Origin of the sequence: Klebsiella sp. X1-16S-Nf21 (genome assembly GCF_002837615.1) — a bacterium.
GTDB classification, from domain to species: Bacteria; Pseudomonadota; Gammaproteobacteria; order Enterobacterales; family Enterobacteriaceae; genus Klebsiella; species Klebsiella variicola.
Genome location: NZ_PJDK01000046.1, coordinates 1 through 45337 on the forward strand (window position 1 = coordinate 1; position 45337 = coordinate 45337).

The 45337-nt window shown below is 59.1% G+C and carries 33 protein-coding genes, 1 tRNA gene and 2 pseudogenes; 24 read left to right on the plus strand and 12 right to left on the minus strand.

Going from position 1 to position 45337, the window contains the following annotated elements; all coding sequences use genetic code 11:
* Positions 1 to 83 precede the first annotated feature (83 nt).
* Positions 84 to 1439, minus strand: a complete 1356-nt coding sequence (locus tag CW267_RS19510) for an MFS transporter (RefSeq protein ID WP_008806885.1) — start codon at positions 1437 to 1439, stop codon at positions 84 to 86.
* A gap of 441 nt (positions 1440 to 1880) precedes the next feature.
* On the opposite strand from CW267_RS19510, the gene CW267_RS19520 reads away from it, so the two are divergent.
* Positions 1881 to 2591 carry a DUF3053 domain-containing protein gene (locus CW267_RS19520; RefSeq protein ID WP_012540337.1) on the plus strand — a complete coding sequence of 237 codons (711 nt, stop codon included), beginning with the start codon at positions 1881 to 1883 and terminating at the stop codon, positions 2589 to 2591.
* Between the two features lie 108 nt (positions 2592 to 2699).
* Here the strand turns inward: CW267_RS19520 and ghrB are convergent, their stop codons facing one another.
* From ghrB to CW267_RS19550, 6 genes are all read right to left on the minus strand, one after another.
* The gene (gene ghrB, locus CW267_RS19525) at positions 2700 to 3671 is read right to left on the minus strand and encodes a glyoxylate/hydroxypyruvate reductase GhrB (protein WP_012540338.1); all 972 of its coding nucleotides are present in this window, start codon (positions 3669 to 3671) and stop codon (positions 2700 to 2702) included.
* Positions 3672 to 3695: 24 nt separating this feature from the next.
* Positions 3696 to 4976, minus strand: coding sequence for an MFS transporter (locus CW267_RS19530; protein WP_008806888.1), 1281 nt, complete (start codon positions 4974 to 4976; stop codon positions 3696 to 3698).
* A gap of 104 nt (positions 4977 to 5080) precedes the next feature.
* The gene (locus CW267_RS19535) at positions 5081 to 6016 is read right to left on the minus strand and encodes a sugar kinase (protein ID WP_008806889.1); all 936 of its coding nucleotides are present in this window, start codon (positions 6014 to 6016) and stop codon (positions 5081 to 5083) included.
* Positions 6017 to 6019: 3 nt separating this feature from the next.
* Positions 6020 to 6769: a sugar phosphate isomerase/epimerase family protein gene (locus CW267_RS19540; protein ID WP_008806890.1), complete on the minus strand. Its 750-nt coding sequence runs from the start codon at positions 6767 to 6769 to the stop codon at positions 6020 to 6022.
* Between the two features lie 111 nt (positions 6770 to 6880).
* Positions 6881 to 7897, minus strand: coding sequence for a LacI family DNA-binding transcriptional regulator (locus CW267_RS19545; protein WP_008806891.1), 1017 nt, complete (start codon positions 7895 to 7897; stop codon positions 6881 to 6883).
* Between the two features lie 103 nt (positions 7898 to 8000).
* On the minus strand, positions 8001 to 8663 hold the full coding sequence (locus CW267_RS19550; RefSeq protein WP_002921917.1) for an OmpA family lipoprotein: 663 nt from the start codon (positions 8661 to 8663) through the stop codon (positions 8001 to 8003).
* Positions 8664 to 8830: 167 nt separating this feature from the next.
* On the opposite strand from CW267_RS19550, the gene CW267_RS19555 reads away from it, so the two are divergent.
* Positions 8831 to 11161 (plus strand): molybdopterin guanine dinucleotide-containing S/N-oxide reductase, encoded by a 2331-nt coding sequence (locus CW267_RS19555; protein ID WP_032740322.1) that lies wholly within the window; start codon positions 8831 to 8833, stop codon positions 11159 to 11161.
* Here CW267_RS19555 and CW267_RS19560 read toward each other — a convergent pair.
* Both CW267_RS19560 and tag read right to left on the minus strand, forming a co-directional pair.
* On the minus strand, positions 11130 to 11570 hold the full coding sequence (locus CW267_RS19560) for an N-acetyltransferase (protein ID WP_008806893.1): 441 nt from the start codon (positions 11568 to 11570) through the stop codon (positions 11130 to 11132). The two genes, CW267_RS19555 and CW267_RS19560, sit on opposite strands and share 32 nt — an antisense overlap.
* Entirely contained in the window at positions 11548 to 12129 is a 582-nt protein-coding gene (gene tag, locus CW267_RS19565; RefSeq protein ID WP_012540342.1) for a DNA-3-methyladenine glycosylase I, read from the minus strand. The genes CW267_RS19560 and tag overlap by 23 nt, the downstream gene beginning before the upstream one ends.
* Positions 12130 to 12335: 206 nt before the next feature.
* Here tag and CW267_RS19570 point away from each other — a divergent pair, with 206 nt between their 5' ends.
* The 18 genes and pseudogenes from CW267_RS19570 to CW267_RS19660 all read left to right on the plus strand — a co-directional run bounded on the left by CW267_RS19570 (position 12336) and on the right by CW267_RS19660 (position 36525).
* Positions 12336 to 12917, plus strand: coding sequence for an autotransporter outer membrane beta-barrel domain-containing protein (locus CW267_RS19570; protein WP_162493230.1), 582 nt, complete (start codon positions 12336 to 12338; stop codon positions 12915 to 12917).
* A gap of 239 nt (positions 12918 to 13156) precedes the next feature.
* Complete coding sequence (locus tag CW267_RS19580) at positions 13157 to 14362, plus strand: MFS transporter (protein WP_012540343.1); 1206 nt, start codon at positions 13157 to 13159, stop codon at positions 14360 to 14362.
* Positions 14363 to 14604: 242 nt separating this feature from the next.
* On the plus strand, positions 14605 to 16278 hold the full coding sequence (gene eptB / locus CW267_RS19585; RefSeq protein ID WP_016161940.1) for a kdo(2)-lipid A phosphoethanolamine 7''-transferase: 1674 nt from the start codon (positions 14605 to 14607) through the stop codon (positions 16276 to 16278).
* A gap of 196 nt (positions 16279 to 16474) precedes the next feature.
* Entirely contained in the window at positions 16475 to 17869 is a 1395-nt protein-coding gene (locus CW267_RS19590) for an ankyrin repeat domain-containing protein (RefSeq protein ID WP_048963933.1), read from the plus strand.
* 119 nt (positions 17870 to 17988) lie between these two features.
* A tRNA-Pro gene (locus CW267_RS19595) sits at positions 17989 to 18065 on the plus strand.
* Positions 18066 to 18901: 836 nt separating this feature from the next.
* Entirely contained in the window at positions 18902 to 20509 is a 1608-nt protein-coding gene (gene dppA / locus CW267_RS19605) for a dipeptide ABC transporter periplasmic-binding protein DppA (protein WP_012540345.1), read from the plus strand.
* 134 nt (positions 20510 to 20643) lie between these two features.
* Positions 20644 to 21663, plus strand: a complete 1020-nt coding sequence (gene dppB / locus CW267_RS19610; protein WP_008806900.1) for a dipeptide ABC transporter permease DppB — start codon at positions 20644 to 20646, stop codon at positions 21661 to 21663.
* 9 nt (positions 21664 to 21672) lie between these two features.
* The gene (gene dppC / locus CW267_RS19615) at positions 21673 to 22575 is read left to right on the plus strand and encodes a dipeptide ABC transporter permease DppC (RefSeq protein WP_012967081.1); all 903 of its coding nucleotides are present in this window, start codon (positions 21673 to 21675) and stop codon (positions 22573 to 22575) included.
* Positions 22576 to 22585: 10 nt separating this feature from the next.
* The gene (dppD, locus tag CW267_RS19620) at positions 22586 to 23569 is read left to right on the plus strand and encodes a dipeptide ABC transporter ATP-binding protein (protein WP_012540347.1); all 984 of its coding nucleotides are present in this window, start codon (positions 22586 to 22588) and stop codon (positions 23567 to 23569) included.
* Positions 23566 to 24579 (plus strand): dipeptide ABC transporter ATP-binding subunit DppF, encoded by a 1014-nt coding sequence (dppF, locus tag CW267_RS19625; RefSeq protein ID WP_012540348.1) that lies wholly within the window; start codon positions 23566 to 23568, stop codon positions 24577 to 24579. Before dppD ends, dppF begins: the two co-directional genes overlap by 4 nt.
* A gap of 24 nt (positions 24580 to 24603) precedes the next feature.
* Positions 24604 to 24777: pseudogene (locus CW267_RS30735) on the plus strand (hypothetical protein); the annotation flags it as partial.
* Between the two features lie 316 nt (positions 24778 to 25093).
* On the plus strand, positions 25094 to 25630 hold the full coding sequence (gene bcsO, locus CW267_RS19630; RefSeq protein WP_016161937.1) for a cellulose biosynthesis protein BcsO: 537 nt from the start codon (positions 25094 to 25096) through the stop codon (positions 25628 to 25630).
* Between the two features lies 1 nt (position 25631).
* Positions 25632 to 26424, plus strand: a pseudogene (locus CW267_RS19635) (cellulose synthase operon protein YhjQ/BcsQ).
* Positions 26425 to 26443: 19 nt separating this feature from the next.
* A complete protein-coding gene (bcsA, locus tag CW267_RS19640) occupies positions 26444 to 28555 on the plus strand; it encodes a UDP-forming cellulose synthase catalytic subunit (protein WP_100781148.1) in 2112 nt (703 codons plus the stop codon).
* Positions 28552 to 30984 carry a cellulose biosynthesis cyclic di-GMP-binding regulatory protein BcsB gene (gene bcsB / locus CW267_RS19645; protein ID WP_086892800.1) on the plus strand — a complete coding sequence of 811 codons (2433 nt, stop codon included), beginning with the start codon at positions 28552 to 28554 and terminating at the stop codon, positions 30982 to 30984. Before bcsA (CW267_RS19640) ends, bcsB (CW267_RS19645) begins: the two co-directional genes overlap by 4 nt.
* Positions 30984 to 35036: a cellulose biosynthesis protein BcsC gene (locus tag CW267_RS19650; protein ID WP_032755975.1), complete on the plus strand. Its 4053-nt coding sequence runs from the start codon at positions 30984 to 30986 to the stop codon at positions 35034 to 35036. The genes bcsB (CW267_RS19645) and CW267_RS19650 overlap by 1 nt, the downstream gene beginning before the upstream one ends.
* Positions 35036 to 35512: a cellulose biosynthesis protein BcsD gene (bcsD, locus tag CW267_RS19655; protein WP_008806909.1), complete on the plus strand. Its 477-nt coding sequence runs from the start codon at positions 35036 to 35038 to the stop codon at positions 35510 to 35512. Before CW267_RS19650 ends, bcsD begins: the two co-directional genes overlap by 1 nt.
* 11 nt (positions 35513 to 35523) lie before the next feature.
* The gene (locus tag CW267_RS19660) at positions 35524 to 36525 is read left to right on the plus strand and encodes a glycosyl hydrolase family 8 (protein WP_012967086.1); all 1002 of its coding nucleotides are present in this window, start codon (positions 35524 to 35526) and stop codon (positions 36523 to 36525) included.
* 107 nt (positions 36526 to 36632) lie between these two features.
* Here CW267_RS19660 and bcsG read toward each other — a convergent pair whose 3' ends face one another.
* Genes bcsG through bcsE form a run of 3 tightly spaced genes read right to left on the minus strand, consistent with a single transcriptional unit; the run spans position 36633 to position 40059 of the window.
* On the minus strand, positions 36633 to 38312 hold the full coding sequence (bcsG, locus tag CW267_RS19665; protein WP_032740318.1) for a cellulose biosynthesis protein BcsG: 1680 nt from the start codon (positions 38310 to 38312) through the stop codon (positions 36633 to 36635).
* The gene (gene bcsF, locus CW267_RS19670) at positions 38309 to 38506 is read right to left on the minus strand and encodes a cellulose biosynthesis protein BcsF (protein WP_100781147.1); all 198 of its coding nucleotides are present in this window, start codon (positions 38504 to 38506) and stop codon (positions 38309 to 38311) included. Before bcsF ends, bcsG begins: the two co-directional genes overlap by 4 nt.
* Positions 38506 to 40059: a cellulose biosynthesis protein BcsE gene (gene bcsE, locus CW267_RS19675; RefSeq protein ID WP_023298320.1), complete on the minus strand. Its 1554-nt coding sequence runs from the start codon at positions 40057 to 40059 to the stop codon at positions 38506 to 38508. The genes bcsF and bcsE overlap by 1 nt, the downstream gene beginning before the upstream one ends.
* A 168-nt stretch (positions 40060 to 40227) precedes the next feature.
* Between bcsE and bcsR the strand changes: the two genes are divergently transcribed.
* From bcsR to bcsB (CW267_RS19695), 4 genes are all read left to right on the plus strand, one after another.
* Complete coding sequence (gene bcsR / locus CW267_RS19680; RefSeq protein WP_002921513.1) at positions 40228 to 40416, plus strand: cellulose biosynthesis protein BcsR; 189 nt, start codon at positions 40228 to 40230, stop codon at positions 40414 to 40416.
* Between the two features lie 11 nt (positions 40417 to 40427).
* Positions 40428 to 41159: a cellulose biosynthesis protein BcsQ gene (gene bcsQ / locus CW267_RS19685; protein ID WP_032755970.1), complete on the plus strand. Its 732-nt coding sequence runs from the start codon at positions 40428 to 40430 to the stop codon at positions 41157 to 41159.
* The gene (gene bcsA / locus CW267_RS19690) at positions 41156 to 43774 is read left to right on the plus strand and encodes a UDP-forming cellulose synthase catalytic subunit (protein ID WP_100781146.1); all 2619 of its coding nucleotides are present in this window, start codon (positions 41156 to 41158) and stop codon (positions 43772 to 43774) included. Before bcsQ ends, bcsA (CW267_RS19690) begins: the two co-directional genes overlap by 4 nt.
* Positions 43775 to 43784: 10 nt before the next feature.
* Positions 43785 to 45337: cellulose biosynthesis cyclic di-GMP-binding regulatory protein BcsB (gene bcsB, locus CW267_RS19695; protein WP_101148651.1), on the plus strand; the 1553-nt coding region annotated here is incomplete at its 3' end.

Sequence of the window (45337 nt, forward strand, 5' to 3'; positions counted from 1 at the left end):
TAACGCGATGAGATGGCTTCGAAAATTTTTGTAAACGGATAAGAAAAAAGCGGCAAAGCCGGCGCGGGCCGCCGGCTTAACAATCAGGCTTTCTGCAGACCTCTCGCGTCGTCTTTCGTCGCCGGCGCGGATTTACTGACCCGGTATTTGATCAGCAGCGCGAGGGCTGACAGGAACGCCGGGATGGCCAGCAGAGTGAAGATGGTTTCAAAGGAGAGCTGCGCCTGCATCAGGAAGGCGCCGCTGAACGCGCCGAGGATCCCGCCGAAGCGGCCGATACCCAGCATCCAGGCGACGCCGGTGGCGCGCCCCTGCGTCGGGTAGAAGCCTGCCGCCAGCGCGGGCATCGACGACTGCGCGCCATTCATAATACTACCGGCGATAAACACCATCACCCCCATCAGCACCAGGCTGCTGGTGGAGAAACCCACCAGGCAGACGCAAACGCCGGTCAGCAACCAGCCGACGGCCACCACCTTGTTGGGATTGATCTTGTCCATCAGGGCGCCAAGGATCAGTACGCCAATCCCGCCGCCCAGCGGGAACAGGGCGGTGATGATGGAGGCCTGACTCATCGAGGCGCCGGTTTCGCGGATCAGCAGCGGCAGCCAGCTGGTCAGGAGGTAGAAAATCAGCAGGCCCATAAAGTAGGTCAGGCACAACATCACGGTACCCACCGCGTAGCGTGGGGAGAAAATGACGCCGATGGCCGATTTCTCTTTCACCTGGCCTGCTTCGCGCAGCTCAAATTCCACCGCCTCCGGCAGCGGCGCGATGCGTTTCAGGATGGCGGCAATGCGCTGCGCCGGCTGCTGCTTCACCACCAGATAGCGGGCAGACTCCGGCAGCAGAAAAATTAACGCTACGGCCAGCAGGAGGGGCATCACGCCGCCCAGCACCAGCACACTCTGCCAGCCATAGTGCGGGATCATCCAGGCGGATAAAAAGCCACCCAGCGATGATCCCATCGGAAAGCCGACGAACATCAGGTTCACCAGCAGCGCCCGACGGCGCTCCGGCGCATATTCGCTCATCAGGGTGGCCGCATTCGGCATCGCCGCGCCGAGCCCGAGACCGGTCAGGAAACGCAGCAGCGTCAGCTGATTAAGGCTGGTGGCGAAGGCGGTAAGCAGGCTGAATCCGCCGAACACCACGATCGACATAATCAGCACTTTTTTGCGGCCGATGCGGTCAGCCAGCGGCCCCGCGGTTAAGGCGCCGACCGCCAGGCCCACCAGCGCGGCGCTCATCACCGGGCCGAGCGCCGATTTTTCCACGCCCCATTCCTGTACCAGGTCGGAGGCGATAAATCCGATGATCGCGGTGTCGAATCCGTCCATCGCGACGGTGATAAAGCAGAGCGCAAGGATCATCCACTGGTAGCGGGTGAAGGGGTGCTCGTTGATAAAGGCCTGAATGTCGATGGTTGTCTTAGTCATACGGCTTTCCTGGCAGACTGAGCGAGGGACAGAGGTCTGTTTTTATCGTCGTCCTCGCGTCATTGAGTTTGATTTGTGCGATAATCGAACGTATCGCCGTTAATCGCTCATTCATCAAATCATTGAAGTGGGGGGCAGGCAATGCAGGCGCGCGCCAAAGCGTGCGATTATCGTCCGTTTTAGGACGCCACGTCGTACGGAAACTTTTTTAGTTCCATAAAAATCAGATGATTATATAAACTTCGCTCGCAGAATGTGATGACTATATTTGTGATGTGCATAACAGACGTTCTACACCGCGACGATGGCGTGCGAAATGGCGTTTTTCCTGCGTAAGATTAGCAGTAAAGGGTATCCTGCGAGGCCGAGCTGGACTATCCTTGTCAGCGTCTGGCACGTGTGTGTCGTTGTGCGCTTTTTTTGGCTGAAAGGAGTAAAAAAATGGCGACAGGAAAGTCCTGCTCTCGCTGGTTTGCGGCTATGGCGGCCTTATTGATGGTGGTTAGCCTGAGTGGGTGTTTTGATAAAGAAGGCGATCAGCGCAAAGCGTTTATCGACTTCCTGCAGAATACGGCGATGCGTAGCGGTGAACGTCTGCCGACGCTGACCGCCGATCAGAAAAAACAGTTTGGGCCTTTTGTCTCTGACTACGCGGTGATCTACGGTTACTCGCAGCAGGTGAGCCAGGCGATGGACGCTGGTCTGCGCCCGGTGGTGGACAGCGTCAATGCTATCCGCGTCCCGCAGGACTATATGACCCAGCGTGAGCCGCTGCGTCAGGCGAACGGCGCGCTGGGCGTGCTCAGCCAGCAGCTGCAGAATGCGAAAATGCAGGCCGATGCCGCGCATAGCGCTCTGAAGCAGGCTGACGATCTTAAGCCGGTCTTCGATCAGGTTTACGCCAAGGTGGTGACCGCGCCAGCTGACGCGCTGCAGCCGCTGATCCCGGCCGCGCAAATCTTTACCCAGCAGCTGGTTCAGGTGGGGGATTTTGTCGCTCAGCAGGGGACCCAGGTGAGCTTTGTGGCCAACGGCATTCAGTTCCCCACCTCGCAGCAGGCCAGCCAGTACAATGCGCTGATTGGGCCGCTGGCGGCGCAGCATCAGGCGTTTAATCAGGCATGGACGGCAGCGGTGAACGCCACCCGTTAATGTCTCATCTGGCTGACGTTGGCTGCGGCGAACGAGCAGGATGATGGATAAGATGCAAAAAGAACCCGGGGAGGGCGATTGCCGCCGCTACCCGGGTTTTTTTATGGCTTATTTGACCTGCGGGTTAACGCAGTTTTTCTCTACATTACCGTTCAGGGCATCGATCAGGTTGTCCACCGCGCAGGCCGCCATGTTGTAGCGCGTCTCATGGGTGGCAGAGCCGATATGCGGCAGCGCGACAACGTTTGGTAGGGTTAACAGCGGCGAGTCTTTTGCCAGCGGTTCGTGTTCGAAGACATCAAGGCCGGCAGCATGAATTTCACCCGCCTGCAGAGCAGCGATCAGCGCCTGCTCGTCCACCACCGGGCCACGTCCGGCGTTAATGAAGATGGCGGAAGATTTCATTTTGGCAAACTGCGCCTGACCGAACAGATGGTGGGTCTCTTCGCTCAGGGGCAGGATCAAGCAGACGAAATCGGCTTCCTGCAGCAGGGTATCGAGATCGCAATAGCGGGCGTTGAAGCGCTCTTCCGCCTGCGGATGCTGGCGGCGCGCGTTATACAGGATCGGCATGCCGAACCCGAAGTGGGCGCGCTGCGCCAGCGCCATACCGATGCGGCCCATGCCGACGATACCTAAGGTTTTATGGTGCACGTCGCTGCCGAACCAGTCCGGGCCAATGCTCTTCGTCCACTCGCCCGCTTTGACGCGCTCCGCCACTTCCACTACCCGGCGCGCGGTGCTCAGCACCAGCGCCATGACCGTATCGGCGACGGTCTCGGTCAGTACGGTCGGGGTATGCATCAGCAGCACCCGGCGAGCGTTCAGCGCCTCGACGTCAAAGTTGTCATAGCCAACGGAAACGGTAGAGGTCGCACGCAGCTTCGGCATCTTCTCCAGCAGCGCGGCGTCAACCTTTTCGCTGGAGCCCAGGAGGCCTTCAGCCTGGGCGAAGGCCTCTGCATGCTGCGAAACGGTCTCCGGCCGCAGGTTTTTTACCTGAGTGACGGAAAAGTGCTCCTCCAGGCGCTGTAGCAGGTCGTCGGGAAGCGTTTTATAGAGAATGACAGACGGCTTCATGCGAATCTCCGTAGTAGAAATAGTTCAGGCGTGGTGAGCGCCAAGCGGAATGTTTTGATTATTAGCAGGCTTAACAATCAAAGTCAGCAATACTGAGGCGAAAAGCGCCACCCCCATAAAAATATAGGAGGCTGCGGGGCTGCCGGTGGCACCGTTCAGGTAGCCGACAAACCACGAGCCGCAGAAGGAGCCCAGAGCGCCCATACTGTTGATCAGCGCCATGGCGCCTCCGGCGACGTTACGCGGCAGCATTTCCGGAATAATGGCGAAGAAGGGGCCGTAAGGCGCATACATTGCCGCACCGGCCACCACCAGCAGGGTATAAGACACCCAGAAGTGGTTGGCGCCGACCGCCCAGGAGCCGATGAAGGCCAGTCCGCCAATCAGCAGCAGCGGCCAGACGAACAGCTTACGGTTCTGCATTTTATCGGACGCCCAGGAGACCACGATCATGGCGATAGTCGCCGCCAGATAGGGAACAGAAGAGAGCCAGCCCACTTCCACCATCCCCATATTTTCGCCGCCGCTGCGGATAATCGACGGCAGCCACAGTACAAAACCGTACACGCCGATACTCCAGGCAAAGTACTGCGCGCAGAGCAGGATCACGTTGCGGGAGCGGAAGGCTTCGCCATAGTTACGTACCGCTTTGATGCCCTGCTGTTCACGATCCAGTTGTTCCTGCAGCGCGGCTTTTTCACTCTCCGCCAGCCAGTTAACCTGCGACGGTTTGTCTTTTACCAGCACCCACCAGCAGAAGGCCCAGATTACTGCCGGCACCCCTTCGATGATGAACATTTCCCGCCAGCCGAAGGCCTGAATCAGGTAGCCGGAGACCACCGACATCCACAGGACCGTCACCGGGTTACCGAGGATCAGGAAGGTGTTGGCGCGAGAGCGCTCTGATTTGGTGAACCAGTTGCTGATATAGATCAGCATCGCCGGCATCACCGCCGCTTCGACGACGCCGAGGATAAAGCGAATGGCCGCCAGCGCCGGGATATTATGCACAACACCGGTCAGCGAGGCGCAGCCGCCCCAGAGGATCAGGCAGATAAAGATCAGTTTGCGAACGCTGCGGCGCTCCGCATAGATAGCGCCGGGGATCTGGAAGAAGAAGTAGCCGAGGAAGAACAGGGCCCCCAGCAGGGAGGAGATCCCCTTGGTGATGCCCAGGTCTTCGGTAATGCCTGCCGCGGAGGCGAAGCTGAAGTTGGCACGGTCGAGGTACGCCAGGCTATACGTGATAAACACGATAGGCATGATGTACCACCAGCGTTTCGTTGCATTTGTTGAGCTATTCATAGGCTTGCCTCTGTCAATGAGGTGACATCCGTCCGTCGAAACGGACGCTGCTGTGCCGCGCTGCAGGTAGGGTACAGGACGGCTGTTATTGTTGCGTATAAATGTTATTCGCCCAGCGCATCGCGGGTGGGGAGCCCCTCGCTGTCGCCCTGGACCTGAATCGCCAGCGAACCGATTTTATTGCCGCGGTTCACCGCCTGAAGCAGGGTTTTGCCTTCCAGCAGGGCGCTAATCACCCCGACGGCAAAGCCGTCGCCGGCGCCGACGGTATCGACGACGTTTTCGACTTTAATGGCATCAACCGTTCCCTGTTCGCCGCTGGCGCTCTTGAACCAGGCGCCGTCGCAGCCGGTTTTAATGACTACCGCCTTGACGCCGCGGGAGAGATAAAAATCGGCGATCCCTTCCGGGGTCTGCTGGCCGGTGAGAATCACGCCCTCTTTTAAGCCTGGCAAAACCCAGTCAGCCTGGAAGGCGAGACGGTTGAGTTTCTCCACCATCTCGGCTTCGCTTTTCCACAGCACCGGGCGCAGATTAGGGTCGAAAGAGAGGGTTTTTCCCTCGGCTTTCATCACCTTCGCCGCATGCTCCAGCAGCGCATATGAGCTTTCAGAGAGCGCGGCGGCCACGCCGCTTAGGTGCAGATGGCGGGCGCTGGTGAAGTAGTCGGCGCGAAAATCGTCCGGCGACAGATGGCTGGCGGCAGAGCCTTTGCGGAAATACTCCACAATGGGATCGGTTCCATTTTCGACTTTCGATTTCATCTGGAAACCGGTAGCGAAGCGGTTGTCGATGGCGACAGCGTGGCTATCGATCCCCTCTTTCGCCAGCGATTGCAGTACGAAGCGGCCAAAGCTGTCGTTGCCGACGCGGCTGACCCAGCCGACCTTCAGACCCAGGCGCGCCAGGCCGGTGGCGACGTTCAGTTCGGCGCCGGCGACACGCTTCATGAAATGCTCCACCTCGGCCAGATCGCCGGTTTCGGTGGCGACAAACATGGCCATGGCTTCGCCGATGGTGATGACATCTAAATTTTCCACGGCTTAATCCTCGCGTAACAGGTTGACGTAGCGGCGGGTCACGGCCGTCAGGTCATGGCCAGTCAGCGGGAACTCGATTCCACGCGGCGCGTCGGCAGGAAGATTATCGAGCAGGGCCAGCCAGCGATCGGCGGCCTGATCCGGCGGTACCGCGCGGAATTTCTCATGATGAGGCTCCGCCGCTTTCACATGAATATAGCTGACCGCCGGCGCAAGGTGGCGTGCCGCCTCTTCCGGCGAGTCGCCGACCCACAGCCAGTTGCCCATATCAAACGTTAAGGTGACCGGCAACTGATGGACCCTGCAGGCGGCTTTGAAGCGCTGCATCGGCGCCAGCTGGCCGCAGTCGGTCTGGTCATTCTCTACCACCAACGCCATGCCGCTGTCGCGGAGGATCTCGCGCAGCTCATCCAACTGCTGATTGTGAAGGAAATGGCCAAGGGAGAGCTTTAGCCACAGGGCGTTAAGGGTTTGCGCTTCCGCGAGCAGCGCCGGGAGTTCCGGGTTGAGCTCGCCGTTATCGGCGAACAGCGCCTGCGGCGCGGAGTAGCAGGCCAGCAGGCCGTGGCGCTCAATGGTGGCCGCCAGCGACGGCAGAGCGTTGAGCTCTTCCGCGCTGCACAGCTCGCGGCGGATTTCGACACCGTCCGCACCGGCGTCGGCGATGAACGGCAGGACAGCGGCCTGGCCGCCTAAGGATTTAACATGGTCATTACCATACGCAGCGGTAACGACAATAATTTTTCTGGCCATCGCGCTCTTACTCCCGGCGTTTGTTGCTTAATCTCCTTAATACGCTAGATGGTATCGGTTCCATAAGAAAGGGCGAGATGTTTAATTTATGATCGGCATCACGAAGGATCGTTAACGAGAGGTTGATCCGCGGACGATAAGCTCGCCGGAGAAGACCCGCTCGCGGATGGGGTCGTTAGTGCCGGCAATGCGCCGAATCACCTGTTCGACCGCGGCGTAGCCGATCTGCCACGTCGGCTGTTTGAGGGTGGTAATACCGACGCCAGCCAGCTCCGCCCACTCCAGTTCGTCGAAGCCCAGCAGGCCGATATCGCTCCCCCAGATCAGGCCGACGCGCTTCAGAGCGCGGGCCACCTGCAGCGTCAGGGCGCCGTTGGCGGAGATGACCGCTTTGCGCATCCCGCGGTGACGGGCGTGGAACTGGCGCAGGACGTTGTCCATCATCGCGCCGTCGTTGAGCTGCACTTCGGCGTTTTCAGCCACCACGCCGTGGTGACGAGTGAGGGTAGCGCGAAAAGCGCTCAGACGCTCGCGGCGGGTATTCACCGAGCCCAGCGGTTCGCTGAGAAACAGGATGGCCTCAAACCCTTTCTCCACCAGGTGTTCGGTGGCGGTGGTGGCGGCCTGGGCGTTATCAAGCCCGACCACATCGCAGGCGAAGTCGGGGATTTTACGGTCAATCAGCACCATCGGCAGGGCCGACTGCTGCAGGCGGTTCAGGCCATCCTCCCGCATACCGACTGCGTTGACCACGATGCCTTCCACCTGGTAGCTGCGCAGCAGGTCCAGGTAGTGCAGTTCCTGATCCAGCTCGTTATTGGTATTACACACCAGCAGGGTGAAGCCTTTTTCCCGGCAGGCCGCTTCAATGCCGCTCATGACATTGACCGAGTAGGGGTTGGTGATATCGGCGATGATCAGGCCAATAAGGCGGGTTCGGCCGTGCTTGAGGCCGCGGGCCATCAGGCTGGGGCGGTAGTCGAGTTCGGCAATGGCTTTTTCAATACGTGATAACAGATCGTCGGAAAGCAGATGCTTCTCGCCGTTAAGATAACGTGAAATGCTGGTTTTGCCGGTCTTTGCGGCTTTCGCCACATCGCTGATAGTTGCACGCGCCGCTTTCGCCATGGTGGCTTCCTTTGCTGAAAATCTGCCAACACCTTAGCGCGAAAAATAGCGATATCAAGCATTTTGCCCGGCAGAGCGGCTGCCGGGCGACATGAGGATGCGCTTATTGCAGCGGGCTGAGGGTAATTTCCACGCGACGGTTCTGCGCTTTGCCTTCCGCCGTGCTGTTGCTGGCGATAGGATTCGCCGGCCCCATGCCGGTGGTGCGAATGCGATTGGCCGCCACGCCCTGAGTGATCAGCGCGCTGGCGACGCTGTCTGCACGCTGTTGCGACAGACGCATATTCAGATCCTTGCTGCCGGTGCTGTCGGTGTAGCCGACGACGTTAACAGCGGTTTTCTCGTACTCTTTCAGCACCATGGCCACGCCGGTCAGGGTGTTGGCGCCGGCCGGCTTCAGGTTGGCGCTATTGCTGTCGAAGGTGACGTTATTCGGCATGTTCAGCACAATATTGTCGCCATTTCGCGTCACGCTGACCCCGGTTCCCTGCATTTTGTCGCGCAGCTTCGCTTCCTGCACGTCCATGTAGTAACCAATGCCGCCGCCGAGCGCCGCGCCGGCCGCTGCGCCAATCAGCGCGCCTTTGCCGCGGTCATGTTTGGAAGAGGAGAGCGCGCCGACGCCAGCGCCCACTAAGGAGCCAATACCTGCGCCAATACCGGATTTACCTGCTTCACGTTCACCGGTATAGGGGTTGGTGGTGCAGCCAGAAATGGCCAGAGTGCCGCTGACCAGCGCCGCAATCATAAGTACGCGTTTTTTCATTTAATGTCCTTAATCCTTTTTATTCTTTGTCACAGCGAACGTGACGGTTGATTATGACGCGTGATTACGTAGAAAATTCCCCGGATACCATCTCATTTTGTAAATAACATTGAACGGTTGCCCATCACGCCGTCATGACACCTGCATTCGCTGACCAGGAGCCGCCCTTGCCAACCTCATCTGCAACCAAAACCATCTTAACCGCCGCCCACTGGGGACCGATGCTGGTGGAAACGGACGGTGAAAACGTCCTCTCTTCCCGCGGCGCGCTGGCGACACCGTTTGCCAACTCGCTGCAAACGGCGGTGCGCGATCAGGTCCACAGCAAAACCCGCGTGCGCTATCCGATGGTGCGCAAAGGCTTCCTTGCTTCACCGGACAAGCCCCAGGGGGTCCGCGGTCAGGATGAATTCGTGCGGGTGAGCTGGGATCAGGCGCTGGATTTAATTGACGCCCAGCATCGGCGGATCCGCGAAAGCTACGGTCCGCAGTCGATTTTCGCCGGCTCCTACGGCTGGCGCTCTAACGGCGTCCTGCATAAGGCGGCCACCCTGCTGCAGCGCTACATGAGCCTGGCGGGCGGCTATACCGGCCATCTTGGCGATTACTCCACTGGCGCGGCGCAGGCGATCATGCCTTACGTCGTGGGCGGGAATGAGGTGTATCAGCAGCAGACCAGCTGGCCGCTGGTGCTCGAGCACAGCGAAGTGGTGGTGCTGTGGAGCGCCAACCCGCTGAACACGCTGAAAATTGCCTGGAACGCCTCCGACGAGCAGGGGATCCCGTGGTTCGACCGGCTGCGCCAGAGCGGTAAGCGCCTGATCTGCATCGATCCGATGCGATCGGAAACCGTCGATTTCTTTGGCGATTCGATGGAATGGATCGCGCCGCATATGGGCACCGATGTCGCGCTGATGCTGGGGATCGCCCATACGCTGGTGGAGAATAGCTGGCAGGATGATGCGTTTCTTACCCGCTGCACCAGCGGCTACGATATTTTTGCCCGCTATCTGACCGGCGAAAGCGACGGCGTAGCGAAAACCGCTGACTGGGCGGCGGCGATCTGCGGCGTGAAAGCGGATAAGATCCGTGAACTGGCGAAAATTTTCCATGAAAATACCACCATGCTGATGTCTGGCTGGGGCATGCAGCGCCAGCAGTATGGCGAGCAGAAGCACTGGATGCTGGTCACCCTGGCCGCCATGCTGGGGCAGATTGGCACCCCGGGAGGCGGGTTTGGTCTTTCCTATCATTTCGCCAACGGCGGCAACCCGACGCGCCGCGCGGCGGTACTGGGCTCGATGCAGGGAAGCGTCGCCGGGGGCGTGGACGCGGTGGAGAAGATCCCGGTCGCGCGGATCGTCGAGGCGCTGGAGAATCCGGGGGCAGAGTATCAGCACAACGGCATGGCGCGTCGCTTCCCCGATATTCGCTTTATCTGGTGGGCCGGCGGGGCCAACTTTACTCATCATCAGGACACCAACCGCCTGATTCAGGCCTGGCAGAAGCCGGAGCTGATCGTCATCTCCGAATGCTTCTGGACCGCCGCCGCGCGCCATGCCGATATCGTCCTGCCGGCGACCACCTCGTTTGAGCGCAACGATCTGACCATGACTGGAGATTACAGCAATCAGCATCTGGTGCCGATGAAGCAGGTGGTCGCCCCGCGAGATGAAGCGCGCGACGATTTCGCGGTCTTTGCCGACCTCAGCGAACGCTGGGAGGTGGGCGGCCGCGAGCGCTTCACCGAAGGGAAGAGTGATTTGCAGTGGCTGGAGACCTTCTATCAGATCGCCGCCCAGCGCGGGGCTCACCAGCAGGTGACGCTGCCGCCGTTTGCCGAATTCTGGCAGGCTAACCAGCTGATTGAGATGCCAGAGGAGCCGGAGAATGCCCGTTTTGCGCGCTTCGCCGCCTTCCGCGCCGATCCGCAGGCTAATCCGCTGAAAACGGCGAGCGGTAAAATTGAGATCCACTCGCCGACCATCGCCGCCTTTGGCTACGCCGATTGCCCGCCGCACCCGATGTGGCTGGAGCCCGACGAGTGGCATGGCAACGCTGAGGCGGGGCAGCTGCAGCTGCTGTCGGCCCATCCGGCCCACCGTCTGCACAGTCAACTGAACCACACCGCGCTGCGCGAACGCTATGCTGTCGCCGGACGCGAACCGGTGACTATTCATCCGCAGGATGCCCGGGCCCGGGGAATTGCCGATGGCGATCTGGTGCGGGTGTGGAACGCCCGTGGTCAGGTGCTGGCCGGCGCGGTGGTGACGGAGGGGATCCGCCCGGGGGTGATTTGCCTGCATGAAGGGGCATGGCCCGACCTGGATCCGCGGGTGGGCATCTGCAAAAACGGGGCGGTGAATGTCTTAACCAAAGATATCCCGACATCCCGGCTGGGCAACGGCTGTGCCGGGAACACCGCCCTGGCGTGGCTGGAGAAATATACCGGCCCGACGCTGCCGCTTACAGCATTTGATCCGCCGGCCAACGCATAATCCACGTCGGGTGCTGAGTGTCGTCCTGCCATGCGCAGTCTTCAATCCGGAAGCCCTGCGCATGGTAGAAACTGACCGCCGATTCGTTCTTCTGGTAAACCTCGAGACTAAGCCAGGCGTAGTGCTGTTTGACTTCATCCAGCAGCGCCCGGCCAATGCCCTGGCGGATGGCGTCCGGCGCGACAAACAGCGCGCCGACGAAGCGGGAGTCCAGCACGCTAACAAAGCCTTTTAATTCCCCATCGCGTTCCCAGACCCAGGTGCTGGCGGCGGGAAGATAGACATCCCGTACCACCGCGACGCTGTCGCGCCAGTAACTTTCGCTGATAAAAGGATGGGCATGAATCGTGCTGTCCAGCCACAGGGCCAGCAGCGGCGCGGTATCTTTAGTGTCCCACTTGCGGATCATCCTGACCTCCAGGGTGACAGAAGCAGCCGGTGATATGGTCGTTGACCAGCCCACAGGCCTGCATAAAGGAATAACAGATTGTCGAGCCGACAAATTTAAAGCCGCGTTTTTTCAATGCCTTCGACAGCGCATCGGAGGCCGGCGTCGTGGTGGGGATCTCCGCCAGCGTCGCGGCGCAGGTCACCTGCGGCTCATTGTTGACGAAGGACCAGACAAAATCAGTGAACGACTCGCCATTTTCTTCCATCGCCAGATAGGCGCGGGCATTGCCGATAATGGCCTGGATTTTTCCCCGATGGCGAATGATGCCGGCATTCTGCAGCAACTGCTCGACATCGTCTTCCCCCATCGCTGCCACGCGCACCGGGTCGAAGTGGTGAAAAGCCTGACGGTAGTTCTGCCGTTTTTTTAACACCGTGATCCATGACAAACCGGCCTGCTGGCCCTCCAGGCAGATCATTTCAAACAGCTGGCGGCCCTCTTTTTGCGCCACACCCCATTCGGTATCGTGATATTCGATATATAACGGATCCTGACTCACCCATCCGCAACGTTGCATAGCTATTTCTCCCTCTGCGCTAAAAAAGTGGACGCCCCGGCTTGACGGCTGAAAGATAAAGATAATAGTTAATACAGGGAAATCGTATCCCCAAAAAAAACACAGCAATATTGCCGATTCGGCTCTTTTCTGGAGTCGCATTAATGATAATAAAGAAATGCAATGGCCTCCGGGGCTTCTTGTTCCCGGCGAGCGTATCCGTCTGGATGACGTGTGTCTCTGGAGCGAATGCCTGGCAACAGGAATATATCGCTATCGATACAAAAAGTAATACGCCGGAACGCTATACATGGGATAGCGATCACCAACCACGTTACGAAGATATTCTCGCTGAGCGGATGAAGTCCTCAGAGACGCCTGGCGGGCTGGCATTAAACCAGGCGCTGGCGCCACCGGACAGCAGCCGTGGTCAGAGCGTTGGCTGGAATTATCTGCTGGCAAATGGCATGACCTCCGGGCCGGTGGCCAGCCTGCGCAGTGACGTCACCGCGCCAGTGACGAGAAGCGCTGGCGAGACGGGGTATGTCAACACGCTCGGCTGGCGCATGGATTATCAGTCGCTGTGGGGCGTGCATCCCTGGGCTCAGGTGAGCTATAACCAGTCGCTTACCAGCGATGCCTGGTCGCCGACGACCCGCGCCAGAGAGGGCGGCTGGAGTGATGTCACCCTGGGCGCCGATATGCGGTTGGGATCCCATGTTGCGGCATGGGCGACGCTGTCGCAGGCGGACAATGTCCCATCCGGGGAAAATACGCTCTATCTGATGGGCGTCAGCGCCAACTTTTGACCGATATTGTTACGCGTTTGAAACGACGCGGTTATTGTTAAATCTCAGTAATGGCGCATTTCTGTGAGATAGCGCACACTAACTTTTTTCCTGAAATTCGCGGAATGAATGTTTTGCAATGTCATTCGTTCCGCCATTAATGCATTTCATTCCCTGCTGGTGGCAGTTCATGCCTTTTTCCCCACAGGATGAGGGGCCTTCGCTATTGTGGCGGCAGTTAATTTATCAGGACAACTGCTATGAACGCTGCAAACCGTCAATCGACCCGCTGGCTTACGTTAATCGGCACCATCATCACCCAATTTGCTCTCGGTTCGGTCTATACCTGGAGCCTGTTTAATAGTTCGCTGTCTGACAAACTGGGCGAGCCGGTCAGCCAGGTGGCTTTCTCCTTTGGCCTGCTGAGCCTCGGGCTGGCGCTCTCCTCGTCGGTCGCCGGGAAGTTGCAGGAACGCTTTGGCGTTAAGCGTGTGACCATGGCCTCCGGGATACTGCTCGGTTTGGGCTTCTTCCTGACCGCGCACTCCAACAGTCTGATGATGCTGTGGCTGAGCGCGGGCGTGCTGGTGGGGCTGGCGGACGGCGCCGGCTATCTGCTGACTCTGTCGAACTGCGTGAAGTGGTTCCCGGAGCGTAAAGGGCTGATCTCTGCTTTCTCCATTGGTTCCTATGGGCTCGGCAGCCTGGGGTTCAAATTCATTGATTCCCATCTGCTGGCCACCGTCGGCCTGGAAAAAACCTTCGTCATCTGGGGCGCTATCGTGCTGGTGATGATCGTCTTTGGCGCGACCCTGATGAAAGATGCGCCGAATCATACGGCGACCACCGCGGCCAACGGCGTTGTGGAAAATGACTTTACTCTCGCCGAATCGATGCGCAAACCGCAGTACTGGATGCTGGCGGTGATGTTCCTGACGGCCTGCATGAGCGGACTGTACGTGATTGGCGTGGCGAAAGATATTGCCCAGGGGATGGTCCACCTGGATGTCGCCACGGCGGCAAACGCGGTAACCGTTATCTCGATTGCTAACCTTAGCGGCCGCCTGGTGTTAGGCATCCTGTCCGACAAGATCTCCCGCATTCGTGTGATTACCCTCGGTCAGATCGTGTCGCTGGTAGGGATGGCCGCGCTGCTGTTCGCCCCGCTGAATGCCATGACTTTCTTCGCCGCCATCGCCTGCGTCGCCTTTAACTTCGGCGGCACCATCACCGTCTTCCCGTCGCTGGTGAGTGAGTTCTTTGGCCTGAACAATCTGGCGAAAAACTACGGCGTGATTTATCTGGGCTTTGGTATCGGCAGCATCTGCGGCTCTCTCATCGCTTCGCTGTTCGGCGGCTTCTACGTGACCTTCTGCGTGATCTTCGCCCTGCTGATTCTGTCGCTGGCGCTGTCCACCACCATCCGTCAGCCGAAAGGCAGTGTTTATAGCGAGGCGCACGCCTGAAACCTGCAGCGTGAAACGTGCCCCTGGTTAATCCCCTAAGCAAATAGTGCCAATCCAGCCAAATGTTTTGTAAATGTTTGGCTGGATCACATTCCCTCCTGATACTTTTTCCGTTCCCTGTGGTCTACTTATCGCGCTTTGTAGAGGTTTCTGATAACCAACCCTAACGCACCCTATTAGCCTACTGACTCGTGCCACAGCGTCAGGCGGTGTTTTATTCTTCTTTTTCCAGGTTTGCTTGCATGAAATATATTAGAACGATGACGCAGCAGAAGCTTAGTTTTTGGCTGGCGCTGTACATCGGCTGGTTTATGAACATCGCCGTTTTTTTCCGGCGTTTCGATGGTTATGCTCAAGAGTTCACTTTCTGGAAAGGGCTTTCCGGTGTCGTTGAACTGGTCGCCACGGTCTTTGTCACCTTCTTCCTGTTACGTCTGCTGTCACTGTTTGGTCGCCGCATCTGGCGCATTCTGGCGACGCTGATTGTCCTGTTTTCCGCCGCCGCCAGTTACTACATGACGTTCCTCAATGTGGTGATTGGCTACGGAATTATCGCTTCGGTGATGACCACCGATATCGACCTGTCGAAAGAGGTCATTGGCTGGCACCTGATCCTCTGGCTGGTGGTGGTGAGCGCGCCGCCGCTGCTGTTCATCTGGAGCAACCGCTGCCGCCATACGCTGCTGCGCCAACTGCGCACCCCGGGTCAGCGGGTTAAAAACGTATTGATCGTCGTGCTGGCCGGGCTCATCGTCTGGGGTCCCATTCGCCTGCTTGAGCTGCGTCAGCATGATGTGGAGCGCCATTCGGAAGTGGATATGCCGAGCTATGGCGGGGTGATCGCCAACTCCTATCTGCCATCAAACTGGCTGTCGGCGCTGGGGCTGTACGCCTGGGCGCAGGTAGATGAATCCTCGGATAATAAATCGCTGATTAACCCGGCGAAGAAGTTTACCTACGTCGCGCCGGAAGGCCTGGATGACACCTACGTGGTGTTTATCATTGGCGAAACGACCCGCTGGGACCATATGGGCATCCTTGGCTATAGCCGCAATACCACGCCAGAGCTGGAGAAAGAGAAGAATCTTGTCGCCTTCCGCGGCTACTCCTGCGATACCGCCACCAAGCTGTCGTTACGCTGCATGTTTGTGCGTCAGGGCGGGGCGGAGGATAACCCGCAGCGGACGCTCAAAGAGCAGAACGTCTTTGCCGTGCTTCATCAGTTGGGCTTCAACGGCAATCTCTATGCCATGCAGAGCGAGATGTGGTTTTACAGCAACACGATGGCCAACAATATCGCCTACCGCGAGCAAATTGGCGCCGAGCCGCGCAACCGCGGTAAGAGCGTTGACGATATGCTGCTGGTGGAGGAGATGAAACGCGGTATGGCGCAGGGCAACGCCTCCGGTAAGCACCTGATCATTCTCCACACCAAAGGGTCTCACTTTAACTACACCCAACGCTACCCGCGCAGCTTCGCCCAGTGGAAACCGGAGTGCGTCGGCGTCGACAACAAGTGCTCGAAAGCGGAGCTGATTAACTCCTACGATAACAGCGTGACCTACGTCGATCACTTTATCGTCAGCGTCCTCGACCAGCTGCGGGATAAGAAAGCGATTGTGTTCTATGCCGCCGATCATGGGGAGTCGATTAATGAACGCGAACACCTGCACGGAACGCCGCGCAAGATGGCGCCGCCGGAGCAGTTCCGCGTGCCGATGATGGTGTGGATGTCGGATAAATACCTGGAGAACCCCGATCATGCCGCCGCGTTTGCCCATCTGCAGCAGCAGGCTGCGATGAAGGTGCCGCGCCGTCACGTCGAGCTGTATGACACCATTATGGGCTGTCTCGGCTATACCTCGCCGGATGGCGGGATCAATGAGAATAACAACTGGTGCCGGTGGAAAAAGTAAGGCACGGGGTTTATTTTCAGATTCTCGGGTCTGTTCTCCCTTCCTGAGCCCAGGATAAGCTAATCCCTCGCCGGCAGACGCCGCGCGAGGGATTTTTTTCGCACAGTGGATGTGTCTGGCAGGTTGCCTCTTCTTCTTTGATTACCCTCCAGTTTTCTCGCTCCCCCTGTGCACGAACTTTTCATGGAGAGAAAGGATGAAGGTGATAAAGGGGTTGGCCTTACTGTGCCTGTTGATGCTCGCGGGCTGCCAGTCTGAGGAAGAGACCAGCCAGTTCCTGCTGGCCTGTAAATACGATGCGCCAGCGACGATCGAAGCCATGCTGAATAACGGCATTGATGTGGATGGTCAGGATAAAACCGGCTTAAGTGGCCTGATGGTCGCTGCCGCGGAAAATCGTCGTGATGTGGTAGCGTTACTGCTTAAGCGTCAGGCGAAGCCGAATCTCCAGACGCGCCAGGGCGTCACGGCGCTGATGCTGGCGGCGGCGCGCGGCAGCGATGCCGCGATTATCGGCGATCTTCTCCAGGCCGGCGCGTCGGTAAATCAGACCAGCGTCGAGAAGAGTACGGCATTGATGTCCGCCATTGCCGACGGCGGGGACGTCAGAAACGACTATCAGCATATTCTGGCGATGAAAAAGCCCGATGCGCCTGTCGAGAAGGAGAGCGCGCTGGATAAAATTGTCGGCGCAACGGCGGCGAAATCGCTGGCGACGGGTAACCGCGCGCTGATGACCGAAGACATGGCGTTACAACTGGCGCCCGGCGCGTTTAAGAAGAACGTCGACGAAATTGTGGCGCTGCTGATCAGGCATGGGGCGGACGTGAAGGCCGTCAATGCGTCAGGGGAATCGGCCTTTTTCCTCGCGGTCGATCACGCGCGTTCGGCGGAAACCATCACGACGCTGGCCAACGCCGGGGCGGACACCAGCCTGGCGGATAAATCCGGCACCACCCCGCTGATGCTGGCGGCGGCGGGGGATGATCCCAATCTGGTGCTGGCGCTGTCGGCCTCCGGTGTGGAGGTGGATAAGCCCAACCGTGAAGGACTCACGGCACTGCAGGTGGCGGCGGGTCAGGGGGCGCCTGCGGTGATCGCGGCGCTGGTGCAGCGCGGCGCAAAGGTGGACCAGCTCTCCGCCAACGACCTTAGCCCGCTGATGCTGGCGGTCAAAATGAATAATAAAGCCAATGTCGAGGCGCTGCTTGAGGCTGGCGCCAGCGTCAACCTCAGCAATAAGGCCGGCTATACGGCGATCGGCTACAGCCGGGCCGGCGAGGTTCGCCAGCTGCTGCTGGCGCAGCATGCCGAGCTGAAGGGGCAGGCCGCGCATATGGCGCAAAGCGAACTGCAGTTTTGTGCTAATGCCTTTGCCGACAAGCTGGCATACAGCGACATCGCCCGCGCGGTGAATAACGATACCCGCCCGGATATTATGCGTCATCAGCAATCCTGCCCGGAGCTGGGGGAACTGACGATGCTGCTGGGGGAATTTAAATTCAACCCGGCGGGCTCGACCTATCTCGGTGAGCCGGTGACCTGTAAGGTATCCGAGTATCGCAAAGCGTTTGAGGTGACCTGCCGCTGAAAACGATGACCAACCGGCGATTCGCTGCTCAGGCTGCTGAGTTTCTCGCCGGTTGAGCGATTTTTTGAAAATAAGGCATTGACGGGTAGGCATCCCAGCAGTAAGATGCGCCCCGCATTCGGTGATTGGCGCAGCCTGGTAGCGCACTTCGTTCGGGACGAAGGGGTCGGAGGTTCGAATCCTCTATCACCGACCAAATTCGAAAAGCCTGCTCAACGAGCAGGCTTTTTTGCATCTGAGGCCTGTGAGGATGAGAACCTCCGGGGGCAGAGTTCGACTTGTGTTCCGTAGGCCCGCGCAAGCGCAGCGCCGCCGGGCATCATCAGTGCGCCACTGGCCAAAAATTCCACCAAAATCACAATAAACGACTTTACCCACGTTTCCAGCCAGCTATTCGCTATTTTGTGACATCTTCCATTGCATTTTTTTATCGATGAACAGATCTTTTTTCGCGAAGCTTATGGCTAAATGTAGCATTTTCCGCTGTGCGCTTTAACGTTCGCGCTATTAATCGCTCACATATTGGTCACACGGCAAGAAATTTTTCTCATTTGTTGGAATTGTTTCCCTCTGCGTGTTGCAAATTATTAAGGTCATTATTCTGCTTATTGACCCGTAGCATAAATTTCTCTGCTGAAAATAGCGCCTTGAAGTTTTTTTAATCTTTGCCTGCCGTTTCTCACGCTGGATGTAAAACCCGGCTGGCTGTATTGACGTTTCCCCATTCTGTTGACAGATTGTAGGGCATGAGGGGCATTTCATGGAGAATCCGTACTGCAACTCAGTCGTTTTTGCGAAAGGAATCCCCATCTCTCTCTACGCCTTCGGGCACCACCGACTGGACCGGGTATATTCTAAATAGTTCGAGCTGCGGAAAGGCGGCAAGTGTACGAGCTCCCCTGAGCATAGATAACGATGTGACTGGGATGATCGAGCGCAGCCAACGCATCCGTTGTTTGAAATAGGACGAATAAAAATAAATAAAGGTCCGGCGGATATATGCAAACAACATCACAGTTTTGGAGCAGAATAATGAGTATTTCCTTGAAGAAATCAGGGATGCTGAAGCTTGGTCTGAGCCTGGTCGCCATGACCGTCGCCGCCAGCGTGCAAGCGAAAACCCTGGTTTATTGTTCTGAAGGCTCGCCGGAAGGCTTTAACCCACAGCTCTTCACCTCTGGCACCACCTATGACGCCAGTTCCGTACCGATCTATAACCGCCTGGTCGAATTTAAAACCGGTACCACGGAAGTTATTCCAGGGCTTGCTGAGAAATGGGAAGTCAGTCCTGATGGCAAAACCTATACTTTCCATCTGCGCCAGGGCGTGAAGTGGCAAGATAATAAAGACTTCAAACCCACCCGTGACCTGAACGCCGATGACATCGTGTTCTCCTTCGATCGCCAGAAGAATACCAATAACCCGTACCATAAAGTTTCTGGCGGCAGCTATGAATACTTTGAAGGGATGGGGTTACCGGACCTGATTAGCGAAGTGAAGAAAGTGGACGATAAAACCGTCCAGTTCGTCCTGACTCGCCCGGAAGCGCCGTTCCTCGCTGACCTGGCCATGGACTTCGCCTCCATCCTGTCGAAAGAGTATGCCGATAACATGTTGAAAGCTGGCACGCCGGAAAAAGTGGACCTCAATCCAATCGGTACCGGCCCATTCCAGCTGCTGCAGTACCAGAAAGATTCCCGCATTCTGTATAAAGCCTTCCCGGGCTACTGGGGTACCAAGCCGAAGATCGATCGTCTGGTCTTCTCCATCACCCCGGACGCTTCCGTGCGCTATGCCAAACTGCAGAAAAATGAGTGCCAGGTGATGCCGTACCCGAACCCGGCGGACATCGCGCGCATGAAGGAAGATAAGAACATTACCCTGCTGGAACAGCCGGGCCTGAACGTCGGTTATCTCTCCTTCAACACCGAGAAGAAACCGCTGGACGACGTCAAAGTTCGTCAGGCGCTGACCTACGCGGTGAACAAAGAAGCGATCATCAAAGCCGTTTACCAGGGCGCAGGCCAGGCGGCGAAGAACCTGATCCCGCCGACCATGTGGGGCTATAACGACGACGTTAAGGACTACACCTACGATCCGGAGAAGGCGAAACAGCTGCTGAAAGAAGCGGGCCTGGAAAAAGGCTTCACCATCGACCTGTGGGCGATGCCGGTACAGCGTCCGTACAACCCGAATGCTCGCCGTATGGCTGAAATGATCCAGGCTGACTGGGCGAAAGTCGGGGTCCAGGCCAAGATTGTTACCTATGAGTGGGGTGAATATCTGAAGCGGGCGAAAGCGGGCGAGCACCAGACCGTAATGATGGGCTGGACCGGCGACAACGGGGATCCGGATAACTTCTTCGCGACCCTGTTCAGCTGCGCCGCAGCGAAAGACGGCTCCAACTACTCGCGCTGGTGCTATAAGCCGTTTGAAGATTTGATTCAGCCGGCCCGCGCTACCGACGACCACAACAAGCGTATTGAACTGTACAAACAGGCTCAGGTAGTGATGCATGACCAGGCTCCGGCGCTGATCATCGCCCACTCCACCGTCTATGAGCCGGTGCGTAAAGAAGTCAAAGGCTATGTGGTGGATCCGCTGGGCAAACACCACTTCGATAACGTCTCCGTCGAATAATAAGCACGATGCCTGACCTCCTCTCCCCGCGAGGAAGAGGTAGGGGGCGTATTCCCGCTATTCCGGGGAATGCTTTTGTGAGCAATACAGACGCCCTGTCGCCAGGCGGGGCGTCACTAGAGAGAATCCGGGTTATGTTGCAGTTTATTCTCCGACGTCTGGGACTCGTCATCCCGACATTTATCGGTATCACCCTTCTCACCTTTGCCTTCGTCCATATGATCCCCGGCGATCCGGTGATGATTATGGCGGGTGAACGTGGTATTTCCCCCGAGCGTCACGCGCAGCTGCTGGCCGAAATGGGCCTTGATAAGCCGCTGTGGCAGCAATATGCCCATTACATTTGGGGCGTACTGCACGGTGATTTAGGCATCTCGCTGAAAAGCCGAATTCCCGTGTGGCAAGAGTTTGTCCCGCGCTTTAAAGCCACCCTTGAGCTGGGCGTTTGCGCGATGATTTTCGCTGTCGCCGTCGGTATTCCGGTGGGCGTGCTGGCTGCGGTAAAACGCGGCTCCATCTTTGACCACACCGCCGTGGGTCTGGCGCTGACCGGCTACTCGATGCCTATCTTCTGGTGGGGCATGATGCTGATTATGCTGGTTTCGGTGCAGCTGAATCTGACGCCGGTCTCCGGGCGTATCAGCGATACGGTGTTCCTTGACGATACTCTGCCGCTGACCGGCTTCATGCTGATCGACACCGCCATCTGGGGCGAGCAGGGCGACTTTATTGACGCCTTAATGCATATGATCCTGCCAGCTATCGTGCTGGGCACCATCCCGCTGGCGGTGATTGTGCGTATGACCCGTTCGTCGATGCTGGAAGTGCTCGGCGAAGACTATATTCGTACCGCGCGCGCCAAAGGGCTGACCCGGATGCGAGTGATTGTGGTCCACGCGCTGCGCAACGCGATGCTGCCAGTGGTCACGGTCATTGGCCTGCAGGTGGGCACGCTGCTGGCGGGCGCCATCCTGACGGAAACCATTTTCTCATGGCCTGGTTTAGGCCGCTGGCTGATCGACGCGCTGCAGCGTCGCGATTATCCGGTGGTGCAGGGCGGGGTGCTGCTGGTGGCGACGATGATTATCCTCGTCAACCTGCTGGTCGACCTGCTGTATGGCGTGGTGAACCCGCGTATCCGGCATAAGAAGTAAGGGGCCATCATGTCACAAGTTTCTGAGAATAAAGCGATTGCTGCACCGGTGCCAATGACCCCGCTGCAGGAGTTCTGGCACTATTTCAAACGCAACAAAGGCGCGGTCGTCGGTCTGGTATACGTGGCGGTGATGATTATCATCGCGGTGTTCGCCAACTTCCTCGCCCCGTATAACCCGGCGGATCAGTTCCGTGATTCGCTGCTGGCGCCGCCGTTCTGGCAGGATGGCGGCAGCCTGGCGCATCTGCTCGGCACCGACGACGTGGGCCGCGATATTCTGTCGCGTCTGATGTACGGCGCCCGCCTGTCGCTGCTGGTGGGCTGCCTGGTGGTGGTCCTGTCGCTGATCCTTGGCGTGGTGCTCGGTCTGGTGGCGGGCTATTTCGGCGGGGCGGTGGATTCCATCATCATGCGCGTCGTCGATATTATGCTGGCGCTGCCGAGCCTGCTGCTGGCGCTGGTGCTGGTGGCTATCTTCGGGCCATCTATCGTCAACGCGTCGCTGGCGCTAACCTTCGTGGCGCTCCCGCACTATGTGCGTCTGACGCGCGCCGCGGTGCTGGTGGAGGTCAACCGCGACTACGTGACCGCTTCCCGCGTAGCGGGCGCCGGCGCGATGCGCCAGATGTTCGTCAATATTCTTCCCAACTGTCTCGCGCCGCTGATCGTTCAGGCGTCGCTGGGCTTTTCTAACGCCATTCTCGACATGGCAGCGCTGGGGTTCCTCGGCATGGGCGCGCAGCCGCCGACGCCTGAGTGGGGCACCATGCTCTCCGACGTATTGCAGTTCGCGCAAAGCGCCTGGTGGGTGGTGACCTTCCCGGGCGTGGCGATCCTGCTGACGGTGCTGGCATTTAACCTGATGGGTGACGGTCTGCGTGACGCGCTCGATCCCAAACTGAAGCAGTAAGAGGTTCGAGATGGCGTTATTAAATGTAGATAAATTATCGGTGCATTTCGGCGATGAGAACGCGCCGTTCCGCGCCGTAGACCGCATCAGCTATAGCGTGAATCAGGGTGAAGTGGTCGGTATTGTGGGGGAGTCCGGTTCCGGTAAATCCGTCAGTTCGCTGGCGATTATGGGCCTGATTGACTATCCCGGCCGGGTGATGGCGGACAAACTGGAGTTCAATGGCCGCGACCTGCAGCGCATCTCTGAAAAAGAGCGGCGTCAGCTGGTGGGGGCGGAAGTGGCGATGATCTTCCAGGATCCGATGACCAGCCTCAATCCGTGCTATACCGTCGGCTACCAGATTATGGAAGCGATCAAAGTTCATCAGGGCGGCAATAAGCAAACTCGCCGTCAGCGGGCCATCGACCTGCTGAACCTGGTGGGCATTCCCGATCCGGCGTCGCGGCTCGACGTTTACCCGCACCAGCTTTCCGGCGGGATGAGTCAGCGCGTGATGATCGCGATGGCGATTGCCTGTCGGCCAAAACTGCTGATTGCCGATGAACCGACCACCGCGCTGGACGTGACTATTCAGGCGCAGATCATCGAGCTGCTGCTGGAGTTGCAGCAGCAAGAGAATATGGCGCTGGTGCTGATCACCCACGACCTGGCGCTGGTGGCCGAGGCGGCGCATAAAATTATCGTCATGTATGCGGGTCAGGTGGTGGAGACCGGTGATGCGAAGGATATCTTCCGCGCGCCGCGTCATCCGTACACCCAGGCGCTGCTGCGCGCGCTGCCGGAGTTCGCCCAGGATAAGGCGCGTCTGGCGTCGCTGCCGGGCGTGGTGCCGGGGAAATATGACCGTCCTGTCGGCTGTCTGCTGAACCCGCGCTGCCCCTATGCCACGGATAAATGCCGGAGCGAAGAGCCCGCGCTCGCGGATCTTACCGGCGGCCGTCAGTCTAAATGTCACTACCCACTCGATGATGCCGGGAGGCCTGGATTATGAGTACGCAAAAGGCCGCCGCGCAACAACCGCTATTGCAGGCCATTGATCTGAAAAAACACTACCCGGTGAAGAAGGGAATATTCGCCCCGGAACGACTGGTGAAAGCACTGGACGGCGTCTCCTTTACCCTTGAGCGTGGTAAAACGCTGGCGGTGGTGGGGGAGTCGGGCTGCGGCAAATCGACCCTCGGTCGTCTGCTGACAATGATTGAGATCCCCACCGGCGGTGAGCTGTATTATCAGGGGCAGGATCTGCTTAAGCACGACCCGCAGGCGCAGAAGCTGCGGCGGCAGAAAATCCAGATTGTGTTCCAGAACCCGTATGGTTCGCTAAACCCGCGTAAAAAAGTGGGGCAGATTCTGGAAGAGCCGCTGTTGATTAACAGCAGCCTGAGTAAAGAGCAGCGCCGTGAAAAAGCGCTGGCGATGATGGCGAAGGTCGGCCTGAAAACCGAGCATTACGATCGCTACCCGCATATGTTTTCCGGCGGTCAGCGCCAGCGTATCGCTATTGCCCGCGGGCTGATGCTGGATCCGGACGTGGTGATTGCCGATGAGCCGGTTTCCGCGCTGGACGTTTCGGTACGTGCCCAGGTGCTGAACCTGATGATGGATCTGCAGCAGGATTTAGGGCTGTCCTACGTGTTTATCTCCCACGACCTGTCGGTCGTCGAGCACATCGCTGATGAAGTGATGGTGATGTATCTCGGCCGCTGCGTGGAGAAGGGCACCAAGGACCAGATCTTCAACAATCCGCGTCATCCGTACACCCAGGCGCTGTTGTCGGCGACGCCGCGTCTGAATCCGGACGATCGGCGCGAGCGGATCAAGCTGACCGGCGAACTGCCGAGCCCGCTGAACCCACCGCCGGGCTGCGCCTTTAACGCGCGCTGCCGTCGACGCTTTGGTCCCTGCACCCAGCTTCAGCCGCAGCTTAAGGATTACGGCGGCCAGCTGGTAGCCTGCTTTGCCGTCGATCAGGATGAGAATCCGCAAAAACCCCACGCCTGATGGCACACTCCCGGTCCCAGGACCGGGAGTTTCTCTTCCGCCGGAGAGGAAACCTGGCAACACCGTTTATTACCGCAGTTTCTGCCATACTCTCGGAGCATTCTTCGTCGATTATCCGAAAAAATAAGCCTTTCAGTCCATTTTTATAGAATTAAAGAGAAATTAAAATGGTTCAGGTTTATTCTTTCGCTCAACTGACGCTATGATTTCATCATGGCGTAATACTTTTATATAAAAACGACTGGGAAGCGCGATGGTTGCGGGGGTTAAGGATATACGCATACCTAAAAAATGGGGCTATCCTTCTGAAAGGGAAGTGTTAGTGTAGCGATACTTCTGCCGTGGAATCATCCCAAAAATCAAATTCTAAACTATTATAACCCTGTCAATCGTGTGTATTGGTACGTCACCACCGGCGCTTTATCTGCCATACCAGAAGCATCACGATATTTTTAATATACCCAGAAAATAACAACAAACTTAATATGAAATTTTTAAAATCATGAGGTTATCAATGAACCATTATGATGATCTGCAGCGCTTTCAAGAAAAAACGCGGACGCAAAACCTCAAATTTCAGGATCTTTCTTCGCAAGCCGCCACGCGGGAACATGGGGATTGGGCGATCCTCAATCAGCTGAATCCCGACGCCGGGAAACCCGCTTCTCTGGCGCTGGGAGGGTCGGTCTCCGCGCCGCTGCCGCAGCCCGTGCCTGCGGATCTCTTCCAGCGTGTCGACCCTGTGGTCGCCGCGCCAGCATCACCTCCGGTTGCGCCAGTCCCCCCAGTTATTGCCGCGATCCCACTGCCGGTCGCAGAACCTGCAATGCCGGAACCTGTCGCTCCGGCGCCGGCGATGACGTCAGAGCCCTTGGCAGCGACGCCAGTACCTGAACCGGTGATGTCCCCGCCGCCGAGGATGGCCCCGCGGCCTGCGCCGGGCGCCGACAACTATGCCCACCTGTTCGCGGCAAAAACCGCGGAGCCGGTGGCGAAAAATAAAGACCAGCCTTTGAAATCTCTTCTGGAAAGGATCGCTACATGCCGTTGATTTGCGTCTGTTCACCGAAAGGTGGCGTGGGGAAAACGACCCTTGCGGCCAATTTAGCTTATTCGCTGGCGCGGACCGGCAGCAAAGTCCTGGCGCTGGATTTTGACGTCCAGAATGCGCTGCGTTTGCATTTTGGCGTGCCGTTGAGCGATGAGCGGGGCTACGTGGCGAAGGCGCTGGAACTGCATGACTGGAGCCAGTGTGTGCTGAGCGCCGGCAGCAATATTTTCGTCCTGCCTTACGGCGAAGTGAGCGAAGCGCAGCGTCAGGCGTTTGATGAGCAACTGACCCACAATGACCATTTTCTCCAGCGCGGTCTGTCGGCGCTGCTCAACTATCCCGGGCTTATCACCATCGCCGATATGCCGCCAGGGCCTTCACCGGCGCTGAAGGCCCTGGCGGGGCTGGCGGATCTGCATCTGATCCCGCTGCTGGCGGATACCGCCTCAATGTCGACCCTGGCGCACGTGGAAAAGCAGCGCCTGACCGGCGGGGCGCTGAATCACAAGCACGGGCACTATTTCGTCATAAACCAAAGCGATAGCCGTCGCCAGGTCAGCCGGGACGTCACCAGCCTGATGGAAGAGAAACTGGGCGAGCGACTGCTTGGCGTGATCCATCGTGATGAAAGCGTGGTAGAGGCTAATGCCTCGCAGAAGTCGATCCTGGACTTCAACGCCTCCTCCGCAGCGGCCTTTGATATTGAAATCATGGCTAAAAAAATATCTTCGCTGTTGGGTATCCACATTGGCGATGGCACGGTGCACAGCCAGCCACGCATGTCAGGGCTTTAACTTATTGCAGGGCTGCTGAATGAAAAAATCTCTTTTTTGGTTGCTGGCGCTGGTGCTGTCTCCCGTCGCCGTGCTGGTGGTGATCACGCCGATGGACAGCCAAAAGCAGTATATTTTTGGTCTGCTAAGTATCGGTATTCTCTTTCTGATGGGCTTCAGCAAGCGCCGCAGCGTATCGGTCATTATGGTCGTCACGTCGCTGCTGATGTCCACGCGTTACATGTATTTTCGCCTCACGCAGACCCTGCACTTCAACTCGTCCATTGAAGCCATTCTCGGAATGGGACTCTTTCTGGCGGAGGTCTATATCTGGGTGATGCTGCTGCTTAACTACCTGCAGACGGTCTGGCCGCTGAAGCGCGGCATTGTTCCACTGCCGGATGATATGAGCAAGTGGCCGACGGTCGATATCTATATTCCGAGCTATAACGAACCGTTAGAGGTGGTGCGCGATACCGTCCTGGCGGCACAATGCATTGATTATCCAAAAGATAAAATGAAGATCTATCTTCTGGATGATGGCAAACGCAGTGAGTTTGCCGTGTTCGCCGCCGACGTCGGCGTGGGCTATATCACCCGTAACGACAACAAGCACGCCAAAGCGGGGAACCTTAACCATGCGCTGACCCTGACCCACGGGGAGCTTATCTGCGTTTTCGACTGCGACCACGTCGCCACGCGCGTCTTCCTGCAGGCCACCGTCGGCGGTTTCCTGAAAGATCCGATGCTGGCTCTGGTGCAGACGCCGCACTATTTCTATTCCCCGGACCCGTTTGAACGTAACCTCTCCGTCGGGCGCAACATCCCGAACGAAGGGATGTTGTTCTATGGCCCGATTCAGCAGGGGAACGACAACTGGAACGCCACCTTTTTCTGCGGCTCCTGCGCGGTGATCCGCCGCGAGGCGCTGGCGCAGATCGGCGGTTTCGCTGTCGAAACGGTGACCGAAGATGCCCATACGGCGCTGAAGTTTCAGCGTTTGGGATGGAAGTCGGCCTTTCTCGATATTCCGCTGGCGGCTGGTCTCGCCACCGAACGTCTGGTGGTGCACGTCATCCAGCGAACCCGCTGGGCGCGCGGGATGACGCAGATCTTTCGCGTCGATAATCCCCTGTTTGGTCGCGGCCTGACCTTCCAGCAGCGCTTGTGCTACCTGAGCGCCATGCTCTACTACCAGTTCGCGCTCCCGAGGGTGGTGTTTGTCACCGCCCCGCTGGCTTATCTGCTGTTTAACCTCAATATTATTTACTCTTCAGCGAGCCTGATTGTCTCCTATGCCCTGCCGCATCTGTTCCTCGCTATTTACGTTGGTTCGCGAATGAACGGCCGCTATCGCTACAGCTTCTGGGGGGAGATCTACGATATTGTGCTGGCCTTCCACCTGGTGCTGCCGACACTGGTGACGATGATTTTCCCCAAACGCGGCAAATTCAACGTTACCGATAAGGGTGGGCTGCTTGACGTCGGTTACTTCGATTTCACCGTGGTGCGGCCGCACCTGGTGGTGGCCTGCCTGCTAGCCCTGGGGGTGGTGGTCGGCATCGTCCGGGCGATTGGCCATGACTACTTTGGCTCGGATCCCAACGTTATCGCCCTCAACGTCGGGTGGGGGATCTACAGTCTGATCTTCCTGCTGGCGGCGATTGCCGTAGCGCGCGAAACGCGGCAGGTGCGAAAAACCATTCGTATCGATGTCGACATTCCGATGGTGATCCATTACGCCAGCGGTATCGTTTCCCGCAGCCATACCGCGGACCTGTCGATGGGCGGCTGCCGCGTGGCCGCGCCGGATATGCGCCATCTGGAGGATGATATCGAAGAGATTGAGCTGATCCTGCAGTCCGGGGCTATCTCCATCCCGGCTCAGCTGGTCACCTCGGATGAGCGCTTCCTGCGCCTCAAGTTTGATGAAGATATTCCTCTCTCACGCCGCCGTGAACTGGTGCGGGTGGTGCTGGCCCGCGCGGATGCCTGGATTAATCCGCCGCGCCCGCAGGATAACCCGTTCCGCTCCTTCTTCACCATTTTGCGCTGCGTGTTCGAACTGTTCTGGTTGACGTGGAAAACCCGTCGCAGCCAGCGCAGCCGGACGGCTGTGGCGAAAACGGCGCAGGAGGATGGGACGTTATGAAGCGATTAACGACGCTGGCGCTGCTGGCAGGGATGTTCTCTGCGCCTGCGCTGCACAGTGAAGAGCCGGCTACTGGCGCTTCAGCCCCGCTGAGTTTTCCGCAGCTCAACGGCGCGGCGGACAATGAGCCCGGTGACGAACCTCCGGCGGCCGCTCCGGAAGAGGCCACGCCAGCGGTAGCGCCCGCCCCCGCAGGCGATGCGGCGTTGACAACGCCTGTGCCTGAGATGCCCGCAGTAACCCCGCCGGTGAGCGACACGGTTGCGCCCGATGTCATCCCCGTCGCCCCGGTTTGGGGAGGCGATCTGAATCTGGCGCAAATGGGGATGCCGGATGGCATTATCCTCAGCGGCGGCCAGCGGCAGGGGGGCGTTAGCTTTACGCTGCCTTCCGACCAGGTGGTGATCCATTCCCAGCTCAGCCTTGCCGTCCGCGTATCGCCGGAAATGGCGAGCCGCAATGCCACCCTGCAGCTGATGCTCAACGGTCAGCCCCTCGGCACTCTGCCGCTGGGTGCCGATGGCGAGGATGTCTCCCATTATCAGCTGGATATTCCGCCCGCGCTGATGGTCTCCAGCAATAACCTGAGCGTGAAGATCAACGATGGCGATACCCTGCAGTGCCAGCGTGATATTCATGATTCGTCGCGGGTGACGGTGCTGCCCACGTCGCATTTCAGCTGGGAAAGCCAGCAACTGAACATCAGCGACGACCTGAGCCACTTCCCACGCCCCTTCTTTGACAGTATGCAGATGACCCCGGCGGACATCGCGGTCGCCTATGGGGCGAAGCCGTCGGCTGACGTCTTCAGCGCCGCGGCGCTGGTCTCTTCATGGCTGGGTATCCAGGCGGACTATCGCGGCATCGCCTTCAGCGCCCTGCGCGATCGCCTGCCGGAACGCCATGGTATTGTGATTGGCCATCCGGGCGAGCAGGTGGGCGGCATGACGCTGCCGGAAACCGATAAACCGCTGCTGCGCATCATCGCCAACCCCGCCAATCCGGCCTACAAACTGCTGCTGATTGTCGGTAAAAACGATATGGCGCTGCGCATGGCCGCCTGGCGGTTGACCCGCGGCAACTTCGCCCCGCAAACCGCGACGCAGGATGTCGAACCGCAGACCATCCCGGTTGGTAAAGCGTACGATGCGCCGCGCTGGATCCCCACCGATCGTCCGGTCAGGCTCAGCGAACTGTTGCGTAAGGATCAAAGCCCGACCGTCAGCGGCGTCTGGCATGAGCCTTTACGTATCGCCTTTCGCGCCGCGCCCGACCTCTATCTCTGGGATGGCGAGACGATCCCGCTACAGGTTGGCTACCGCTTCCCATCGGAAAGCTGGATTAATGAGGACAAGTCCCTGCTGAGCGTCACGCTCAACGGTACCTTCCTCAATAACCTGGCGATGAACAAGCAGGGGCCGCTGGAGAAAGTCTGGCGCCACCTCGGGGGCGATGCGCGCCAGGAGCGCTTTACCATCCCGCTGGCGCCCTATCTGATCTACGGCGATAACCAGCTGTCGATGTACTTCAATGTGGTGCCGAAGGATGATGTTCCGTGCTCGGTACTGCTGAATAACAATATCAAGAGCCGGATCACTGACGATTCCTGGATTGATTTGAGCAAAACGCGACACTTCTCGCTGCTGCCAAACCTCTCCTATTTCGTTGGCGCCTCATTCCCTTTCTCGCGACTGGCGGACTATTCGCAAACGACGCTTATGCTGCCGGCGGACCCGTCTGAGACCCAGGTGGCCACCCTGCTGAATCTGGCGGCGCGCTCCGGAAATGCGACCGGCACTGCGCTGGCGAATAACCGCGTCGTGCTCGGGATGCCGACCGGTGGCGCGGATCTGCAGTCGCTGCGCGAACGTGACGTGCTGGCAGTCACCGCTCTCGATCAGCAGGCCTTTAACCAGAGCCTGCTGGCTGATTCACCGTATCGTCCGGTGGATAACACACTGAGCGTCCGTGAGCCTGACCTGTGGCAAAAAGTGCAGCGTCGGCTCACCGGCGACTGGACCTCGGCCAGCCTCGATGCCGATCGCTACTTCTCGTCCAGCAGCGCCTGGCGCGGGTTCATCAGCTATCGTTCGCCGTGGAACGCGACTCGCCTGGTGGTGGTGGCGATGGCCAGCAATGATGACCAGCTGGCGCGATTGAAGACCGATCTGGACTCGCCGCGTATCAACGCCGGGATCCGTGGCGATACCGCGGTGATCACCAGTGATAACGGGGTGCGCAGCTTCCAGGTCAGCACGCCGTTCCCCAGCGGTCAGATGCCGTGGTACATGATGGCTGTCTGGTATGCCAGCCAGCATTCCGGTTTCCTGGCGGTGCTGGGGCTGATTGCCACCTCGATAATGGGACTGGCGCTGACCGCGATGTTTAAACGTCATGCCCGTAAGCGTCTGGGTTCGGGGGATAACTAATGAAAAGAAAGATAACAATAACGATGAAAACCTCCCGCCGGCTCACGACGTTCTGCCTCACCGGCGCGTTGACTCTCGGTGCTTCTGGCGGCGCGCTGGCGGCAGGTAACGACGCGGCGCTGCAGGCGCTGTTCGCCCAGGCCAACTACTGGCATGAGAAATCCCATGACGAACTGGCGATGGAGTCCCTGCAGAAGGTGCTTTCGGTCGATGCCAATAACACCCAGGCGCTGTATCTGATGGCGCTCTGGTCGCAGCAGGGTGGCGATATGCAGGCGGCGGCGCAGTGGCGCGCCCGGCTGGCGAAAGCGGCGCCGGACAGCCCGGGGCTGCAGGATTTAGACAACGCTAAAAAGATGTCGCAGGTGCCGCAGGGGCAGCTCAGCCTGGCCCGCCAGCAGGCGCGCGGCGGCAATATCCCCGGGGCGCTGGCGACCTGGCGCAGCATGTTTAATGGCAATACGCCGCCTGCCGGGCTGGCGGCGGAATATTACCTGACCATGGCCAGCGACAAATCGCTTTATCCGCAGGCCATCAGCGAACTGCGCCAGTACGTGGCCCAGCATCCGCAGGAGAACGCCCCGCGGGTGGCGCTGGGCAAAGCCTTAACCTGGCGGGAAGAGACCCGCCGGGAAGGGATCGCCCTGCTGGAGCCGATGGCCAGCGGCAATAAAGAGGCAGACAGCGGCTTGCGTCAGGCGCTGCTCTGGCTGGGCCCGCAGGCCGGGGATGAGCAGTATTATGATACCTGGATGCAGCGGCATCCGCAGGATAGTGAAGTCCAGAATTACTTTCGCGAACGGCGCAGCGGTCAGGCGCGTGGCCAGGGCTACGCCAATCTGAACAGCGGCAATACCGCCGCCGCGAAGCAGCAATTTGAAGAGGTGCTGCAGACCAACCCGCAGGATGCCGATGCGCTGGCGGGCATGGGCTATATCGCGCAGCGCAGCGGCGACTACCAGGCCGCGTCGCAGTATCTGAGCCGGGCGGCGGATCTCGGCGGCGACGCCTCGGCGACCCGTCGTCAGCAGGCGGCCGATGCGCTGTTCTACGGCCAGCTGGCGCAGGCGCAGCAGGCCTATAAGCAGGGCAATATTAGTCAGGCGCTGGCGCTCTCCGCGCCGCTGGCGCAGCAGAGCGGGGCGCGGGGCGCCTCGGCGAAGCTGTTCCGCGCCGATGTGCTGCGGCATAACAAAGATTTGCCCCAGGCGGAGCAAACGCTACGCTCGCTGTTAAGCGACGATCCGCAGAACGCGGCGGGGCGGGAAAACCTCTATTACGTGCTGCGCGAGCAGAATAAATCCGCCGAGGCGCAGGCGATGCTGCAGACGCTCCCGCAGAGCCTGCAGCAAAAACTGCAGCCGCGGGTGGTGGCCGGTATGCCGGGCGATGCCGTGCGCCGTCAGGCCCAGGCGCAGGTCAGCAGCGGTAATCCAGGCGGCGCGATTGCCACTCTGCGCGAAGGCGTCGCCCGTTATCCGGACGATCCCTGGCTGCGCCTTGATCTGGCCCGGCTGTTGCAAAAATCGGGTAACGGCAGCGAGGCCTCTTCGCTGATGTCGGCGGCCTATCGCCCCGGCGCCAGCAACAATGCGCTGTATGCCGCCGCCCTGTTTGCCAGCGAAAACGGCGCCTGGCAGCAGGCGCAGACGCTGCTGGCGCGCATTCCCGGCGGCAGCCAGACCAGCGACATGCGCGATTTACGCCAGCGGGTGAACTACAACCTGCAGCTGGCGACCGCCGAAAACTATCTGGCGCAGGGCAACCGCACTGCCGCCAGCAATACCCTGCGGGCGATGGCCTCCACGCCGCCGAAGGCCCCGGCGGACGCCGGCAAGCTGGCGCGGCTGCTGGCCGAGAGCGGCGATCTGACTACCGCGGTCTCGCTGGTGCGCAACAATATCAGCAGCGGGGTGTCCGGCAACGCCGGTGATTACGCCGATCAGATTGCGGTGCTGAATCAGGCCGGGCTGACCGGCGAGGCGCAGAACCTGCTCAGCAATCCGCAGCTGCAGGCCAGCAGTACGCCGACGCAGCTGGCGAGCATTCGCAATGGCTATGTGATCAACGAAGCCGATCGCCTGCGTGAGCAGGGCAACTACGCCGCGGCGTATGACAAGCTGATCCGCGCCATGCAAAGCGACCCGCAGAATACCGATCTGATGTTCGCGATGGCGCGGTTGTACCAGAGCGGCAAAATGAATAAAGAGGCCGGGGTGGTTTATGACTACCTGATGACGCGTGATACGCCGAACCAGGATGCGCGCGCCGGGGCCATCGACGTGGCGCTGTCGGCGGGGAATAACGATCGCGCCGAACAGCTGGCCGGCGGCTTGCGTCAGGATAACTCCCCGGACCGCCTGCTGCTGCTGGCGAGAGTCGCAGAGGCGCAGGGCCATCATCAGCAGGCGATGACCTACCTGCGTAGCGCCCGCGGCAAACTACTGGGTATGCAAAGCACCAACAGCAGCGAAACGCCAACCGTCGGCGGGGTGCTGGCGGCGGATAACCCCTTCATCGGCGTGTCGCAAACGTCGGCGCCGACGCGAACGGCCTCCGCCTACGGGCAGTATATGCCGTGGCAGGTCGCCCAGTCGGCCGCCGCGCCCGGTTCCACGCTGCCGGGGATCCAGCGCCCCGATCTGCCAGTGGACACCGCCGAGACGCGGATGCTGCGCCAGGTGGACACCATGATGGAGTCGCTGCAGGAGAAAACCGGCAGCTGGCTGCAGGGCGGTATGGACGTGCGCGGGCGCGACGGCGAATCGGGTACCAGCAAGCTGACGGAGCTCCGGACGCCGCTGACCTGGTCTTCTTCGCCATTTGGCGATTCGCGCTTTGACTTTACCGTCACCCCGGTGTCGTTGAACGCCGGAACCGCCAGCGGCGACGCCTGGCGTCGCTACGGCGCCAACCCGCTGGCTAACGCGGTCTCCAATATGGTGAGTACCGCCACCAGCGAGCAGGCGGCGATCGCCTCGATGACCGAGGCGGAGCGGACGGCCTATTTTGCCAGCAATCCGGGGGCCGAAGCCTTAAGCGGCCTGGGCACCCTGAATGCGGCAGATTTCAATCCGACCACCAGCAGCGGGATGGAAAACCTGGCGAAGCTCGGGAGCTATGATTCGGGACAGGTCGCCAGCTATCTGGCCTCTTCCAGCCTTAAGCCGAACGTTGACCAGACCAGCGGCTCAACCGATTCGCAGAAGGCTAACGGCGTCGAGCTGGCGCTGGCGTTAAGCGGTGACGATTATCGCGTCGATATTGGCAGCACGCCGCTGGGCCAGGATCTCAATACCGTTGTCGGTGGGGTGAAATGGTCGCCTAAGCTGAGCAACTACCTGTCGCTGATCCTGACCGGCGAACGCCGCTCACTGACCGACAGCCTGCTTTCTTACGTTGGTCTGAAGGACACTTATTCCGGTAAAACCTGGGGGCAGGTGACGAAAAACGGCGGCACCCTGCAGCTGAGCTATGACGACGGCGACGCGGGCTTCTATGTCGGCGGTGGCGGATACAGCTATCTGGGGCAGAACGTCGCCAGCAACACCAGCATTAACGCCAATGCCGGGGTCTATCTGCGGCCCTATCATGACGAATACCGCCAGTTACAGACCGGGTTGAGCATGAGCTATATGGATTATTCCAAGAACCTCAGCTACTTCACCTATGGCCAGGGGGGCTACTTTAGCCCGCAAAACTATGTCAGCGTGTCGCTGCCGGTCAGTCTGACGGAGAAATATGATAACTGGACCATGAAGCTTGGCGGCTCGGTGGGCTACCAGTCTTACAGTCAGGATAAGAGCGCCTATTTCCCGACCAATTCGGAGTGGCAGCAGACCCTGGAGACGGCGGTGAGCAATGGGTTTGCCAAGGAAGCCTACTATTCCGCGACCTCGAAGAGCGGCATCGGCTATACCCTGCGCGCCGGGGCGGACTACAAGGTTAACAAACAGATGACGCTGGGGGGCCAGATTGGCTATGACACCTTCGGGGATTATAACGAAAGTACCGCCGGGCTCTATATCCGCTATATGTTGGGAGATCATTGATGATGACGGAGAACAATAACCCGGTGGTCACGACCTGGTTCCAGCAACAGCAGACGCCTGCCGGATGGTTCGATCTGTTGGTTATTATGGTCGAAGGTATGTTAAATAATGCCGGCGAGCTGGAAAGCCAGCCCTTCCTGCGTCAGATGGGCGCCTCGCTGGCGGAGACCCATCCGCTGCCGGCGTCGGAGACGGTGGGAGAGCTGGAGGCGAATATCAACCGGCTGCTGACCCATTTCCACTGGGGCGTGGTGACGATTGATGTCGGTGAGGATGGCCTGCGCCTGCGCCATCAGGCGTTGCCGGTCAGCCGGGACGACGCGGGACGCGTGCGCTGGTGCAACGCGTTCTGTGCCATACTGGAGGGGTTATATTCTCGCTGGCTGCAGAGTCAGGGAGGCAGTGCTCATGTCGTTTTACAACGTGAGCGGGTGTTCTCTGTCTCTGACGTTCAGTTTCTTTACTACCATCCATAATGAGTGAATGTATGCCCCTGCGTGCTTTAGTGGCGGTGATAGTGACAACGGCAGTGATGCTGGTGCCCCGGGCGTGGGCGGATACGGCCTGGGAGCGCTATAAGGCCCGTTTTATGATGCCGGACGGCCGTATCATTGATACCGCCAATGGCAATGTGTCGCATACGGAAGGTCAGGGCTTTGCCATGCTCCTGGCGGTGGCGAATAACGATCGCCCGGCGTTCGACAAGCTGTGGCAGTGGACGGACAGCACCCTGCGCGATAAGTCTAACGGGCTGTTTTACTGGCGCTATAACCCGGTGGCGCCGGACCCTATCGCCGATAAAAACAACGCCTCTGATGGCGATACGCTGATCGCCTGGGCGCTGTTGCGTGCGCAAAAGCAGTGGCAGGACAAGCGCTACGCGATTGCCTCGGATGCCATCACCGCCTCCCTGCTGAAATATACGGTGGTGACCTTCGCCGGTCGTCAGGTGATGCTCCCGGGCGTGAAAGGGTTCAATCTCAACGACCATCTGAACCTTAATCCCTCCTATTTCATCTTCCCGGCCTGGCGCGCCTTCGCGGAGCGGACGCATCTGACCGCCTGGCGGACATTGCAGACCGACGGACAGGCGCTGCTGGGGCAGATGGGGTGGGGGAAATCACACCTGCCCAGCGACTGGGTGGCGCTGCGGGCGGATGGCAAGATGCTGCCAGCCAAAGAGTGGCCGCCGCGGATGAGTTTCGATGCGATTCGTATCCCGCTGTATCTCTCGTGGGCCGATCCGCAAAGCGCTTTGCTCGCGCCGTGGAAGGCCTGGATGCAGAGTTACCCGCGTCTGCAAACCCCGGCGTGGATCAACGTCAGCACCAACGAGGTGGCCCCCTGGTATATGGCCGGCGGTCTGCTGGCGGTGCGCGATCTGACGCTGGGTGAACCGCAGGAGGCGCCGCAGATTGACGACAAGGATGATTATTACTCTGCCAGCCTCAAGCAGTTGGTCTGGCTGGCGAAACAGGATCAGCGTTAGAGACGGTGATTGATTTGCCGCCTTCCCCGCCCGTAGGCATGCGGGTGGGGAAGGGAGAATGGGAACGTCTCACGATGTAAGGCCGCCAGTTTGGGCGGCCTTGTCGCTTATTGCGGATAAGGCACCCAGCTACCGCCATTCAGCTGGACATAAGGCTTGCCCTGATACTGGATGACGATGGCGTTGGCGTTTTCGGACACCGCTGCGCTCTGCGGCAGGTTTGCGACATACTGCTGCCAGTTGACGCTGTCCTCGCTGAACATTTTGCCGTCGAGGGCACGCACCACCAGCTCCGACACCGCCAGGTAACTGCTGGGCTGATCGATGATAATCGGCGCCCCTTCATGCGGCGCTTTCATGCCGAAGAATTTTACCGCCGTCGGGACGTTCGTGATCGACGGGCTCGGGATATCCCGCAGGCCAGAGACCTGCATCTTATCGCCCTTCAGCGCGCCGCCGTGTTCCGGCACCACCACCACCATCACTTTCCGCCCCGATTTCTCCAGCTCGGTGAAGAAGTTATCCAGGTCATCAAACAGCTTCTGCGCCCGCACTTTGTAGTCTGCGGTTTTGCTTTGCCCCGGGAAGTGATTGCCGTCATGCAGCGGCAAGGTGTTATAGAAGGTGGCGCTCCGCGGATTGCTGCTGGCCTCTTCGGTCTTCAGCCAGCGGTTGAGGACCGCCAGATCCTCATACACCGGGGAGCCGTCAAACGCCTGCAGGCTGACCGGCAACCCGGTCTGGTCCATCAGCGGGCTCTGCATGCCGCCCAGCGAACGCAGTTCTTTCAGGAAGTCGCCGAACAGACCGTTATGGCCGAGCATCAGCTGCTGGTTGAAGCCGAGTTTCGCCAGGTTTTCAAACAGGTAGCAATCGGCGCCGGACGGCTGATACAGGTTGGTATGCGACAGCTGGCCGCAGCTGGCGCGCAGCAGGCGCACCGCCGCCGGGCCGCTGTAGGAGGTCGCGGAGTTAAAGTTTTTGAAGACAATATCGAAATGCTTCCACAGCGGATGGTCCATCAGACCGGCGGCTTCAATATCCGACCAGGAGAGCGAGCAGATATTGATCACCAGCAGGTCAAACGGCTGGGCATCCGCCGGCAGCTGGTCCGGGAACGGCGTTTTGCGCTTCTGCTCGGCGGCATAGAAACCGTTCAGCCAGTTGGTGAGATTGGCTGACGTCGGCGGCTCGGTCTGCGGCGGAATATCGCTGCTGGCGGGGCTGGTCGCGGCGCCAGCGGCGGCGTTGGCCCCGGTATTGGCCGGCGCGGTCGTGGCGGCGGCCGTGGTGGGCTGACCGGCGGGCCACAGGGTAAAGGCCGGCAGCAGTGGGCTGACCGCCAGCCAGACGACCATCGCGGAGACAAACACAGTGACGCGCAGCCACTGACTGATAAACAGCCACAGGACCAGTAAAACAAAGAAGGCGCCGACCATGCTCCAGTTAATAAACCGGACGATCAGATCCCAGATATAGCTGGCGCTGAAGCCGGCGATTTGCGAACCCTGGCTAAGAAGCGTCTCCGGACCGGGCAGCCAGGTATCGTGCCAGAACAGCGCGAAGCCGAGCGGAATAGCGATCCAGTGGCGGATACGGTGTAGCTTTTCGCGCGGGATCGGCACCAGCAGAAAGGCGAGAAACACCAGGTTCAGCATCGGGTGGAAATTGAGATACCCGGCCCACAGCAGGGCAAATTTGACCAGAAAATATAAATTCCAGCCGCCAAGGCCGCGCCAGTACTGCCAGAGCGGAAGCGGTGTCGCGGTCGGTTTAGTGTTTGTCATTTGTTCGCTTTGCCTTGCTTAACCGTGGCTCCCCGGCGTAATACGCCTGCCGGTTTCACGTAACGGTGTTTAAAGAACATCAATCTTAACGTCGTGCGAATACGGCGCTGGTAATGGCGCGTCAGGTAGCCCAGCGGGAAAAACAGCAGGGCGCAGAGCACCACCAGTTGCAGAATATCGGCGATAGACATCATCAGGCTTGTTCCTCACGGGTGGTTAACCGGTGTGGTTCGGGGTAGCGTCGCCAGTGGCGTCCATCGTGGGTGGCGTTGATGGTTTCGTTTTTATCTATCGACAAGGGCAGCGGCGTGTTCCAGTGCGCGGGCTCGACGCCGCGCATGATCACGATTTCCGAGAGGATCTGCTTGTCTTCAAACCACACCATGCGGTTAGAAAAAATATCGCCGGTCGGCAGCGGGAAAATGTGGTTTAGCGCGGTATCGAGGTCATTAATCCGGCAAAACGACAAAAACAGCACCAGCCGGTTATTGCCGATGGTCATGATATCGCCCATCCGGTTGGGTTTGCATAACGTCAGCGCCTGCTCAACGCGCAGCCCTGGCGCCGGGCGCAGGGCCACCATCACGCCTTTGCTGTCGGCGGGCAGGAGGGTATTGGCCATCACGTTCTGTACCGCCTCGCAGAAAGCATCCCACTTCTGATAGCCGCGCAGCTTTAACGGCTGGCTCCAGGTCAACAGCGTGGCGAAATCCTCCGGAATATGGCGGGAGAATTTTTGGTTCTGCACGCTTTCGATCAACGTCAGACAGCGGGAGAGCGACGCGCTGCTGGGGATCACCAGACTGGCGCCGCTGCTGAGCAGTAGCCGCTCATCGGTCGCGCGCAGGCTGGGCGTTTGCTCACGGACAATAATTTTCAGCGCCGTACCGCGCTGGCGACGCAGGGTATGAATATAGCGTCCCAGCTGTTCAATTTGCGTATTCTGGGTGATGGAGAAAAGTACCGTGGCCGCTTGTGCGGTGCGCCCGGCGTTGAAGACCTCGTCGTTGGTATCGAACAGGGTCCAGTATTCCGACAGCGGCGGGGCGCCTTCCAGCACGCGCATATTGCTGAGGATCACCTTCTCATCACTACGTGGCTGAACGCTGGTTTCCGTCTCCTGCGCCAGCCGCCAGCCGGCATCATCGCGTTGCACCATCAGCTGCTGCTGAGCGCTGATGCCTTTGTCGCTTCCCCACCAGGCAATATCAAAGAGATGCCGGTCGCCCTGGTAACGAATACTTGCCAGGCCGGAAAGGGAACGGTACTCGCGTAATAATGGGGTGAGCTGTCGATCGATATCCTGGGCGGAATTGATCGCCAGGAAAGCGCAACGGTGATATTGCGCCCAGCGGCTGGTCTTTTCCACCCACGCGCATAGCTTATCTTTATTTATATTTTGCCAGGTATTTTCAGCGCATAGCAGAATAAACAAGTAATTGCCAGGTTCGAGGGAGCAGACTAAATCACGATGTATTTCTTCCAGGGCTTCCGGACGATTCGGCAGGGTGAACAGCGCGATATTATCCGGGCCACCTTCATTATCTAATGAAATGATATTATTAGGTTTGTCTCCCATTACCAGCGCGGCGATCTTGCTGTTTTTCGCCTGCGCGGCCAGCGTCTGATTAAACAGACTGACGGCATCGGTATAACGGTCAACGTTGAGCCACCATACCCCACCGACCGGCATATGGCACACTTCATCCCATAATGATGAAATACCCAAAGTAAATACACTATCCACGGCATCCCTCGTGCGCCCTGATTGACACTGGATAAGTTTACTAGCGAAACCGGCAGAGTAAACCTAACATTGAAATTAAAGGTCATCAGTTTTAGCATGTACACCTGCTTTTAAGGATGCGCTGTATTCGTCCTCTGGTTTAATAATAAATTTCAAACGGACAGAGATATGCCAGCAAAAGATCCTGCAGTACCCACGGACGCCACGCTGGGGTACACCTTTCAAAATGATTTTCTGGCGCTAAGCCGGGCATTTTCCCTGCCGGATATTGATTATCATGATATTTCCCGGCGCGAGCAGCTGAATGCGGCGCTGAAGCGCTGGCCGTTACTGGCAGAGTTTGCAGAGAAAAAATAAGGAAGCCGGAGATGGCTATTCTGGGATTACAGGGCGTGCGCGGGGGGACTGGCGTCACGTCCATTACGGCTGCACTCGCCTGGGCGCTGCAATTGCTCGGTGAAACGGTGCTGGCGATCGACGCCAGCCCGGATAATATGCTGCGCTTTTTTTTCAATACCGATGTCCAACATCAGGACGGCTGGGCGCGGGCGCTGCTCGACGGCCGGGACTGGCGCGACGCGGGTCTGCGCTATACGCAACATATCGATCTGCTGCCGTTTGGCCAGCTCAGCGCCGGCGAAAGAGAAAATGCTGACCAGCTGCAGCCCGCGCTGGGGGCGATGGCGGAGGCTGTGCAGCAGCTGCAGAGCCAGTACCGCTGGCTGCTGCTGGATCTGCCAAACGGTTATTCGCCATTAACCCGCGAGCTGCTGACGCTGTGCGATCGCACGCTGGTGGTGGTTCATCCCGACGCCAATAGCCATATCCGTCTACACCAGCAGCCCCTCCCGGCCAACAGCGACATTCTGATTAACGACCTGCGGGTCGGCAGCCAGCTGCAGGAAGATCTCTACCAGCTGTGGCTGGAGAGCCAGCCGCGCATCCTGCCGGTGACAATTCACCGCGACGAGGCGATGGCCGAGTGCCTGGCGGCGAAACAGCCTCTTGGGGAGTATCGTCAGGACTCCCTGGCGGCGGAAGAGGTGCTGACCCTGGCGAACTGGTGCCTGATCCACTATTCCGGCGGGAGGCCGGCATGATCCGCCTCAGCACGCTGCTGCTGGCTCCGCCGGTGGGGGAACGGCTGCGCGCGCGCTATGACGACTATCGGCAGCACGGGGCCTCCTGGCTTTCGGCGTCGCTTGGCTGCCTGTGGGCGTCGCTGGTCTGGGCGCTGATGCCGCTGGAGACGCCGCGCTGGCAGGCGATTCTGGCCCACCATGAAACCTATTTTCCCCATATTAATCCGCATCGCCCGCGTCCGCTGGATCCGGTGCGCTACCTGCTGCAATCCCTGTGGTTGCTGGCGACGCGCGTGCCGGAGCCGGAAAAAAAGGTCAACTGGCGCTCGCTGGCGGCTCTGGAAGGAGTGCACGGTCGCTATACGCAATGGCTGGAGAAACTGCCTGAACAGGTGAACGCCCGCACCGGCCATCTGGATAAACAGAAAGAGCTGGCGCACCTTAATCCAAAGCTGCGCCGGGTAATCCTTGGGGGGGTGACCTTCTGCTCGCTGGTGCTGGCGCTAATGTGTATTACGCAGCCCTTTAACCCGCTGTCGCAGTTTATCTTCCTGATGCTGCTGTGGGGCGTGGCGCTGCTGGTGCGTCGCATCCCGGGGCGTTTCTCGGCGCTGATGCTTATCGTGCTGTCGCTGACGGTGTCGTGCCGCTATATCTGGTGGCGCTACACCTCGACGCTGAACTGGAACGACCCGGTAAGCCTGGTGTGCGGGATCATTCTGCTGTTCGCAGAGACCTACGCCTGGGTGGTGCTGGTGCTGGGCTACTTCCAGGTGGTCTGGCCGCTGAACCGCCAGCCGGTGCCGCTGCCGGAGGATATGGATCTGTGGCCAACCGTGGACATCTTCGTCCCTACCTACAACGAAGATCTCAACGTGGTGAAAAACACCATTTACGCCTCGCAGGGCATCGACTGGCCGAAGGACAAGCTGAACATCTGGATCCTCGACGATGGTGGACGGGAAGCGTTTCGCCAGTTTGCCAAAGATGTCGGGGTGCACTATATCGCCCGTACCAGCCACGAGCACGCCAAGGCCGGTAACATCAACAATGCGCTGAAATACGCTAAAGGGGAGTTCGTCTCGATCTTTGACTGCGACCATGTGCCAACGCGCTCGTTTCTGCAGATGACCATGGGCTGGTTCCTGAAAGAGAAAGAGCTGGCGATGATGCAGACCCCGCACCACTTCTTCTCGCCCGATCCCTTTGAGCGCAACCTTGGCCGCTTTCGCAAAACGCCGAACGAAGGGACGTTGTTCTACGGCCTGGTGCAGGACGGGAACGATATGTGGGACGCCACCTTCTTCTGCGGCTCCTGCGCCGTTATCCGTCGCGGCCCGCTGGATGAGATTGGCGGGATAGCCGTCGAAACGGTAACCGAAGATGCCCATACCTCTCTGCGTCTGCACCGGCGGGGACACACCTCAGCCTATATGCGGATCCCGCAGGCGGCGGGGCTGGCGACGGAGAGTTTGTCCGCGCATATCGGCCAGCGCATCCGCTGGGCGCGCGGGATGGTGCAGATTTTCCGGCTCGATAACCCGCTGTTTGGCAAAGGCCTGAAGCTGGCGCAGCGCGTCTGCTACGCTAACGCCATGCTCCACTTCCTCTCCGGTATTCCGCGCCTCATCTTCCTCACGGCGCCGCTGGCCTTTTTGCTGCTCCATGCCTATATCATTTATGCGCCCGCGCTGATGATCGCGCTGTTCGTGCTGCCGCACATGATCCACGCCAGCCTGACCAACTCGAAGATTCAGGGCAAATACCGCCATTCGTTCTGGAGTGAAATCTACGAGACGGTGCTGGCCTGGTATATCGCGCCGCCCACCTTTGTGGCGCTGATTAACCCGCATAAAGGTAAGTTCAACGTCACCGCGAAGGGCGGGCTGGTGGAAGAAGAGTATGTCGACTGGGTGATCTCCCGGCCCTATATCTACCTTGTACTGCTCAATCTGGTCGGCGTCGCGGTGGGGATCTGGCGATTTATGTATGGCCCGGAAAACGAAATTCTCACCGTCTGGGTGAGTATTGTCTGGGTGTTCTACAACCTGATTATTCTTGGCGGCGCGGTGGCGGTCTCGGTCGAAAGCAAGCAGGTTCGCCGTTCGCATCGTGTCGAAATGAGCATGCCGGCGGCGATTGCCCGCGAAGATGGCCATCTGTTCTCCTGCACGGTTCACGACTATTCCGACGGCGGGCTGGGGATCAAAATTCACGGCGACGCGCAGGTGCTGGAAGGCCAGAACGCCCGGCTGTTGCTCAAACGAGGACAGCAGGAATATGCCTTCCCGGTAAGGGTCGCGCGGGTCAACGGCAGCGAGGTGGGGCTCCAGCTACTGCCGTTGACCAACCAACAGCATATCGATTTTGTGCAGTGTACGTTTGCCCGCGCTGATACGTGGGCGCTTTGGCAGGATAGCTTCCCGGAAGACAAGCCGATGGAAAGCCTGCTGGATATCCTCAAGCTGGGCTTCCGTGGCTATCGTCACCTGGCGGAGTTTTCGCCGCCGTCGGTGAAGGTGGTTTTCCGCGCGCTCACTTCGCTGGTGGCCTGGATAGTGTCGTTTGTACCCCGACGCCCTGAACGCGCCGCGCCGACGCTCTCCGCAGACCCGGCAATGGCTCAACAATGATGATAATGCGATGAAAAGAAAACTTTCCTGGATGTGTGCAGTAGCGGTGGGCATGTGCAGCTGGTATCCGCTGGCCTCTTATGCGGCGCCGGCCGTCGTGGCGAACGCCGCCCCTGGCGTTCAGCCGCAGGTAGCGACCCCGGGCGCGCCGATCGTGGTGGGCGAGCCAACGGCGGCCCTTGCCGAACCGACCGCCCCGGCGGCGGTGGCCGAGAACGTCCCGCAGCGGGAGGTGAAGCTGACTTTTGCCACCATCGCGCCGCCGCCCGGCAGCATCGTGCTGCGCGGCTCACGGCCTGACGCGTCGGTCGAATTCGGCATGCGCAGCGATGAGCTGGTCGCCAACGCGCTGCTCAACCTGGAATACACCCCATCGCCTTCGCTGCTGCCCGTGCAGTCGCAGCTGAAAGTCTATCTCAACGATGAGCTGATGGGCGTCCTGCCCGTGACCAAAGAGCAGCTGGGGAAAAAGATCCGCGCGCAGTTGCCGATTGACCCGCTGTACATCACCGACTTCAACCGCGTACGGCTGGAGTTTGTCGGCCACTACCGCGATGTCTGCGAAAACCCCGCCAGCAGCACGCTGTGGCTGGACGTCGGGCGCGAAAGCTATCTGGATCTCACCTACCAGTCGCTGAAGGTGCATAACGATCTGTCACACTTCCCGGTGCCGTTCTACGATCCGCGCGATAACCGCCCGCTGACGCTACCGATGATTTTCCCGGGCTCGCCAGCGGTGGCCCAGCAGCAGGCGGCGGCGATTGTCGCCTCCTGGTTCGGCAGCAAGGCCGGCTGGCGCGGCCAGCAGTTCCCGGTCTATTTCAACGAACTGCCGGATCGTAACGCCATCGTCTTCGCCACCAACGACAAGCGCCCGGACTTCCTGCGCGATCATCCGCCGGTCAAGGCGCCGACCATCGAAATGATCGACAACCCGAACGATCCTTACGTCAAGCTGCTGGTAATTTTCGGCCGCGATGATAACGACCTGCTGCTGGCAGCGAAGGGGATTGCCCAGGGCAATATTCTGTTCCGCGGCAGCAGCGTCACCGTGGACGGCATCAAAACCCTGCAGCCGCGTCAGCCTTACGACGCACCGAACTGGGTGCGCACCGACCGCTCGGTCACCTTCGCTGAGCTGAAAACCTATGAGCAACAGCTGCAGTCCAGCGGGCTGGTGCCGGATGCCATCACCGTGGCGCTTAATCTGCCGCCGGATCTCTATCTGCTGCGGGCCAACGGCATCGATATGGATCTGAAATATCGCTACACCATGCCGCCGGTGAAGGACAGTTCGCGGATGGATATCAGCCTCAACGACCAGTTCCTGCAGTCGTTCAGCCTTAACAGCGCTCAGGACGTGAACAAACTGATCCTGCGCCTGCCGGTGCTGCAGGGGCTGCTGGACGGCAAATCAGAGGTCACCATCCCCGCGCTGCGTCTCGGGGCGGTCAACCAGCTGCGCTTTGACTTCCAGTTCATGAACCCGATGCCGGGCGGCTCCATCGACAACTGTATTACCTTCCAGCCGGTGCAGAACCATGTGGTGATTGGCGACGATTC

Excerpts from the sequence above, each read along its gene's own strand:
- CW267_RS19510 (WP_008806885.1), bottom strand. The coding sequence starts at position 1,439 with ATGACTAAGACAACCATCGACATTCAGGCCTTTATCAACGAGCACCCC.
- CW267_RS19520 (WP_012540337.1), top strand. The coding sequence starts at position 1,881 with ATGGCGACAGGAAAGTCCTGCTCTCGCTGGTTTGCGGCTATGGCGGCC.
- ghrB (WP_012540338.1), bottom strand. The coding sequence starts at position 3,671 with ATGAAGCCGTCTGTCATTCTCTATAAAACGCTTCCCGACGACCTGCTA.
- CW267_RS19530 (WP_008806888.1), bottom strand. The coding sequence starts at position 4,976 with ATGAATAGCTCAACAAATGCAACGAAACGCTGGTGGTACATCATGCCT.
- CW267_RS19540 (WP_008806890.1), bottom strand. The coding sequence starts at position 6,769 with ATGGCCAGAAAAATTATTGTCGTTACCGCTGCGTATGGTAATGACCAT.
- CW267_RS19545 (WP_008806891.1), bottom strand. The coding sequence starts at position 7,897 with ATGGCGAAAGCGGCGCGTGCAACTATCAGCGATGTGGCGAAAGCCGCA.
- CW267_RS19550 (WP_002921917.1), bottom strand. The coding sequence starts at position 8,663 with ATGAAAAAACGCGTACTTATGATTGCGGCGCTGGTCAGCGGCACTCTG.
- CW267_RS19560 (WP_008806893.1), bottom strand. The coding sequence starts at position 11,570 with ATGATCCGCAAGTGGGACACTAAAGATACCGCGCCGCTGCTGGCCCTG.
- tag (WP_012540342.1), bottom strand. The coding sequence starts at position 12,129 with ATGCAACGTTGCGGATGGGTGAGTCAGGATCCGTTATATATCGAATAT.
- CW267_RS19570 (WP_162493230.1), top strand. The coding sequence starts at position 12,336 with ATGACGTGTGTCTCTGGAGCGAATGCCTGGCAACAGGAATATATCGCT.
- CW267_RS19580 (WP_012540343.1), top strand. The coding sequence starts at position 13,157 with ATGAACGCTGCAAACCGTCAATCGACCCGCTGGCTTACGTTAATCGGC.
- eptB (WP_016161940.1), top strand. The coding sequence starts at position 14,605 with ATGAAATATATTAGAACGATGACGCAGCAGAAGCTTAGTTTTTGGCTG.
- CW267_RS19590 (WP_048963933.1), top strand. The coding sequence starts at position 16,475 with ATGAAGGTGATAAAGGGGTTGGCCTTACTGTGCCTGTTGATGCTCGCG.
- dppA (WP_012540345.1), top strand. The coding sequence starts at position 18,902 with ATGAGTATTTCCTTGAAGAAATCAGGGATGCTGAAGCTTGGTCTGAGC.
- dppB (WP_008806900.1), top strand. The coding sequence starts at position 20,644 with ATGTTGCAGTTTATTCTCCGACGTCTGGGACTCGTCATCCCGACATTT.
- dppC (WP_012967081.1), top strand. The coding sequence starts at position 21,673 with ATGTCACAAGTTTCTGAGAATAAAGCGATTGCTGCACCGGTGCCAATG.
- dppD (WP_012540347.1), top strand. The coding sequence starts at position 22,586 with ATGGCGTTATTAAATGTAGATAAATTATCGGTGCATTTCGGCGATGAG.
- dppF (WP_012540348.1), top strand. The coding sequence starts at position 23,566 with ATGAGTACGCAAAAGGCCGCCGCGCAACAACCGCTATTGCAGGCCATT.
- bcsO (WP_016161937.1), top strand. The coding sequence starts at position 25,094 with ATGAACCATTATGATGATCTGCAGCGCTTTCAAGAAAAAACGCGGACG.
- bcsA (WP_100781148.1), top strand. The coding sequence starts at position 26,444 with ATGAAAAAATCTCTTTTTTGGTTGCTGGCGCTGGTGCTGTCTCCCGTC.
- bcsB (WP_086892800.1), top strand. The coding sequence starts at position 28,552 with ATGAAGCGATTAACGACGCTGGCGCTGCTGGCAGGGATGTTCTCTGCG.
- CW267_RS19650 (WP_032755975.1), top strand. The coding sequence starts at position 30,984 with ATGAAAAGAAAGATAACAATAACGATGAAAACCTCCCGCCGGCTCACG.
- bcsD (WP_008806909.1), top strand. The coding sequence starts at position 35,036 with ATGATGACGGAGAACAATAACCCGGTGGTCACGACCTGGTTCCAGCAA.
- CW267_RS19660 (WP_012967086.1), top strand. The coding sequence starts at position 35,524 with ATGCCCCTGCGTGCTTTAGTGGCGGTGATAGTGACAACGGCAGTGATG.
- bcsG (WP_032740318.1), bottom strand. The coding sequence starts at position 38,312 with ATGACAAACACTAAACCGACCGCGACACCGCTTCCGCTCTGGCAGTAC.
- bcsF (WP_100781147.1), bottom strand. The coding sequence starts at position 38,506 with ATGATGTCTATCGCCGATATTCTGCAACTGGTGGTGCTCTGCGCCCTG.
- bcsR (WP_002921513.1), top strand. The coding sequence starts at position 40,228 with ATGCCAGCAAAAGATCCTGCAGTACCCACGGACGCCACGCTGGGGTAC.
- bcsQ (WP_032755970.1), top strand. The coding sequence starts at position 40,428 with ATGGCTATTCTGGGATTACAGGGCGTGCGCGGGGGGACTGGCGTCACG.
- bcsA (WP_100781146.1), top strand. The coding sequence starts at position 41,156 with ATGATCCGCCTCAGCACGCTGCTGCTGGCTCCGCCGGTGGGGGAACGG.